The 53,338-nt window shown below is 56.0% G+C and carries 50 protein-coding genes; 13 read left to right on the forward strand and 37 right to left on the reverse strand.

What is annotated here, in order from left to right; translation table 11 throughout:
* Positions 1-32 precede the first annotated feature (32 nt).
* Both yidC and yihA read left to right on the forward strand, forming a co-directional pair.
* The gene (gene yidC / locus RT613_RS11660; RefSeq protein WP_313615505.1) at positions 33-1,835 is read left to right on the forward strand and encodes a membrane protein insertase YidC; all 1,803 of its coding nucleotides are present in this window, start codon (positions 33-35) and stop codon (positions 1,833-1,835) included.
* Positions 1,832-2,485, forward strand: coding sequence for a ribosome biogenesis GTP-binding protein YihA/YsxC (gene yihA / locus RT613_RS11665; RefSeq protein WP_313615507.1), 654 nt, complete (start codon positions 1,832-1,834; stop codon positions 2,483-2,485). The genes yidC and yihA overlap by 4 nt, the downstream gene beginning before the upstream one ends.
* 29 nt (positions 2,486-2,514) lie before the next feature.
* Here yihA and RT613_RS11670 read toward each other — a convergent pair whose 3' ends face one another.
* A complete protein-coding gene (locus RT613_RS11670; RefSeq protein ID WP_313615509.1) occupies positions 2,515-2,892 on the reverse strand; it encodes a hypothetical protein in 378 nt (125 codons plus the stop codon).
* Positions 2,893-3,118: 226 nt separating this feature from the next.
* Here RT613_RS11670 and argB point away from each other — a divergent pair, with 226 nt between their 5' ends.
* Entirely contained in the window at positions 3,119-4,003 is an 885-nt protein-coding gene (argB, locus tag RT613_RS11675) for an acetylglutamate kinase (protein WP_313615511.1), read from the forward strand.
* Between the two features lie 54 nt (positions 4,004-4,057).
* Here the strand turns inward: argB and RT613_RS11680 are convergent, their stop codons facing one another.
* Positions 4,058-4,975 carry a DMT family transporter gene (locus tag RT613_RS11680; RefSeq protein ID WP_313615513.1) on the reverse strand — a complete coding sequence of 306 codons (918 nt, stop codon included), beginning with the start codon at positions 4,973-4,975 and terminating at the stop codon, positions 4,058-4,060.
* 89 nt (positions 4,976-5,064) lie between these two features.
* Between RT613_RS11680 and RT613_RS11685 the strand changes: the two genes are divergently transcribed.
* Both RT613_RS11685 and RT613_RS11690 read left to right on the forward strand, forming a co-directional pair.
* The gene (locus RT613_RS11685; protein WP_313615515.1) at positions 5,065-5,787 is read left to right on the forward strand and encodes a pyrimidine 5'-nucleotidase; all 723 of its coding nucleotides are present in this window, start codon (positions 5,065-5,067) and stop codon (positions 5,785-5,787) included.
* Positions 5,788-5,911: 124 nt separating this feature from the next.
* Positions 5,912-6,508 carry an EF-hand domain-containing protein gene (locus RT613_RS11690; RefSeq protein WP_313615517.1) on the forward strand — a complete coding sequence of 199 codons (597 nt, stop codon included), beginning with the start codon at positions 5,912-5,914 and terminating at the stop codon, positions 6,506-6,508.
* 90 nt (positions 6,509-6,598) lie between these two features.
* Here RT613_RS11690 and RT613_RS11695 read toward each other — a convergent pair whose 3' ends face one another.
* Positions 6,599-6,856, reverse strand: coding sequence for a DUF1150 family protein (locus RT613_RS11695; protein ID WP_313615519.1), 258 nt, complete (start codon positions 6,854-6,856; stop codon positions 6,599-6,601).
* A 131-nt stretch (positions 6,857-6,987) separates the two neighbouring features.
* Positions 6,988-7,413, reverse strand: coding sequence for an Hsp20 family protein (locus tag RT613_RS11700; protein WP_313615521.1), 426 nt, complete (start codon positions 7,411-7,413; stop codon positions 6,988-6,990).
* A gap of 190 nt (positions 7,414-7,603) precedes the next feature.
* On the opposite strand from RT613_RS11700, the gene RT613_RS11705 reads away from it, so the two are divergent.
* On the forward strand, positions 7,604-8,545 hold the full coding sequence (locus RT613_RS11705) for a nucleoside hydrolase (RefSeq protein WP_313615523.1): 942 nt from the start codon (positions 7,604-7,606) through the stop codon (positions 8,543-8,545).
* 99 nt (positions 8,546-8,644) lie between these two features.
* On the opposite strand, the gene RT613_RS11710 is transcribed toward RT613_RS11705, so the two are convergent.
* Complete coding sequence (locus RT613_RS11710; protein WP_313615524.1) at positions 8,645-10,996, reverse strand: methyl-accepting chemotaxis protein; 2,352 nt, start codon at positions 10,994-10,996, stop codon at positions 8,645-8,647.
* Between the two features lie 249 nt (positions 10,997-11,245).
* Positions 11,246-12,115: an LOG family protein gene (locus RT613_RS11715; protein ID WP_313615526.1), complete on the reverse strand. Its 870-nt coding sequence runs from the start codon at positions 12,113-12,115 to the stop codon at positions 11,246-11,248.
* Positions 12,116-12,341: 226 nt separating this feature from the next.
* Here RT613_RS11715 and dapD point away from each other — a divergent pair, with 226 nt between their 5' ends.
* The 3 genes from dapD to RT613_RS11730 are packed head-to-tail and all read left to right on the forward strand — an operon-like array spanning position 12,342 to position 14,988.
* A complete protein-coding gene (gene dapD, locus RT613_RS11720; RefSeq protein ID WP_313615528.1) occupies positions 12,342-13,196 on the forward strand; it encodes a 2,3,4,5-tetrahydropyridine-2,6-dicarboxylate N-succinyltransferase in 855 nt (284 codons plus the stop codon).
* A gap of 15 nt (positions 13,197-13,211) precedes the next feature.
* The gene (dapE, locus tag RT613_RS11725; protein WP_313615530.1) at positions 13,212-14,405 is read left to right on the forward strand and encodes a succinyl-diaminopimelate desuccinylase; all 1,194 of its coding nucleotides are present in this window, start codon (positions 13,212-13,214) and stop codon (positions 14,403-14,405) included.
* Complete coding sequence (locus tag RT613_RS11730; RefSeq protein ID WP_313615532.1) at positions 14,392-14,988, forward strand: hypothetical protein; 597 nt, start codon at positions 14,392-14,394, stop codon at positions 14,986-14,988. Before dapE ends, RT613_RS11730 begins: the two co-directional genes overlap by 14 nt.
* A 69-nt stretch (positions 14,989-15,057) precedes the next feature.
* Here the strand turns inward: RT613_RS11730 and truA are convergent, their stop codons facing one another.
* From truA to RT613_RS11750, 4 genes are all read right to left on the reverse strand, one after another.
* Positions 15,058-15,864, reverse strand: coding sequence for a tRNA pseudouridine(38-40) synthase TruA (gene truA / locus RT613_RS11735; protein WP_313615534.1), 807 nt, complete (start codon positions 15,862-15,864; stop codon positions 15,058-15,060).
* Positions 15,864-16,799 (reverse strand): methionyl-tRNA formyltransferase, encoded by a 936-nt coding sequence (gene fmt / locus RT613_RS11740; RefSeq protein ID WP_313615535.1) that lies wholly within the window; start codon positions 16,797-16,799, stop codon positions 15,864-15,866. The genes truA and fmt overlap by 1 nt, the downstream gene beginning before the upstream one ends.
* Positions 16,800-16,865: 66 nt before the next feature.
* Positions 16,866-17,378 carry a peptide deformylase gene (gene def, locus RT613_RS11745; protein WP_313615537.1) on the reverse strand — a complete coding sequence of 171 codons (513 nt, stop codon included), beginning with the start codon at positions 17,376-17,378 and terminating at the stop codon, positions 16,866-16,868.
* Between the two features lie 96 nt (positions 17,379-17,474).
* Positions 17,475-18,983, reverse strand: coding sequence for a globin-coupled sensor protein (locus tag RT613_RS11750; RefSeq protein WP_313615539.1), 1,509 nt, complete (start codon positions 18,981-18,983; stop codon positions 17,475-17,477).
* A gap of 195 nt (positions 18,984-19,178) precedes the next feature.
* Between RT613_RS11750 and RT613_RS11755 the strand changes: the two genes are divergently transcribed.
* Positions 19,179-20,369: a DNA recombination protein RmuC gene (locus RT613_RS11755; protein ID WP_313615541.1), complete on the forward strand. Its 1,191-nt coding sequence runs from the start codon at positions 19,179-19,181 to the stop codon at positions 20,367-20,369.
* Positions 20,370-20,415: 46 nt separating this feature from the next.
* Complete coding sequence (locus RT613_RS11760) at positions 20,416-21,315, forward strand: ribokinase (protein ID WP_313615543.1); 900 nt, start codon at positions 20,416-20,418, stop codon at positions 21,313-21,315.
* An 83-nt stretch (positions 21,316-21,398) separates the two neighbouring features.
* Here the strand turns inward: RT613_RS11760 and RT613_RS11765 are convergent, their stop codons facing one another.
* The 8 genes from RT613_RS11765 to miaB form a co-directional block, all read right to left on the reverse strand.
* Positions 21,399-22,103: a tRNA (guanosine(46)-N(7))-methyltransferase TrmB gene (locus RT613_RS11765; RefSeq protein WP_313615545.1), complete on the reverse strand. Its 705-nt coding sequence runs from the start codon at positions 22,101-22,103 to the stop codon at positions 21,399-21,401.
* A gap of 8 nt (positions 22,104-22,111) precedes the next feature.
* Positions 22,112-23,350, reverse strand: coding sequence for a methionine adenosyltransferase (metK, locus tag RT613_RS11770; RefSeq protein WP_313615547.1), 1,239 nt, complete (start codon positions 23,348-23,350; stop codon positions 22,112-22,114).
* A 199-nt stretch (positions 23,351-23,549) separates the two neighbouring features.
* Positions 23,550-23,966 carry a helix-turn-helix domain-containing protein gene (locus RT613_RS11775; protein ID WP_313615549.1) on the reverse strand — a complete coding sequence of 139 codons (417 nt, stop codon included), beginning with the start codon at positions 23,964-23,966 and terminating at the stop codon, positions 23,550-23,552.
* 246 nt (positions 23,967-24,212) lie between these two features.
* Positions 24,213-25,802 (reverse strand): apolipoprotein N-acyltransferase, encoded by a 1,590-nt coding sequence (gene lnt / locus RT613_RS11780; protein ID WP_313615551.1) that lies wholly within the window; start codon positions 25,800-25,802, stop codon positions 24,213-24,215.
* 352 nt (positions 25,803-26,154) lie between these two features.
* The gene (locus RT613_RS11785; protein ID WP_313615552.1) at positions 26,155-27,285 is read right to left on the reverse strand and encodes a hemolysin family protein; all 1,131 of its coding nucleotides are present in this window, start codon (positions 27,283-27,285) and stop codon (positions 26,155-26,157) included.
* Between the two features lie 15 nt (positions 27,286-27,300).
* Entirely contained in the window at positions 27,301-27,810 is a 510-nt protein-coding gene (gene ybeY, locus RT613_RS11790; RefSeq protein ID WP_313615554.1) for an rRNA maturation RNase YbeY, read from the reverse strand.
* A gap of 10 nt (positions 27,811-27,820) precedes the next feature.
* Positions 27,821-28,876 carry a PhoH family protein gene (locus tag RT613_RS11795; protein ID WP_313615555.1) on the reverse strand — a complete coding sequence of 352 codons (1,056 nt, stop codon included), beginning with the start codon at positions 28,874-28,876 and terminating at the stop codon, positions 27,821-27,823.
* Positions 28,877-28,916: 40 nt separating this feature from the next.
* Positions 28,917-30,320 carry a tRNA (N6-isopentenyl adenosine(37)-C2)-methylthiotransferase MiaB gene (miaB, locus tag RT613_RS11800; protein ID WP_313615557.1) on the reverse strand — a complete coding sequence of 468 codons (1,404 nt, stop codon included), beginning with the start codon at positions 30,318-30,320 and terminating at the stop codon, positions 28,917-28,919.
* A gap of 223 nt (positions 30,321-30,543) precedes the next feature.
* On the opposite strand from miaB, the gene RT613_RS11805 reads away from it, so the two are divergent.
* A complete protein-coding gene (locus tag RT613_RS11805) occupies positions 30,544-31,692 on the forward strand; it encodes a helix-turn-helix transcriptional regulator (RefSeq protein ID WP_313615559.1) in 1,149 nt (382 codons plus the stop codon).
* Between the two features lie 4 nt (positions 31,693-31,696).
* Here the strand turns inward: RT613_RS11805 and RT613_RS11810 are convergent, their stop codons facing one another.
* From RT613_RS11810 to sppA, 19 genes are all read right to left on the reverse strand, one after another.
* A complete protein-coding gene (locus RT613_RS11810; RefSeq protein ID WP_313615669.1) occupies positions 31,697-32,488 on the reverse strand; it encodes a lysophospholipid acyltransferase family protein in 792 nt (263 codons plus the stop codon).
* Between the two features lie 23 nt (positions 32,489-32,511).
* Positions 32,512-32,940, reverse strand: coding sequence for a Fur family transcriptional regulator (locus RT613_RS11815; RefSeq protein ID WP_313615560.1), 429 nt, complete (start codon positions 32,938-32,940; stop codon positions 32,512-32,514).
* A gap of 74 nt (positions 32,941-33,014) precedes the next feature.
* Positions 33,015-33,509: a ribosomal protein S18-alanine N-acetyltransferase gene (gene rimI, locus RT613_RS11820; RefSeq protein WP_313615561.1), complete on the reverse strand. Its 495-nt coding sequence runs from the start codon at positions 33,507-33,509 to the stop codon at positions 33,015-33,017.
* 41 nt (positions 33,510-33,550) lie between these two features.
* Positions 33,551-34,219, reverse strand: a complete 669-nt coding sequence (gene tsaB, locus RT613_RS11825) for a tRNA (adenosine(37)-N6)-threonylcarbamoyltransferase complex dimerization subunit type 1 TsaB (protein ID WP_313615562.1) — start codon at positions 34,217-34,219, stop codon at positions 33,551-33,553.
* A gap of 17 nt (positions 34,220-34,236) precedes the next feature.
* Positions 34,237-34,800: a NifU family protein gene (locus tag RT613_RS11830; RefSeq protein ID WP_313615564.1), complete on the reverse strand. Its 564-nt coding sequence runs from the start codon at positions 34,798-34,800 to the stop codon at positions 34,237-34,239.
* A 242-nt stretch (positions 34,801-35,042) separates the two neighbouring features.
* Complete coding sequence (locus RT613_RS11835) at positions 35,043-35,534, reverse strand: universal stress protein (RefSeq protein ID WP_313615566.1); 492 nt, start codon at positions 35,532-35,534, stop codon at positions 35,043-35,045.
* Positions 35,535-35,681: 147 nt separating this feature from the next.
* A complete protein-coding gene (gene trpS, locus RT613_RS11840; RefSeq protein WP_313615568.1) occupies positions 35,682-36,746 on the reverse strand; it encodes a tryptophan--tRNA ligase in 1,065 nt (354 codons plus the stop codon).
* Between the two features lie 80 nt (positions 36,747-36,826).
* On the reverse strand, positions 36,827-37,246 hold the full coding sequence (locus RT613_RS11845) for a VOC family protein (RefSeq protein ID WP_313615569.1): 420 nt from the start codon (positions 37,244-37,246) through the stop codon (positions 36,827-36,829).
* A complete protein-coding gene (gene murJ / locus RT613_RS11850; protein ID WP_313615571.1) occupies positions 37,243-38,835 on the reverse strand; it encodes a murein biosynthesis integral membrane protein MurJ in 1,593 nt (530 codons plus the stop codon). The genes RT613_RS11845 and murJ overlap by 4 nt, the downstream gene beginning before the upstream one ends.
* Positions 38,832-41,666, reverse strand: a complete 2,835-nt coding sequence (locus RT613_RS11855) for a [protein-PII] uridylyltransferase (RefSeq protein ID WP_313615573.1) — start codon at positions 41,664-41,666, stop codon at positions 38,832-38,834. The genes murJ and RT613_RS11855 overlap by 4 nt, the downstream gene beginning before the upstream one ends.
* Before the next feature lie 96 nt (positions 41,667-41,762).
* Entirely contained in the window at positions 41,763-44,414 is a 2,652-nt protein-coding gene (gene mutS / locus RT613_RS11860; RefSeq protein ID WP_409558815.1) for a DNA mismatch repair protein MutS, read from the reverse strand.
* Positions 44,415-44,629: 215 nt separating this feature from the next.
* Positions 44,630-45,511, reverse strand: coding sequence for a GNAT family N-acetyltransferase (locus RT613_RS11865; protein ID WP_313615574.1), 882 nt, complete (start codon positions 45,509-45,511; stop codon positions 44,630-44,632).
* 156 nt (positions 45,512-45,667) lie between these two features.
* Complete coding sequence (locus RT613_RS11870) at positions 45,668-47,914, reverse strand: ATP-binding protein (protein ID WP_313615576.1); 2,247 nt, start codon at positions 47,912-47,914, stop codon at positions 45,668-45,670.
* Between the two features lie 55 nt (positions 47,915-47,969).
* A complete protein-coding gene (lspA, locus tag RT613_RS11875; protein ID WP_313615578.1) occupies positions 47,970-48,470 on the reverse strand; it encodes a signal peptidase II in 501 nt (166 codons plus the stop codon).
* The gene (locus RT613_RS11880; RefSeq protein WP_313615579.1) at positions 48,470-49,330 is read right to left on the reverse strand and encodes an RNA methyltransferase; all 861 of its coding nucleotides are present in this window, start codon (positions 49,328-49,330) and stop codon (positions 48,470-48,472) included. Before RT613_RS11880 ends, lspA begins: the two co-directional genes overlap by 1 nt.
* On the reverse strand, positions 49,327-50,484 hold the full coding sequence (locus RT613_RS11885; RefSeq protein ID WP_313615581.1) for a class I SAM-dependent methyltransferase: 1,158 nt from the start codon (positions 50,482-50,484) through the stop codon (positions 49,327-49,329). The genes RT613_RS11880 and RT613_RS11885 overlap by 4 nt, the downstream gene beginning before the upstream one ends.
* A 183-nt stretch (positions 50,485-50,667) precedes the next feature.
* Positions 50,668-51,015: a DUF1049 domain-containing protein gene (locus RT613_RS11890; RefSeq protein ID WP_313615583.1), complete on the reverse strand. Its 348-nt coding sequence runs from the start codon at positions 51,013-51,015 to the stop codon at positions 50,668-50,670.
* A 70-nt stretch (positions 51,016-51,085) separates the two neighbouring features.
* Complete coding sequence (locus tag RT613_RS11895; protein WP_192486639.1) at positions 51,086-51,397, reverse strand: integration host factor subunit beta; 312 nt, start codon at positions 51,395-51,397, stop codon at positions 51,086-51,088.
* A gap of 26 nt (positions 51,398-51,423) precedes the next feature.
* On the reverse strand, positions 51,424-52,377 hold the full coding sequence (gene sppA, locus RT613_RS11900; RefSeq protein ID WP_313615585.1) for a signal peptide peptidase SppA: 954 nt from the start codon (positions 52,375-52,377) through the stop codon (positions 51,424-51,426).
* Positions 52,378-52,630: 253 nt separating this feature from the next.
* Here sppA and lptC point away from each other — a divergent pair, with 253 nt between their 5' ends.
* Positions 52,631-53,296 (forward strand): LPS export ABC transporter periplasmic protein LptC, encoded by a 666-nt coding sequence (gene lptC / locus RT613_RS11905; RefSeq protein WP_313615587.1) that lies wholly within the window; start codon positions 52,631-52,633, stop codon positions 53,294-53,296.
* The last annotated feature ends 42 nt before the right edge of the window (positions 53,297-53,338 follow it).

Genomic DNA, 53,338 nt, shown 5'->3' on the forward strand with positions numbered 1-53,338 from the left:
CGGTCCCAGGAGACCCGCTCCAGGAAAGAATGATGGAAAAGAACCGCAATTACTTCATCGCGATAGCCCTTTCGGTTGTCATCGTCCTTGCCTGGCAATTCCTTTACATGAACCCGCGCATAGAACAGCAACGTCTGGCTGAAGAAGCGCGCAAGGCACAGGTCGAGCAGACGCAGGCAGCCAGTGGCGCCGCCGCCTCGACCGAAGGTGCTGCTGTCAATGGTACCCTTCCAGGTGCAGCAGGTCAGCCTGCCGCCACCGCAACCCGTGAAGAATCTCTGGCGAAGTCGCAGCGCGTCACAATCGACACCAGCGCAGTTGCCGGATCGATCAATCTGACCGGCGCACGCCTCGATGACATCCGCCTCAAGGACTACCATGAGACCGTTGATGACTCGAGCCCGATCATCACGCTGTTTTCTCCATCGGACAGCAAGGATGGCTACTTCACCGAGCTTGGCTACATTGCTGGCGAGGGTGCCGGCACCGTACCTGGCCCGTCGACCGTGTGGACTGTTGCCTCCGGTGACAAACTGACCGAGACGACACCGGTTACCCTGACCTTCACCAACGAGAAGGGCGTGGTTTTCAACCGCACCATTTCGATTGACGAACACTACATGATCACAGTGACCGACAAGGTTGAGAATCCGGGCCAGGAAGCTGTGTCCTTCTCCACCTATGGCCGCGTGACACGCAACAACAAGCCGACGACGCCGTCCGTATTTGTTATTCATGAAGGCTTCATCGGTGTGACTGGCCCTGATGCCAGCCTGACCGAAGAAACCTACAAGAAAGCCGAAGAAGGCGCACTGACACTGCCGAAGGGCACTGGTGGCTGGCTTGGCATCACCGACAAGTACTGGGCCGCAGCGATCGTTCCGCCGCAGACCGTTCCTTTCGAAGGTCGTTACTCGCACTTCACCGATGGCCAGCCACGGTATCAGGCTGACTACCGCACCGATGCGATGACAGTTGCCCCTGGCCAGTCCATGGAATTCAAGAGCCTGGTTTTTGCTGGCGCCAAGGAAGTTCCGCTGGTCGACAACTACGAAACATCGCTGTCCATCCCACGCTTCGACCTGATGATCGACTGGGGCTGGTTCTACTTCATTACCAAGCCAATGTTCAAAATGATGGACTTCTTCTTCCGTTATTTTGGTAACTTCGGCGTTGCCATCCTGATGACGACCATCGTCGTGAAGGCGCTGTTCTTCCCACTGGCCAGCAAGCAGTACGCCTCCATGGCCAACATGAAGCGCATGCAGCCGAAGATGGAAGAGCTGAAAGCCAAGCATGGCGATGACCGTATGGCATTGCAGCAGGCGATGATGGCGCTCTACAAGGAAGAAAAGATCAACCCGGTAGCCGGTTGCTGGCCGATGCTGTTGCAGATTCCGGTGTTCTTCGCGCTCTACAAGGTCATCTACGTCACCATCGAAATGCGCCACGCGCCGTTCTTCGGCTGGATCCACGATCTTTCTGCGCCAGATCCAACCTCGCTGTTCAACCTGTTCGGTGTGTTGCCTTACGACGTTCCGCACTTCCTGATGATTGGCGTGTGGCCGATCGTGATGGGCATTACCATGTTCCTGCAGATGCGCATGAACCCAACCCCGCCAGATCCAACACAGGCCATGATCTTTACCTGGATGCCGTTGATCTTCACGTTCATGCTCGCATCCTTCCCGGCCGGTCTGGTTATCTACTGGGCATGGAACAACACCCTGTCGATCAGCCAGCAGGCGCTCATCATGAAGCGTCACGGTGCAAAGATTGAGCTGTTTGACAATCTCAAGGGCTTGTTCAAACGCAAATCGGCCGAACCGAAATGACGACCGGTTCTGCTCAGGATAAGCCGCTTTTCGGACGGCCATGGATCTTCATTCGCGGCGTGCCCGCCATGAAGTTCCTGCCGCCTGAGGGGCCGCCGGAAATCGCATTTGCCGGCCGCTCCAACGTCGGTAAGTCCTCGCTTATCAATGCGCTGGTCGGTCACAAGGGACTGGCCCGCACGTCGAATACGCCGGGCCGCACGCAGGAACTGAACTACTTCGTTCCGGATGGTTATTCCGGCCAGGAAAACGACCTGCCGCCGATGGCGCTGGTCGATATGCCCGGTTACGGCTACGCGCAGGCGCCAAAGGAACAGGTGGATGCCTGGACCAAGCTGGTGTTTGATTATCTGCGTGGCCGTGCGACGCTGAAGCGCGTTTACGTGTTGATCGATTCCCGCCACGGCGTGAAGAAAAACGACGACGAAGTGTTCACCTTGCTCGACAAGGCGGCGATTTCCTATCAGCTGGTTCTGACAAAGACCGACAAGATCAAGGAAGCCGGTGTGCCTCGTCTGATTGGCGAAACGCTGGAGAAAATCCGCAAGCACCCTGCCGCTTATCCGGAAGTGCTGGCCACCTCATCTGAAAAGTCCTCTGGACTTGATGAATTGCGTGCCGAAATCACGCGCACCGTCGGTTACGTCTAATACCCGCGGTTATTGCTCTCTCCTGTCATTCAATGCGTGAATGACAGGGCAAGCGCAAAAAGCACCGCAGTGAAGGCCACGACACGCCAAAATCCTGCAGAATTCCACAGAGCTTTCAGCACCGGCCTTTTGTCCGCCGCGTGGTGACGCGCCTGCATGGCAGCCATATTGGGTTTTGACTGAGGCTGCAGCCGGCCTGCATAGGCTGAATGGCTGACCTGCTCCTCAAAAGCGACCTGCTGCAGATTTGCCTGCCAGCGGCTGACCATCAGCGCAAAGGACCGGTCTTGCCGGATGCGTAGCGTCAATTGCTCATGAACATCCCGAGGCAATGCGCCCAGCACATATTCGCCTGCCAGGATTTCGTCCTTCATGCCGCTTTGTTTGTTGCTGTCCGGCATACTCATCTGCCGTCCGCTCCCTGTCACCGATTTTGTTGTCCGTCGCGCCTCCCGCGCGATACGTCCTTCCAAATCAAGCTGTGCCTATTCCTTCGATGTGTCAATCACCATGAAACCACACCAATCTGGAATTTATCGTTTTCAGCCAGACCGCACACATTAAGCGATTGAGATTATTCCCTCCGTCAAAAACTTGCGCTAAAAGGCCGCAACCAACGACGAGGGTTTTTCCATGGCAAGTTCTGAAAGCGAAATGCAAGCACGGCTTCTGGCGCAAGCCCTGCCCTTCATGCAGAAATACGAAAATAAAACCATCGTCGTGAAATATGGCGGCCATGCCATGGGCGACCCTGCACTGGGCAAGGCTTTCGCCGAAGACATCGCGCTTCTCAAGCAGTCCGGTATCAACCCGATCGTTGTGCATGGCGGCGGCCCGCAGATCGGCGCAATGCTCGCCAAGATGGGCATTGAATCGAAGTTCGAAAACGGTTTGCGTGTCACTGACGCCAAGACGGTCGAAATCGTCGAGATGGTTCTAGCTGGATCCATCAACAAGGAAATTGTTGCCCTGATCAACCAGACCGGCGAATGGGCGATAGGCCTGTGCGGCAAGGACGGCAACATGGTCTTTGCCGAAAAGGCGAAAAAGACGGTTGTTGATCCTGACAGCAACATTGAGCGCGTTCTCGACCTCGGTTTCGTTGGCGAGGTGGTGGAAGTCGACCGCACACTTCTCGACCTGCTTGCCAAATCCGAAATGATCCCGGTTATCGCCCCTGTTGCACCGGGCCGCGATGGCGCGACCTACAACATCAACGCCGACACCTTTGCCGGTGCGATCGCTGGTGCGCTGCACGCCACCCGCCTGCTCTTCCTCACCGACGTTGAAGGCGTTCTGGACAAGAACAAGGAACTCATCAAGGAACTGACGGTGTCGCAGGCCCGCGCGCTGATCAAGGACGGCACGATTTCCGGTGGCATGATCCCCAAGGTCGAAACCTGCATTGACGCGATCAAGGCCGGTGTTCAGGGCGTTGTCATTCTCAACGGCAAGACCGCCCACTCGGTTCTGCTGGAAATCTTCACCGAAGGTGCAGGCACGCTGATCGTTCCCTGATCTGAACAAATCTGACGTTTAAAGGGTGTAGCGAAAAACCTCGCTGCACCCTTTTTATTTGAACAGAAGCAGAGCAAGCACGCCGAGCACGATCAACAGGCAGCCGCCGAGCTCAAGGCGATTGAGCCGTTCCTTGAAAAACAGCACGCTTGAGGCAAAGGCAAACAGCATCTCCACCTGCGCCAGTGCTTTCACCACAGCCGCCTGTTGCAGGGTCATGGCGGTAAACCAGCCGAAGGACGCCGTTGCGCCAACAAAACCGACAATGAGCGATGGTTTCCAAGCCTTGGCGATATGGGCAAGCTCGCCACGTTCTTTCCACCATATCCAAGCAAACATGGTGAAGCACTGCACAAGGATGACAAAGACCAGTGTATAACTGGCCTGAATAAGCGCGTCAGGTGCAGGAAGGCTGTCGGTGAGAGCAAGCGATGCCGAACGATAAGCAACCGAAGACAGGCCAAACAACGCACCGGAGCCAAGCCCGATCAAGGCTGTGGGGCTGATCACTGACTTGAGGATTGCCAGCGGCGTCACTTCGGTACGGGCCACCGAAATCATCATCACGCCGGCCATCGATATGGCAATCGCCAGCACGGTTCCAGCGTTGATGCTTTCGCCAATAAAGATCAGCGCGATAAGAGCAGCCTGAGCCGGCTCGGTCCGGGAATAAGCCGTTCCGACAGCAAAATTACGAAACGAAAATAGGTGAACCAGCAGGAAGGTCGCGGCAATCTGCGCAACAGCCCCGACCAGCGCCCATTTGATGAAACCAGCATTCGGGAGCGGCAAGACCCGTTCGAAACCGAAATGCAGCAGAAGCAGATAAAAGACCGCAAAAGGCATGCCGAATCCAAAGCGCACGAAGGTCGCACCCGTCGTGCCCATCTTGCCCTTCAAATATTTTTGCAAGGTCGAGCGCAAATTTTGAAGAAATGCGCTGACGAGGGTAATGCCGATCCAGAGTTCCATGAGATGGCCGTATCACACCGTCATTCCTCTTGCCAATGGTAGGGAATAAATCTGTTTTCTCCCTTACGTCGCCATGGCATAAGGTTCGAATGACAAAGCCACACAACGTTCCGCAGCACGCCGATTTCGACCACGTTCATGACTGGGTGTTTGATCTCGACAACACACTTTACCCGCATCACATCAATCTGTTTGCGCAGATTGATCGCAACATGACCGCCTACGTGTCGGAACTGCTGCAACTGGAGCAGGATGAAGCCCGCGCGTTGCAAAAACGCTATTACCACGAGCATGGCACGACCTTGCAGGGATTGATGATCCATTACGGTATCGATCCCAATGACTTTCTCGAAAAAGCCCATGCCATCGATTATTCGCCGCTATTGCCACATCCGGAGCTTGGTGAGGCGATCAAGTCGCTTCCGGGTCGCAAGTTCATTTTGACCAATGGCAGCGTCAAACACGCACAGGCCGCCGCGGGCGCGCTGGGCATTCTCGACAATTTCGAGGATATTTTTGATATTGTCGCGGCAGATTATCTGCCGAAACCCGCCACAGCGACCTACGAAAAATTCGCAGCTCTTGCCAAACTCGACACAAACAAGGCGGCGATGTTTGAAGATCTGCCGCGCAACCTCACTGCGCCGAAGGCGCTGGGCATGAAAACCGTATTGCTGGTTCCACGCAATCTTGAAGGTGTCATCATGGAGCGTTGGGAAATCCCGGGTGAAACGGATGCTCACATCGATTACATCACCGACGATCTCACGAGCTTCCTGACCCATTTGACGGAAACGAAAAAGCCGCTTTAAAAAAAGCGGCTAGCCTTCTGCAAACATTACAAAACCTTCACTCACATTACAGATGTTTAAGTGGTGCAACACGCCATGCGGCATTACCTTTTCCGTCAGGGACACCAAAGGAAAGGTACTAGCGATGACCACAAAAAAGATCACCCTCACCGCTCTTGGTGCAGCACTTATTCTCGGCAGCACATCCGTGGCCAGTTTCGCGGCGCCAAGAGACCGCCATCCGCCAATGCCACGCGAGGCACTGTTCATCCATCTGCTGAAGGTGGCTGATACAGACAAGGACGGCAAGGTTTCCAAGGCCGAATTCGATGCGCGTCAGGAAGGCCTGTTTGCGGAAATCGACAAGGACAAGGACGGCTCGATCACACCTAAGGAAATGCGTGAGTACCGCAACGCCAAATTCGAGGAGTTCCGCGCCAACAACCCGCGCCCTGAACGCGAAAATGCCGAAGGTCCCAAGGACAAAGACCGTGAAGACCACGCCAAGAACGATGACCGTCGTCACGGTGAGGGTCGCCATGCTGCAAAGGGTTGGGGTGAAGGCCGACATGGCGGCAAGGGTGGCGGCTTCAGGCTGATCCGCATGGCCGACAAGGATGAAAACGGTCAGCTCAGCAAAACGGAGGTCACTGAGGCCAGTGCCAAGCTGTTTGAGCGACTGGACCGCAACAAGGATGGCGTTATCAGCATTGATGATATGCCGGATCGCCCATTCCCCTGAACTGACCTGATTTAAAAACAAAGCCCGCCGGGTTGGTGCCTGGCGGGCATGGCATGAGACGAAACTGAGGGACAGTGCCTGAAACGGATATCAGTGCAGACTGACAGTTTTCAGGTGATCTTCCGCGGCCTTGAAAAAAGTGCTGGAGCGATTGTCGGTCAACAGGATCGGCGTACCGTCGGCGCCGAACAGGGCCCAAAGATCGAGCTGTGGATCAACATCAGGTGCTTCAGGAAAACAACGGCTGATTTCCTCGGCGCGCATGCGCCTTATGTAACCCACCTCACCTGCTCCGATGTGAGCAAGCTGTGACTGTGTCAGGCGCGCATGCGCATCCTTCAAAAGCATTTTATGCCTCCACATTTGCGGACGCTGTCACCAACGCCCTTCGGAACCTTACGTTCTCATGAACGCTTGTGCAGTCCCGCCAAGACCCTCGCACTCAGTTCCCTTTTTGTCAGGTTGCGGTGCGTTACGTCCTACTGTGAAACGGAAATGTTAATTTTCTTCACCATGTTGGAAATTTCCGGGCGAACCAGATCGATTGAAAGCAGGCCGTTTCGAAGCCGTGCCTCCCCCACCTTCATGCCATCGGACAGCACGAAAACACGCTGGAATTGCCGCGCAGCGATACCACGATACAGAAAGTCGCGTTTTTCCTGCTCCTGCTGGCGCCCACGGATGATCAGCTGGTTTTCAACCGTCGTAACATCCAGTTCCTCTTCCGAAAAACCGGCGACAGCAATGGTGATGCGCAGGACATCGTGTTTGTCGTCGTCGCCACGCAATCGCTCTATGTTGTAGGGGGGATAACCGTCGTTGCCCTTGATCATGCGCTCAAGGGTTTTCTCCATAGCATCGAAACCCAGCACCATCGGGTTCCCAAAAGGTGTCATACGGCTCATCTTATGCCCTTGTTTTACCCAAGCGACGTGTCGCGAACCCGGCAATCGGCACCCGCAGCCAATCATATGGGAATAAACGGCCTGTCTCGCAAGACGTCTGGTGGGCACATCTGCATCTTCTGATACCCCAACTTGACAATGTCCTTGTGAAGGGTCGAAAAGAACCACCTCACTCAATTGCAGGCGCATCATGACCGAACGCAGAAAAATCATTATCGATACAGACCCTGGCCAGGACGACGCTGCCGCCATCATGCTGGCACTGGCCAGCCCTGAACTCGAAGTCCTGGGCCTGACGGCTGTTGCCGGCAACGTGCCGCTTCGACTGACCAGCCGCAATGTCCGCATTATCTGCGAATTGTGCAACCGCACCGATGTGCCCGTTTACGAGGGCGCTGATCGTCCGCTGGTTCGCGAACCGATCACCGCAGAACATGTGCACGGCAGCACAGGTCTCGATGGTGCGGAGTTTGCCGAACCGACCATGCCGGTACAGCCACAGCATGCGGTCGACTTCATCATCGAAACCATCATGCGCGAGCCTGCCGGTACGGTGACGCTGTGTACGCTCGGTGCGCTGACCAACATTGCCACGGCCCTCAACAAGGCACCTGAGATCGCCCCGCGCGTCAAGGAACTGGTGATGATGGGCGGCGGTTATTTTGAAGGCGGCAACATTACGCCCGCCGCAGAATTCAACATCTATGTGGATCCGCAAGCCGCCGATATCGTGTTCCGTTCCGGTATCCCTATTGTCATGATGCCGCTGGATGTCACGCACAAGCTGCTGACGACCAAGGAACGCGTGGCCAAGATCCGTGATATCGGCACCCGTCCGGCACTTGCCATGGTTGGCATGCTGGAATTCTTCGAGCGTTTCGATGTCGAGAAATACGGCTCGGATGGCGGCCCGCTGCATGACCCGTCGGTTATTGCCTATCTGATCAAGCCCGAGCTTTTTACCGGCCGGGAGTGCAATGTCGAAATCGAAGTCACGTCTGAGCTGACGATCGGTGCGACCGTTGTCGACTGGTGGCACGTGACGGATCGCAAGCGCAATGCTCTTGTGATGGGCGGCGTTGATGCGGACGGTTTCTTTGCGCTTCTGACAGAGCGTTTCGCCCGCCTCTGATGCGGTCCTGACGTCAAAAAGACACACATGAAAAAGCCACCGGATTGCGCCGGTGGCTTTCTTGTTTGGTAAACCTTCGCTGGTTTGCTCAGACCCGGCTCAAAACTCGGTCCAGTCCGCTTCCGCCAGTGCATTGGCACCCGACACGCGCGGCACGGCACGCGCTGGCGCTTGTGCTGCAACTGGAGTTCTTTTCACCTGATGTGACGGTGCAGTCGCCGCAGCGGAACGCATAGTGCTTGCGACAGCGTGCAACGGATGGCCGGCATTGCCGGAGACCGCGAACTTCGCCACCAGCGTTTTCAGCGTATCGGCTTCGCCATTCAACGTCACGCTGGCAGCGGTTGTTTCTTCAACCATCGCAGCGTTCTGCTGAGTCACCTGATCCATCTGGTTGACCGCAGAGTTGATTTCCTTGAGGCCAACCGCCTGCTCGCTGGCAGAGGCGGAGATCTGACGGATCAGGCCGTTGATTTCCATGACCTGCGCAGAGATACGCTCCATCGTCTCACCGGCACGACCGACGAGATCAACGCCCTCATGCACCTGCGTGGACGAAGTGTTGATGAGCGCCTTGATTTCCTTGGCGGCCGTTGCAGAGCGCTGCGCCAGTTCACGCACTTCCTGCGCAACCACCGCGAAGCCCTTCCCGGCCTCACCGGCACGGGCAGCTTCCACACCAGCATTCAGTGCCAGCAGATTGGTCTGGAAGGCAATTTCATCGATCACGCTGATGATACGGGAAATTTCCTGCGACGACTGTGCAATGCCGTTCATTGAATTGACGGCCAGCTTGACGACATCACCGGATTTTCCGGCATCATCACAAGCGTGATTGACGGTTTCAGCTGCGCGCTGGGCATTTTCAGCACTGGAATTGACCTGTGCCGTCAACTCGTTGAGGGCGGCAGCGGTTTCTTCAAGACTTGCCGCCTGCTGTTCCGTGCGGTGCGACAGATCGCTGGCAGCGCGGGTAATTTCACCCGTGCCATTGCCGATGCTGAACACTGTCGTGTTGACCGTCATCATTGTTTCTTCAAGGCTTGTCAGGGCAGAGTTGAAGTCCGTCTTCAGCTTGGCATAGTCGCCCGGGAATTCATCCTGGATACGGTAGGCGAGATTGCCCATCGACAATTCGTTGAGGCCGCTTCCAAGCACCGAAACGATATGCATCTGCACGCGACCATTTTCGTTGCGCTCGGCCTCTGAGCGATTGCGCTCAATTTCCGCTGCGCTACGCTGGTGTTCGGCGTCCTGCTGAATACGCAAGGAATCAGCCAGTTTGACACGGAAACCTTCCAGAGCCTTGGCCACATCACCGGTTTCATCCAGCCTTTGCTGGCCGGAAACCGTATGGTCATATTGACCCTGCTCCAGGGTCTTCACATCCTTGACCAGTGCGGCCAGCGGATTGCGCACAAAGAAGCGGACAGCGAAATACAAGGTGGCAATAACGGCGGCCAGAATGACCAGAGCACCGAGAACCATCAGGAAGGTCTGTTCATTGACCGGGGCGTTGAGAGCGCTGTGAGGAATATCGACAAGCACGACCCAGGTTGCATTGAGGCCGGGAACCGCAAATGGATAGACCAGACGGTTGAACGGCGTGTCGGTGTCCATGCCGAGATTTTCAATCAGCCCGCCAGTGCCGTTGGAGATGGCTGTCTTGACGGTCTCTGCGCCATTGTCGCCATAGGCCTTCATGTTGAGATCAGCAGAGGGCGGCACCAGCCATTGTCCGCCCTGTGATATCAGCGTCACCCGCCCGGTTCCGAAAGGATGGATGGCTTGCAATTTGGTCGACAGCGATGCCAGCGAGATATCAACGCCCGCCACACCAATCATCTTGCCGCCAGACATCACGGGATAAGCAAGCGACGTCATGGTGGTGGGAACCTGCGTACCTTCCGCCAGATAAGGCTGGGTGATGGCGCCTTTACCGGTCTTGGCCGCTAGCGAATACCATTCGGCCGCATAATCATTGTTGAAGGTCGAGAACTGGATGTCGTTGGTCTGGGTCTTCGACCAGTAAGGTGCAAAAGCACCGTTGGCATTCATGCCAAGCTCCGTCTTGCCAGCCAGTTCGGTTGTCTGGCCATCGAACAGACCGATCTGCTCGCAGAACCAGCTTCCGAAGGCAAAGGCGTTTTGCTCGACATTGGCTTTCAGAATGTTGACGATGCCGGGGCGATCCATCGACTTGCCCTCATGGGCACGTCCGATAACGCCGGCCATGGAGCGCGCTGCACTTGCCATTTCTCCGACATCTGCAGAGATCGTGTTGGCGATAGCGCGCGCTTCCGTGTTGGCCTGCTCCATCGTCAGGGCATGTACACGTTCGCTGGTTTGCAGAATAAGGAACGAATTGGATGCAACGAGAACCGTTGCGATAGCGCCGCCTGTAGCAAGAATCAGCTTGGTCGAAAGCGACCTGATCTTGATTTTGAACATCATTGCCTCAAATAAAACGCGCGAGTTTCGGCAACCCGGCACAATGGCTAACGAATAAGGGGATCTCCATCATGGAGGGTCTGTTCCGCGCAGACGGATCGCATCAATCGCGACAATTCTGAATTATTCGATTTTTCCTAAAATTATTATAAATAGAAGCGCGTCTTTGAAAAAATAAACGGCCTACACCCTAAAATGGAGGCCGTTTATTCTAGGTTGTACTATTGTGACAGAAGTAACGATCCGCCGTTACACGGTTTCCGGCTCATAAAATGACGCAACGATATCCCAAGCCTGTTCTGCCGTTTCTGCAAAATGCAGAAGTTCCATGTCTTCCGGAGCAATGGTACCGAAGTCTGCCAGTGCTTGGAAATTGATGATCGAATTCCAGAACTTCTCCCCAAAAAGCACGACCGGGATGCGGGCCATACGTTTGGTCTGGATCAGTGTTATGGATTCAAAAAGCTCATCCAGCGTGCCGAACCCGCCTGGGAAAATGACAATTGCCTTGGCGCGCATCAGGAAGTGCATCTTGCGAATGGCAAAATAGTGAAAGTTGAAGCTGAGATCCGGCGTGACGTATTCATTGGGCGCCTGCTCGTGTGGCAGCAGAATGTTAAGCCCGATTGAAGGCGCCCCAATGTCAGAAGCCCCGCGATTTCCGGCTTCCATCACACCCGGACCACCGCCCGTGACCACCACATATTCGCGGTGGTCATATTTTTCAGCCTCTTGCGCGCAAATGCGCGCAAATTTGCGGGCCTCATCATAATAGACCGACGCTGCTTCCAGATTGGTCTTCTGGGTTTCATTCTTGGCTGCCCATGCCGGCATGCCAGGGGCAGGAATGCGTGCACCGCCAAACATCACCACGGTTGATTTGATGCCACGTTCGGTCAACACCATTTCGGTCTTGAGAAGTTCAAGCTGCAAACGAACCGGACGCAATTCTTCACTGCACAGGAAATCCGTATCGACAAAGGCAAGGCGGTAGGATGGCGACGCCGACTGCGCAGTCTTGGGGATGACTTCCGCCTGGTCGCGATCCACGGAACTGCTTTTCAGAGGGTCCCAAACGCCATCTTTCCGACGCAGCTTACCGTTTTTTACTTTTGCCATTGCATTGCCTTTCCTTCACCTACGCCAACAGCTTGGCGCCATTCTCAATCTTGCGATCACCCGCATGTCACCATGCAAGGTATAGGCCATCGTGTTTTTTTGAAGCCATCTGCCCGACAGACCAAAAATTCATTCCGATTCCCGGACCAATGCTGTAGAGCATTTCCCGAACATTGCCCGGGCTCTCCCGTCTGCAACGATAGTCAACGAAGTTTAAGGAATTCTCATGAGCAGCACCGATCTCGCTTCGCTTGAGCGCATCATTGAAACCGCATTCGACAATCGCGACACCGTTTCGATTTCGACAACTGGTGAAATCCGTGATGCGGTCGAAACATCGCTCAATCTTCTGGATGGCGGTAAAGCGCGCGTAGCTGAAAAGCAGGCAGACGGTTCGTGGAAGGTCAACCAGTGGCTCAAGAAGGCCGTATTGTTGTCGTTCCGACTCAATGACATGGGCGTCATCAAGGGCGGCCCTGGTGCTTCGGTCTGGTGGGACAAGGTGCCTTCCAAGTTTGAAAACTGGGGCGAAAGCCAGTTTCGCGAAGCCGGTTTCCGCGCTGTTCCAAATGCTGTCGTGCGTCATTCCGCTTATGTGGCCAAGAACGTCGTCCTGATGCCGTCCTTCGTCAATCTCGGCGCTTATGTCGATGAAGGCACGATGGTTGACACCTGGGCAACCGTTGGTTCCTGCGCCCAGATCGGCAAGAATGTTCACCTGTCCGGCGGCGTCGGCATTGGTGGTGTTCTCGAGCCACTGCAGGCTGGCCCAACCATCATCGAAGACAATTGCTTCATCGGTGCGCGCTCCGAAGTGGTTGAAGGCTGCATCGTCCGCGAAGGCGCCGTGCTTGGCATGGGCGTTTACATCGGCAAGTCCACCCGTATCGTGGACCGCGCCACTGGCGAAATCACCTATGGTGAAATTCCGCCATACTCGGTCGTCGTATCCGGCACCATGCCGGGCAAACCTTTCCCGAATGGTGAGCCAGGCCCAAGCCTTTATTGCGCAGTGATCGTCAAGCGCGTCGATGAAAAGACCCGCTCCAAGACCGGCATCAATGAACTGCTGCGTGACTGAGTGAAAGTGCAAGACATGTCCGTGACCGATCCCGTTTCCAATCTCGCTGCCCTGATCCGTTGCCCGTCCGTCACCCCGGCGGAAGGCGGCGCACTGACTTTGCTGGACACCCTTTTGACGCCGCTTGGCTTCAAGGTGGAGCGCATGACAGCGACGGAGGCGGGAACGCCTGACGTGGAAAACCTTTATGCCCGTATCGGCACTGATGGCCCGCATCTGATGTTTGCGGGTCATACCGACGTTGTGCCGGTTGGCGATGAGGCTGCATGGAGCCACCCGCCCTTTTCCGCCGACATTGCCGGTGGTGAAATGTACGGACGCGGTGCGGTGGACATGAAGGGTGGCATTGCCTGTTTTGCAGCGGCGATTGCCCGTTACATCGAAAAGAACGGCGCCCCGAAGGGCTCCGTTTCTTTCCTGATCACCGGTGATGAGGAAGGCCCTTCCATCAACGGCACCTCCAAACTTCTGGAATGGGCTGCTGCCAAGGGAGAGACCTGGGATGCCTGCGTGGTTGGCGAACCAACCAACCCTGACGTCTTGGGCGACATGATCAAGATCGGTCGCCGCGGATCGCTGTCCGGACGCGTTACCGTGCACGGTGTACAGGGCCATGCGGCCTATCCGCATCTGGCAGACAATCCGCTGCGCGGTCTTTTGCAATTGACCCATGCGTTGATGGACCCGCCATTCGACAATGGCACGGACAATTTCCAGCCGTCCAATCTGGAAGTGACGACAATCGATACCGGCAACACGGCGACCAACGTCATTCCGGCCAAAGCGACCGCGTCATTCAACATCCGCTTCAATGACACATGGACTGCAGACAGTGTGAAGGCGGAGATCGTGCGTCGTCTGGAGACGGCAGCGGCCAATGGCGCGCTGCGACCCGACCGTGCGCCTGCTCGTTACGATATCGTCTGGGCTGACCGGCCAAGCCACGTGTTCATTACCCGCAACAATGCGCTGATCTCCTCGCTGTCTGGTGCGGTGGCAGAGGTAACCGGCAAGGAACCGAAGCTTTCCACGACAGGCGGCACCTCAGACGCACGTTTTATCAAGGATTATTGCCCGGTGGTGGAGTTTGGTCTTGTCGGCCAGACCATGCACATGGTCGATGAGCGTGTTGCTGTTGCGGACCTTGAAACACTCACCCGCATATACGAAACCTTTATTGAGCGCTGGTTTGCCAATGCCGCTTCTTAGCGAGGTCCGCTATTACCTGCATGGTCTCTGGCTGATGTTTTGCGGAGACCCCAAGGGGCAGAGCTATCTTGACCTGTCCGATCGCGGCATGTTGCGATCCTTCTTTTCGGCCATCTGGAGCCTGCCTGCACTCATCTTGTCCTGGATGTGGTGGCAGCGGGCTTTCACGGTGGCGCAAGGCCCCGAAAGCGCGACGGGATTTTCCTATTATCTGCGACTGGCACTGGTTGAGGCGATCTGCTGGGTTGTTCCGCTAGTCCTGATCGGTTGCCTGATGCTGCTGTCCGGTGTGCGGGAGAAATTCCCGGCCGTTGTCACCGTGGTCAACTGGCTGAACCTGCCCTATTCCTATGCGTCCACCATTCTGGTGCTGATTGCCGTCGCCCTGCCTGGCTTGCAGGGTTTTATTGCGCTGTTGTGGTTTTCGCTGCTTCTGTCGCTGGTCTGGTCGTTGTCACGTATCCTTGCCCTTGTACTGGGCAAACAGCCACTATTGATCTCCACGGCTGTCATGACCCTGCTTATCCCCGGCATGCTGCTGTCGGAGCTTCTGCAGCGTTTCCTCGGCGTCTATCCGGGATAAGCTTATCCTTTTACCTACACCGCTGGCCATCCTGCTTGATAACGGTGTCGCCCTGCTTTTGGAGCTGGGTCAGGAAAGATCGTCACCGTCACGGGTCATCTCCACCCGACTTTGGCGTGGCGGGATAATGTCGGGATAATCCACCTGCATGAAGTAAAGCCCTTCGGGTGGTGCGACCGGCCCGCAGGCTTTCCTGTCCTTGGCTTCAAGTGCTGCGCGCACGTCCTGCGGGGTCATGGTGCCTTCCCCCGCCAGTTTGAGTGTGCCGGCAAAGGAGCGGATCTGATTGTGCAGGAAACTTTGCGCCGATGCCCGGATTTCGATGAGTTCGCCATTGCGGGTTACATCGAGCCTGTTAAGCGTGCGCACGGGACTGTTGGCCTGACAGTGCGCAGACCGAAATGTCGTAAAATCATGGCGACCGACCAGCATCTGGGCTGCCGCATGCATGGCATTGTGATCGAGATCCTTCGGCACCCACCAAGCGCGTTTATGCTCCAGCGCAAGCCGCGATTTGCGCGAGATGATGCGGTAGAGATAGTGCCGACGAACCGCCGAAAAACGCGCATCAAAATCTTCGGTGACCGGCAGAACATCCAGAATTGAGACCATGTCGCCAGCCATCGCGATATGGGCATTCAGGGCATTTCTGAGCTTATAGGGCTCCCATTCACGCGACAGATCGGCATGGATGACCTGCCCCATGGCATGGACGCCGGAATCCGTACGGCCAGAGCCACGGATCGACACGGTTTCGCCCGTCAGAGATAAAATAGCGTCTTCAATGGCGGATTGAACGGAGCGATCTTTTTCCTGCCTTTGCCATCCGACAAAGGCCGTGCCGTCATATTCAACCGTCATGCGGTAACGTGGCATCAGGTGAGCCTTGTGCCTTCAGGGAGCGCAGTGCCGCGCAGAAAATCTGCTGCGGCAAGCGGCTTTCCACCTGCCTTTTGCAACCGCTGCAGACGGATAGCACCCTCTGCGCAGGCAACAAGCAACTGATTGTCCAGAATGGTACCCGCAACGCCACTGCCGCTGTCCAGCGTCGTTTCGAGAACCTTCACACGTTCCAGCTTGCCGGAAATTTCGGTCTCGAACCAAGCGCCGGGAAAGGGTGCAAGGCCACGGATGCCGTTATGCACATCCTGCGCTGGGCGCGAAAAATCAATGCGGGCTTCCGCCTTGTCGATCTTGGCGGCGTAAAGCACACCGTCCTGCGCCTGTTCTTCGAGCGGCAGATCATCGGCTTCCAGCTTGTTCATCGCCTCTGCCATCGCGCGTGCGCCGGCAAACATCAGCGCGTCATGCAACTGGCCCGCTGTCATGTTTTCACCGATCGGCACTTTCACCGTAAGAGCGACTGGACCGGTATCCAGTCCCTTATCCATCTTCATGACCATCATGCCGGTTTCTTTATCGCCAGCCATGATGGCACGCTGGATGGGGGCAGCGCCGCGCCAGCGCGGCAGAAGCGAGGCATGACCGTTATAGCAGCCCAGCCGGGTGCCGGTCAGAATGGCTTCCGGCAACAGCAGGCCATAGGCGACAACAACGGCAACATCCGCATCGAATGAACGGAATTGCTGTCTGTCTTCCTCGGCCTTGAAATTAACAGGTGTCAATACCGGAATACCAAGCAACTCAGCTGCCTGATGCACCGGTGATTTTTGAAGATCCAGACCACGCCGGCCGCCTGGGCGCGGTGGCTGGCTGTAGACGGCCACCACCTGATGACCGGCCTCCACCAGAGCCCGCAAGGTTGCCACCGAAAATTCCGGTGTTCCCATAAAGATGATGCGAAGAGACATGGTCGCCTCCCTGATTTCACTGATCTGGTGATGCCGTGCCGGTGTGTTGAACCGGCACAGGCAGGATCAGGCTTTCGCCTTGGCGATCTTGGTGAATTTCTTGATGACCATGTCGCGCTTCAGGCGCGAAATATGGTCGATAAAAAGCACGCCGTTCAGATGGTCGATCTCGTGTTGCAGGCAGGTTGCCAGCAGACCGTCCGCTTCAAGCGTCTGCTGTTTGCCAGTCCGGTCGACATAATTGACCGTCAGTGCAGCGGGGCGTTCCACTTCCGCGTAATAGTCGGGAATGGAAAGGCAACCTTCCTCATAGGTCGAAAGCTCGTCCGAGGTTTTGACGATTTCCGGATTGATGAAGACAATCGGTTTGTTCTCTTCATCTTCGCGGGACACATCGATCACCAGCATACGACGGGCAACGCCGATCTGGATGGCAGCAAGGCCAATACCGGGTGCGTCATACATGGTTTCCAGCATGTCATCGGCAAGCTGAATGATTTGCGAATCCACCTGTTCGACCGGCGTGGAAACCTGTCTGAGCAAGGGGTCAGGAAGAATGATAAGTGGTTTGATGGTCATGGCTTCCCATAACCCATCTGATTGCCAGAGGAAATCAAAAAACACAGCATCACTTCGCCACCATGAAGGCCGGGAGCACGACGACCGGGCTTTACCTTAACCGGCCCAGCGAACCGCATCCCTATCCGGACTGATCTGGCGGAGGGTCGAGCGGGTTTTGAACTTGTTCAGTGACTGCACAAGCTGTTCGACCTCATGGCGCAGCGTGATGGTCTGTGCCGATGTCTGTTCGACCATGGCAGCATTCTGCTGGGTTATCGTATCCATGGCACCAACGGCAGCGTTGACTTCCCGCAATCCGCCGGACTGATCTTCCGCCGCTGTGGCGATTTGTGAGACGATCCGGTCAATGTCGCCAATACGATCGGTAATCATGCGCAGCGCCTCACCGGCATTGTTGACCAGCCCAACCCCATTTTGAACCTGGTTCGAGCTTTGCGAAATCAGGCCCTTGATCTCTCTGGCGGCGTTCGCACAACGCTGCGCCAGTTCACGCACTTCCTGTGCCACCACCGCAAAACCACGCCCTGCCTCACCGGCACGCGCCGCCTCAACACCGGCATTAAGAGCAAGAAGATTGGTCTGGAAAGCGATCTCATCGATCACACCGATGATCTTGGAAATTTCGCTAGAGGAATCAGCGATATCCCCCATGGCCTGAACGGCGCGGGTGACCACTTCTCCAGAGGAATGCGCATCGCTCAGTGCAGCCCCCACTGCCGCTGCTGCCTTTTGTGCACCGGTTGCCGTCACAGCGACATTCTGTGTGAGTTCCGCCAGCGCAGCGGTGCTTTCTTCCAACCCAGCTGCCTGCTGCTCCGTGCGCTGTGACAGGTTTTCCGTGGCATTGGCAATGCTGGTGGTGGCCTTGAGAATTTGCTCTGCAGTCTGGCGGACCGCGGCAATCGTCTCGTTCAGGTTTTCAACCGAAACGTTGTAATCATTGCCAATCTTCTCGAAATTATCCGGCATCTTTTCAGTCAGGCGGGTTTCAAGATCACCCTTGGCGAGAGCCGACAGAAGTCCAGTCAGCGATGCCAGCGCCTGCTGTTGTTCGCGCGCATTGCGCTGGCGCTCTTCTTCCAGCTGCTTGCGTTGCTGGTCGAGGATCTCGAGATAAATGGAGATGGAATAATCCATGTCCAGTACCGAAGCCTTGACGATGGCCGAGACATCTTCCGCAAGGCCTTTTGCCTTGTGTTTGCCGAAACGTGACGGCCAGCGCTCTCTCATCACGGCGTGGATGAGTTGCTCCATGAGAAGGGCGTAACCGCCCATGTACCACCGGGGTTCAAGACCGATACGGGCATGGGCCTGTCCAACAGCCTGGACACCATCGACGTATTTTTCGTCATAGCTTGCCGACCCAACCACACCCCAATGCTCGACCTGGCGCTTTTTGGCGCCCTGCATGTGACTGTCGTTGCGAAAAAATGCGGCCGTTTCCGGGGTGGCCCTGATCTTGGTGTAAAACGTGTCCAACGCGGCTGCGACATTGCCTGCTATTACCGGCTCCAGATCTTTCAGCCTTTTTCGTGCCTCGGAATCGAGACCAATGAAATCGAGCCGTTTGGCCAGCACCTGTTTACTGTCATTTGTTGTCATGCACGGTCCCCTTGCACCCCAGTGAGGCCATGCTCCGGTCTGTCGCCGGACCCGAAACGTGGTTAATTCATGGTTACACCACGATTCCTTTCGAATTTTCTAAAATTAAAACTCCTTTCTTTCGGACATAAACCAAAGCCTGCAATGTTCTTGTTTTGATCTTCCGAATCAAATCGAATCCGGTTAGGCTCGGCCATGAACATTGATTTTCCCGTTCTCGGCATACCGGTGCTGACTGTAGGTGGTGCGCAGATTTCTGCAGGCGCTCTTCTGGTATGCCTGATGCTGCTTGCGATCGCTTTACCGGCTTTCATTTCCATGCGCTTTTCTAGGCGCGGCAATGATGCACAAAGCGAAGTCAGCGCATTACTGCGCACGCAAGCGGAACTGCACGGACGCATCTCGGCTTTGACCGAGACAATGTCAACCCGGCAATCGGAGTTGAGCCAGCACCTCAACCAACGACTGGATGGCATGTCGCAGCGCATTGGCGCGACGCTGACCGAGCAGACAAAATCCACCCACGACAATCTCAGCAAATTGCAGGAACGACTGGCAGTGATCGATGCTGCCCAGAGCAACATCCAGACCCTTGCCCGCGACGTTGTTGGTCTCCAAGCTATTCTTTCCAACAAACAGACGCGTGGTGCCTTTGGGCAAGCGCGGATGGAAACGATCATCGCCGATGCCCTGCCGTCCAATGCCTATGCGTTGCAGCCGACCCTGTCGAATGGCTCCAGACCGGATTGCACAGTGCGGATGCCCAACAATGCGCCGCCACTGGTGATCGACGCCAAATTTCCGCTGGAAGCCTGGAATGCCATGCGCGAGGAAACCACGCCGGAAGTGCGAAAACTTGCGGCCCAGCAGTTTCGCCGGGACATGGAAGTACATATCCGTGACATTTCGGAAAAATACCTGCTGGCTGGCGAAACGCAGGACACCGCCTTTCTGTTTGTGCCGTCAGAATCGATTTTTGCCGATATCCACCAGCATTTCGAAGCGGTCGTACAAAAGGCCCATCGCATGCGGGTGGTCATCGTTTCGCCATCGCTGCTGATGTTGTCAGTACAGGTCATTCAGTCCGTTTTGAAAGACCAGCGCATGCGCGAACAGGCCCATCTCATTCAGGGTGAAGTTGCTCTGCTGATGGACGACCTCAATCGGCTTGACGACCGCACGCGCAAGCTGCAGGGACATTTTCAGGCCGCCCAGAAAGACGTGGATCTTATCATGACCTCGGCAGACAAGCTGGCAAAACGCGGCAACAAGATCGAAGCGCTGGATTTTGGAACCGACACGCCGGAGCAGCCGTCCACACCTTCTCCACAGCCATTGGAGAGCCGAATAGGCAGTCTCAAGTTCCGGGTGGTTGACGACGAGTGACCGCCTCGGGCAAAGTCGCCGCAATTGAACAGCAATTGGACATATCATGATTACTGTATTCGGCTCCATCAACATGGATCTCGTCGCGACCGCTCAACGCCTGCCCAAACCCGGTGAAACCGTCAACGGCCAAACCTTTACAACCGCTGCTGGCGGCAAGGGCGCCAATCAGGCCTTGGCAGCCAGACGCGCCGGCGCCACCGTGCGAATGGCCGGAGCTGCGGGCGATGACACCTTCGCCAAACCGGCGCTGGAACTGCTTGACGAAGCAGGGGTTGACCTAACAACCGTCAAGACCTCACCCGGCGCGACCGGTACGGCCGTCATTCTGGTCGGTGAAGGTGGAGAGAACATGATTGCTGTCGTCCCTGCGGCCAATGGCACCATTACCCCTGACGACGCCGCAAAGGCGCTTGACGGCATGGGCAAGGGCGACACGTTAATGCTGCAGTTTGAAATTCCCGTTGATGCGCTTGAAGCTGCCCTGCGTGGCGCGAAAGACAAGGGAGTGACCAGCATTATCAACACCGCGCCGCTGACAGATGACGCAGCGCGTATCTCCGCTCTTGCCGATATCGTCATCGCCAATGAGACAGAATTCGAGCTGTTGATCGGCAAACAGGGCATTTCGAGCGAAGACCGCCAGCAGGCGATGCAGGACATGCACGCCCGGACTGGCCAGACCATCATCATCACACTTGGCGCAGAAGGCGTGATCGCCATGCGTGACGGCCAGTTCCACAAGGCAATGGGCCTGAAGATCGAACCGGTTGATACTGTGGGTGCTGGCGATACGTTCTGCGGTTATCTGGCAGCCGGCCTCGACAAGGGACTGGACTTTGCAACGGCTCTCACGCGCGCTGCCGCCGCCGGTTCTCTTGCCTGCACCAAACACGGCGCCCAGCCATCCATTCCACTGGCCAGTGAAGTCGACCAACGGATTTGATATCGACGATTGGATCAAGTCCATTCAAAACAGAAAAGCCGGGCGAGACCCGGCTTTTTCGTGATTTTTCTGAAAACTCTGATTCAAACGCGAATGAAGGTGAGGTAGGCCGACGTGCGGCCTTCGCGTTTTGCCTTGGCCTCATAACGTGTACCTGGCCAACCCGCGTAAGGAGTTTTCCAGTCCTCGGCCGATTTTGCTGTCCATTCAAAACCGCCATGATCGCGACAATGGGTCAGCGTCCAGTTGACATAGGTATCGATGTCAGAGGCAAAGCAGAATGTCCCACCCGGCTTTAGCACACGGTGGAAACGGGACAGGTTGACCGTAGAGACAAAGCGTCGTTTCCAGTGCTTTTTTTTCGGCCATGGATCGGCATACAACAGGTCGATCTGATCGAGGCAAGCATCCGGCAACCAGTCGAGAAGCTGCGTCGCATCATCATCGTAAAGACGGATATTGTTGATGTTGTTGTCACCGACCTGGCGAAGCAGCTTGGCCATGGAGTTGACGAAAGGTTCAACGCCAATGAAGCCGGTTTTCGGCTCTTCGATGGCGCGGTGAACCAGATGTTCACCGCCACCAAATCCGATTTCCAAACGCAACCGTTCGACCGGCTCCGGGAACAGCGAGACAAGCGAAGCTGGCGGCGCGCTGGCAAGGTCGACTTTCAGTTCCGGCAGCAGATTTGCGATGTCATCGCTCTGCCGGTCACGCAAGGGTTTGCCCTTGCGTCTGCCGAAAAATGCCTCGGTTGCGCGTTCGCGCCGCTCACTATCGTCTGCCATGCGTTGTTTTAAGCCTTCAATGCTTCCTTGAGCGGCTTGACCAGATCAAGCTTCTCCCAGGAGAACGAACCGTCACGTCCGGACTTGCGTCCGAAATGTCCATAGGACGCGGTCTTAGCATAAATTGGCTTGTTCAGGTCAAGATGGCGACGAATACCGGTTGGCGACAGATCGATAACCTTGCGGATACCTGCTTCAACCTGATCTTCCGTCACCTTGCCGGTGCCATGCAGATCGACATAGACGGACAGCGGCTGAGCAATGCCGATGGCGTAGGAAAGCTGGATCGTGCACTTGTCGGAAAGACCGGCTGCCACAACGTTCTTGGCGATGTAACGCGCAGCATAAGCTGCGGAACGGTCTACCTTGGTTGTGTCCTTGCCGGAGAATGCGCCACCACCGTGCGGAGCGGCACCACCGTAGGTGTCCACGATAATCTTGCGGCCGGTCAGACCAGCATCGCCATCAGGACCACCGATGACGAACTTGCCGGTCGGGTTGATGTACCACTGGCAATCATCAGCGATCTTCAGCGTGCCCAGAGCTTCGCGGATGTAAGGTTCGACAACCGAACGGACCTTCTTGGAATCCCAGCTTTCATCGAGGTGCTGGGTAGACAGAACGATCGAGACAACCTCGGCAGGCTTGCCATCGACGTAACGGACTGTCACCTGGCTCTTGGCATCGGGGCCGAGCTTTGCAGCATCGCCATCACCCTTCTTGCGAGCGGTTGCCAGCAATTGCAGGATAAGGTGGGAATAATAGATCGGGGCCGGCATCAGTTCAGGGGTTTCGCGGCAGGCGTAACCGAACATGATGCCCTGGTCGCCAGCGCCTTCATCACCCTGCTTGTCAGCTGCACTGTCCACGCCCTGCGCGATATCGGCAGACTGTGAGTGCAGCAGTACGTCGATCTTGGCGGTTTTCCAGTGGAAGCCGTCCTGCTCATAGCCGATGTCCTTGATAGCACGGCGAGCAGCAGCCTTGAATTTGGCGGGGTTGATGACGTCCTTGCCGTCCTTGTCCTTCTTCATCAGGCTTGGCGGCAGGCGAACTTCACCTGCAATCACAACACGATTGGTCGTGGCCAGGGTTTCGCATGCGATACGAACGCTCCACGGGTCGACTTTGCACTTTACAGCTTCACGATAAACGAGATCGACGATTTCATCCGAAATACGATCACACACCTTGTCCGGATGACCCTCAGCCACGGATTCGCTGGTGAAAAGGTAGTTGGCACGCATACGGGATTCCCCTCAAAGAAATGGCCTCTGCGTGTGTTAGTCATTTCACGCCAGAAAAACAAGGAGACAACGACATAAATATATCTTTATGTGAGCAATTCCGTAGAGTTCCTATTTACTGGCCAGCTTCCAGACAGCAGACAACAAAAACCCGCCGCGGCCTCTCGACCACAGCGGCAACAATCATAAACCGGCCTTGTTACTCGGCTTCGCCTTCAGCAGAAAGCGCCTTGACCAGGTCAACAATACGACGACGGACCTTCGCGTCTGAAATCTTCACGAAAGCGCGGTTAAGCTGCAGACCTTCAGACGAGGACAGAAAGTCGACCACGTAATTGGAGCTGGACGCTTCCGAACCCGTTGCAGAACCCGGCTGGTCGCCTGGTGCATCTTCGAAGAAAAAGGACACCGGAACATTGAGGATTGCAGCAATGTTCTGCAGCCGGCTGGCGCCAACGCGGTTTGTGCCCTTTTCGTATTTCTGGATTTGCTGAAAGGTGATGCCAAGACTTTCACCCAGCTTCTCCTGGCTCATGCCAAGCATTGTCCTGCGCAACCTGATCCGGCTACCGACGTGAATGTCGATGGGATTTGGCTTCTTTTTGTTCTCGGTCATAGTCAATGTCCTGACATCGATACGTTGCGTCAAATGCAAAATGTCCGGTTGCCCCGGATCATTGCGGGTACTTTAAAAATTCCGGTGGCACTTTCCGCATCTCAAACACGTCAAAAACATGTCATCGGCGCATCAAAAAGTTGCCAGCGACACCTTCAACGAAACGGCAGCCCCTAAGTTCCCCACCATATACCATCTGCGTTGTAGCTATATGCAATATCACTATGCCTTTTTAGGGTTTTTCGGTCAATTACCCTTAAAAACTAAACCCAAACGCGAAACTATTGCTATTATAAGCAGTGCCCCAAAGATCAACCAAAAGTGATCCTCGCGAGTCCCATTATCTACTGATTGCAAAACACCACTACTCAGGGTAGCGTCAAAAACTCCTTTTTGACCATTTGCCAGCCCTGCGACAATTTGTCCCATGGGGTCAATTATTGCAGAAATTCCGTTATTTGCCGCACGAATCATGCCGACGCCGTTTTCAACCGCTCGCAACCGTGCCTGCAAAAAGTGCTGCGAGGGACCCGGTGTCTGCCCGAACCAGCCATCATTGGTGATGTTGAGAAGCAGGGATGCGCCAGACAACCCATTGGCGATTTCATTGGGGAAGATCGCCTCATAACAGATCAGCGGATAGAAGCTCTGCCCACTCGGCAAGGTCAACAGACTGCGATTTGCTGCGGCAGAAAAGCCACCGGGAAGATTGACGATGTTTTCGATACCCCACTTTGTCAGGATATTTTCAAACGGCACATATTCCCCGAACGGCACCAGATGGACCTTGTCGGCAGCGCCGAGGATCTGTCCCTGGCTGTCGATCATGTAAATCGAATTGTAAAAACGCGGCGGCATGCCAGGGGCGGCTTCTTCCGAACGCACCGCGCCGGTCAGCAACACCTGCCCATCCTCCAATACGTCGGCGATCCGTACCAGCGCATCCGGGTTTTGGGTCAGGATAAACGGCACAGAGGTTTCCGGCCAGATGATGATGTCAGGACGTTTTTTGCCGGCAGCGACCGGTGAAGCCGTCAGGCTCAAATGCTCTTCGAAGATCGCCGCCCGGTCGGTGTTTTCAAGTTTGCGCGACTGATCAATGGCGGGTTGAACGATGCGGACCGTCAGGCCGTCTTCATTACGTGCTGGCGCGGTGTAAAGCCTGTATGCGCCATATCCGAGATGTGCTGCGGCAAGAATGACGGCAAGGCCAATGCCGGCAGCAGCGCCTTTTCGTGTACCCAGCAGTGCAGGTGCGGCAAACACATAAACCGCCAGCATGCTGACACCAAACAGCCCGATGGCATGGGACGACTGCATCATGACAGGAATGGGCATGGCACCGTAACCGATGGCATTCCAGGGAAAACCGGTGGCAACAAAACTTCTCAGCCATTCCGCTAGACCAAAAGCGGCAGCCAAAGCTGTGAGACGTCCCAGCCCTTCCGACCAAAGAAGATGGGCAAGGCCAGTCGCCAGGCCGTAAAACAACGCCAACACGGCTGGAAGACCAAGGATCGCCAAAGGCAGCGCCCAGGCAAACTCATCCGCCTCCAGCAGCAGCGCGTTGCCGAGCCACCACAGGCCGGCGACAAAATATCCAAAACCGAACAGCCAACCAATGCGAACGGATGACCACCAGCGGCCGGTTCCACCACCATTGGCAGAACCAACGGAGCCATCCATCAACCAGACGAGCAGGGTGAAAGACAGAAAAAGTGCTGCGAAAAAGCCAAAGGGCGGGAGCGCCAAGGCACCGATGGCACCAGCAGCAATAGCCAGAAGACCACGCCTGAATCCCCCCAAGAGCATGACCTTGCCTGCAAGCCGCTCCATCTGGTCTCCATTCCGTTGGAAAGAGCCGCAGGTTACCCCCGTACGCCTTGGCGCTGGCCCTTGATATTACGTTCTGCGCATCACAACAGATCGGTTTGACCGACAGTTGTTATCGAATCAAATATGCATTGGTTATGTCAGATAAACCGATTTGGGCGAGAGACATAAATATATCTGGGTGAAAGCAATGGTGGATCGTTAAATATTTTGCTGTGCCAGGCACATTAACATAGCAACCCGACAGCATAAGCGGGCATTTCACTAGCCACACTGACCAACAGATGTCATTCACTTGTGTGGATGGCAAAAGTGGCGAAAACAGCCAAGCTGTTCTCGCCACGGTTCAACATTGTCAGACGGCATCGCCCTGGCCAGATGCCTGACGCGAGGCGGAAGCGGCAACAAGCGTAACAATTGCCTTGTCTTCATCGCCATCTTCGCTGTCGATGGCACGGCGGGTGATGCGCACACGTTTGACACGACGGCTGTCAGCATCGAGAATTTCAAACTCGAAGCCGGAAACGGCATGCACGGTTTCTCCAACCGCGGGGATACGACCCAGCAGGAAGAAAATCAGGCCGCCCAGCGTGTCGACTTCTTCGAGATGTTCGGCGACGTCGAAGTCAGGCCCGATCGCCTCCTGCAGTTCGGACAGTTCTGCACGCGCATCGGCAACAAAAACGCCGTCAGGCAGACGGGTGAACATGGCTTCTTCATTGTCATGTTCGTCGTCAATGTCGCCAACCACCATCTCGACGATATCTTCATGGCTGACGAGACCGTCCGTGCCACCATATTCATCGATAACCAGTGCTAGCTGGGTGCGCTGCGCCTGCATGCTTTGCAGCAGATTAGCGGCCAACATGGAGGACGGAACAAACAGGATCTTGCGGACAAGGCCCGCCTCCTGCACCGTCTTGCTCAGATCAACACGCGCCAGGTCAAAATCCGCACGTGGTGTTTTCGGTGCCTTGGCGCCATCGGTCTGCGCAGGACGCGTGCCGACACGGCGCTTGTTGCGTGCCTGCTTGCCAACATAGGCCAGCAGGTCGCGAATATGGATCATGCCACGGGCATCATCGAGGGTTTCGAGGTAGACCGGCATACGTGAGCGACCTGTTTCTTCAAACAGGATCATCGCTTCGCCGATTGTCATGTTCTGGTCGATGGCATCGATGTCCGTGCGCGGGATCATGATGTCTTCAACGCGAACTTCGCGGAAACGCAGGATATTGTTGAGCATTGCCCGTTCTTCGGGCGAAAAGGCTGTGGCGACATCCGTATCGGTCATCAGCGCATCAGCCAGGTCCTCACGCAAGCGTTCACCTTGCAGCGGCCTCAAAAGGCGTGAGAGACGGGACCAGAGTGTCCCTTTGCTTTTCTGTATCGAGTCCTGTCGTAAAGGACTACTGCCCTCTTCCGATGAGGACTGTTCCCCTGTTTCCTTGCCCTGCTCAGAGGGTCTTGCCGAATGTTCGTTCATGGCTCCAAACTATAATTATGACAGCGGATCTTGTCCCGCATAGGGATCAGATAGTCCAAGCAAAGCCAAAATGCGAGTCTCAAGCAACTCCATTTCTTCCGCTTCCTCGGTTTCCATATGATCATACCCGAACAAATGCAGAAATCCATGCACCATAAGATGTGTCAGGTGATCGTCGAAACTCTTCTCCAGATCAGTCGCTTCGCGCTCGACCGTTTCGCGCGCGATGACGATATCGCCCAGCATCGGACCGGGCATCCCGCCCGGCTCCAGCGGAAAGGCTGGAAAGGACAAGACGTTGGTTGCCTTGTCCTTGTCGCGCCATTCGGCGTTGATTTCGCGAATTTCGGCATCATTGGTGAAGACCAGCGAAATTTCCGGTGCCATTTTGGGGAAAGGCTGCTGTTCCTCTTTCACCAGAAACTGGGCGGCAGTGCCGAGAACCTTTTCACAAAGCGCAAAAAGTACGTCTTCCGAGGGCCACGCGTCGTCCTCGACACTTATCTGGATATCCAGTGCTGTCATTTACCTGTTTTCACTTTTCCGGGCTCAGACTTTCATCTGCAACCGCCGTCTGTGCCTCATAGGCGCGTACGATGCGCGCGACCATCGGATGGCGTACAACATCGACATCCTTGAAGCGGACCACCGAAACACCTTCCACGCCGTTCAAAATCTGCAACGCTTCCACCAGACCGGATTTCACGCCACGCGGCAAATCCACCTGACTTGGGTCACCGGTCACGATCATGCGGCCATTTTCGCCAAGACGCGTCAGGAACATCTTCATCTGCATCGAGGTGGTGTTCTGCGCCTCGTCGAGAATGACGGCGGCGTTGGCGAGCGTGCGGCCACGCATGAAAGCGAGCGGCGCGATTTCTATGACGCCAGCCTGAATGGCACGTTCGACCTTGTCGCCCGGCATCATGTCGTAGAGCGCGTCATAGAGAGGACGAAGATAAGGATCGACCTTTTCCTTCATGTCACCCGGCAGAAAGCCAAGGCGCTCGCCGGCCTCGACAGCAGGGCGAGACAGGATGATACGGTCAACCGCGCCACGTTCCAGGAGCTGCGCAGCATGGGCTACCGCCAGATAGGTTTTTCCCGTACCGGCCGGACCGACACCGAACACAAGCTCCGACTGTTCCAGCGCACGCATGTAAACGTCCTGTGTCGGCGTACGCGCAGAAATGGTCTTCTTGCGGGTGGAAATCTGCGCCATGGAAAGCTTGACCTTACCTTCCATGGTCGGCAGGGTCAGTTGGTCGTCAGCGGCTAGAACCATGCGGATTACGCCTTCAACATCGGAAAGTTCAACAGAGCGGCCTTTCAGCAGGCTCTCGTACAAAAGATCGAGCACGCGGCGTGCCTGATTGGTGGCCACAACGTCGCCGGTAATGGCAACCGAATTGCCGCGCGGTCGGGCGTCGATATTCAGACGCTGTTCCAGCAGCTTCAGGTTCTGATCGAACTGACCGAATAGCTCTCCAGCAATTCTGTTATTCTCGAACGTGAGGACGAAGTGATTGGCGTCGGTCGCGGCTGAGCGTGGCTGGCGCGATGAAGATGATACCAATTCGTGTGCGTTCAAGCGGTCAGGCTCCTGTCCCAGTCAGTTGCTGATCCTCACTCTAACTGCCTGCCACCTCGGCAAACAAGCTGTTTGGACCCGTTGCGGTGATTCGTACATTAACAATGTCACCGATTTTCAAAGTGTTTGCATCAAGATTCACGGATTGCAGCCAGGGAGAACGGCCAATTAGCTGTCCCGGCATGCGGCCCGGCTTCTCCAAAAGAATATCCATGGTCTGTCCGACGAGCGATGTGGCAAATTCATTTTGCTGTTTCAGCAGTAAATTCTGAAGTCTTTCAAGACGTTGCGACTTCACATCTTCCGGCACCTGGTCTTTCAGATCCGCGCCGGGCGTTCCTGGACGCGTGGAATATTTGAACGAAAAAGCCTGTGCATATCTGACGGTTTCGACGATGTTCAGCGTGTCTTCGAAGTCCGCATCGGTCTCGCCGGGGAAACCGACGATAAAATCGCCCGACATGGCAATGTCCGGACGTGCGCCGCGAATGCGTTCGATCAACCGCACATACTCCGCGCCGGTGTGGCGGCGGTTCATGGCTTTGAGAATACGGTCCGATCCGGATTGTACGGGCAGGTGCAGGTAAGGCATAAGGATGCGCAGGTTGCTGTGCGCATCGATAAGACAGTCATCCATATCGCGCGGATGACTGGTTGTGTAACGCAGACGCGCCAGACCTGGGATTTCCGCCAGCTTGTAAAGAAGCTGGGCAAGGCCCCATTCTTCGCCCTTCGGACCGGTGCCCTTCCAGGCATTGACGTTCTGGCCGAGTAGCGTCAGTTCACGCACGCCGCCGTCAACCAGCTTCATGGCCTCATCAACGATCTGCGACACCGGACGTGATACTTCCGAACCGCGGGTGTAAGGCACCACGCAGAAGGTACAGAACTTGTCGCACCCTTCCTGAACCGTCAGGAACGCGGTTACGCCACGTGTGCGGATCTTCGCCTTGTCAGCAACCGGCAGATGCTCGAACTTGTCTTCAACCGCGTAATCGGTTTCGATCACGCGCTCACCGTCACGTACCCTTTTGAGGGCAGCAGGCAGGCGGTGATAGGTCTGAGGACCAATCACCACGTCAACGGCCGGCGCACGGCGCAGAATTTCCTCGCCTTCAGCCTGCGCAACGCAACCGGCGACGCCGATCATGAATTCGCGACCTTCTTCCTGCCGTGACTTCTTCATGTCACGCAGGCGACCAAGCGCAGAATAAACCTTCTCAGCGGCCTTTTCGCGGATATGACAGGTATTCAGCAGCACCAGATCCGCCTCGGCCATGTCCTCGGTGGGCACATAACCATCCTTCGCAAGAGCATCGCTCATGCGCACGGAATCGTAGGCGTTCATCTGACAGCCGTAAGTCTTGATGAAAACTTTGCGGCTGTTGCTTCCCTCACGAAGAGAAACATCGGCTTCTGCGATTGCTGTCGTTTGCTGTGTCATGGCGGCTATCTAGTCATTTTCAGAGCCATATTAAACAGAAAAATGTGCCGGTGGCTATTTCGCTTTAATGCACTGCCTTGGCGTGATTGTGGTCTGGAACATAAAAATAATATGATTTTTGATGATTTTTTACAATTTCCCCTCTGTAATTCTTGATAAATTTACCGAATATATATCGCGTGAATGTATGTTTAAGTATTGCTCTCAAACACTACAGTTATCCATGAGTGAAATTCACCACGATATTGTCAGTCAAATCTATGCAGCAGGGCTTCTTCCAGAGCTTTGGCCTTCGGTTATTGATAGTCTGTCAGATCAAGTCAGAGGACGTGGCGGATCTCTGTTCATTCTGGCCGACGGGCAACTGACCTGGGATGCTCCTCAGGCGACGAAAACCATCATGGAGGAATATGTCGCCGGCGGATGGGGTGAGCGCAATGTGCGGCTCGAGCGTTTGCTGGCGAAGAGTGATCCTGAATTCGTTTTGGATACGGATTTCTTCGATGAAGAAGAAATTCGTACGCTGCCGATTTTCCAGGATTTCCTGTTGCCACGGGACATCGCCTTTACGGCCGCCACCGTTATCAAGGGTTCGGGTGACGACATTGCCGTGTTTTCCGTCGACCGGCGCATGGCTGAGGGGCGTTTTGTCGACCGCGAGCTTGCGTTTCTAAACGGCGTGCGTCCACATCTGGGACGCGCCGTTGCACTTGCCGGCCGCCTGAAGATGAAACAGACAATGACGGCGATGGCGACGCTGCAATTGCTGGGCATTCCTGCCGCCGTCCTGTCGCATGCGTCCAAAGTTATCGCCACCAATTCGTCATTCGACCTACTCGCCGGACAGATGTTCCTGCCGGCAGCATTCGGGCGATTGGCGCTTTTCGACAAACAGGCCGATCGGTTGTTGCGACAGTCGCTTGATGGCCACAGTCTGCAGCAGCGCTCTGTCCGCTCGATCCCGGTGCGATCTGAAAGCAAGACACCTGTGGGAATTCTGCACGTTATTCCGGCTTGCATGCAGGCACAGGACATCATCGGTGCTGGTGGCACGCTGCTTATTCTGGCGCGACCGGTTGGCAATGTCAGCCTGAATGCGGAGTGGTTGAAGGGGCTTTACGACCTCTCCCCTACGGAAGCAAAAATCGCCGCTCACCTCTCGGAAGGGCGAAGCCTGGACAAGATCGCCTCACAAACCGGAACGGCAAAGGAGACGGTTCGTACCCATGTCAAACACCTGTTGCAGAAAACTGGCTTTGCACGACAGATCGATTTCGTTCGCGCTGCAGGCAGCCTCGCTGTGATCCAGCCTCAGCTTTGTGCCGGTAACGGTGTCGATATCAGCGAGACGACCAGCCTTTCTACGGTATGATGGTTTAGCGCCAGTGACCGCGAAGGCTTTGTTGTAGCATGCGACGAATGGCAGCGGTAACGCTGACGGCCAGATGTTTGCGATTGTCACCACGCTTGAAAGCCACGCTTTCACCAAAGGTCACATCCACCTCAAGCGCGCCTGAGCGCAATACACCCACCAGATGAGGCAGCAGCGTCAGAGATCCGGGCCAGGCGACCAACGGGCGATGGTAGCGCCCCATCGCCATGCCCTGAACACCGGTATAGGCAATTGCCACCGGCTGGACATAGACAACACCACCTGGCACCTGGTCGACGGCGGTGGAGGCCGCACCAAACAGCGACGATTTCACTTCAAGAAGCCGGTTTCCATCCGACGTGGTTCCCTCGGGAAACAGCACGACAACTTCGCCTGCCGCCATTCTCTGGGCGATCTCGTTGACCTGCGCACCGGTGCTGCGTTTCTGTTCACGGGTAACGAAGATGCTTTTCTGCAGCCGCGCCAGCACACCGAAAACCGGCCAGTCGCGTACTTCCGTTTTGGCGATAAAAACCACATCGGCAATGCTGCCGAGGATCATGATGTCTTTCCATGAGGCATGATTGACCGCCAGCATCAATGGCCTGTTTCGATCTGGCGCGCCGTGTACGGTGATTTTCAGACCCAGCGTGTGGCACGCCACCCGATGCCAGACACGCGGCAGAAAACGACGGATGCGCAGATCAAACGCCAGACCGACAAGCTGGAACGGTAGCAACAGCAGCGTCAGCAGTGTCAGCACAACGACAAGATAGATAATCCGCAGCCACAGCATCATAACGTGACTACTCGCACCGTTCAGTGATCTTCAGGCTTTAACGGCACACCGTAGAGTTCAAGACGGTGGTCCACCAATTTAAAACCGTGCTCGCGGGCGATCTTCTCCTGGAGTGCCTCGATTTCTGCCGAACGGAACTCAATCACCACGCCATTTTTCAGGTCGATCAGATGATCATGATGCTCTTCCGGCACGGTTTCGTAACGGGAACGACCATCACGAAAATCATGACGTTCGATAATACCTGCATCTTCGAAAAGCTTTACAGTGCGGTAGACAGTCGAGATGGAAATGCGTGGATCAACCTCAGACGAGCGGCGATACAGCTCCTCCACGTCAGGGTGATCTTCGGATTGCTGCAAAACGCGGGCAATGACCCGGCGCTGATCGGTCATGCGCATACCGCGTTCGGTGCACAGCTCTTCCAGCGTTTTTGTAAGATCTGTCACGTCGTCAAGGCCTTCACATCAATGCCCCGCCCTCGTGGAAGAAGGCGGGATATAGAAAATCTTCATAAACCGAACTAGCGAAGATCGCGCCGCATGACAAGCGCCGTCGACTGTGTACCGTCGGGGGCTGTGTAATAGGCCTTGCGTTCGGCAACCTGCTGGAAACCGAGCTTGCGGTAAAGACCGAGACCAGCGGCGTTGCTGGTATCGACCTCGAGGAACATGGAATCAGCGCCTCGGCCAGCCGCTTCGCGCACTGCCGCCTGCATAAGCCGCCAACCAAGACCGGTACGACCCAGTTTTTCCTGTACCGCAATCGTCAGAATTTCCGCTTCGCCACCGGCCTCACGTGCCAGCACGAAACCCGACAAAGGTTTGCTGAAAAACGCGTTGGTCTGTCGTGCCACGAAGCCGTAGCAGTTGGACTGGACAAGAAGGTTGTCAAACTCGTCCTCGCTCCACGGTCGGGAGAACCGCAGCTTGTGCAGCTCGGCGATGGCATGAGTATCGTCTTGTACCAAAGGTACAATTTCGAATTGGGGTTTCAGGGTCAAATACTGATCGATCATCGCAGGGAATCACCGCATAAATACATTACCATGCCGGATTATCAGGCATGAGCACGTCGTTCCAGCGCAAATCCCGTTTGCGGTCTCGCATCAGGGCCACGCAGGTAAAGCGGCGCCGGGCGAGGCCCACCTTGCGGCTTGGCCGCGCCAAGGCGCGCCACGGCTGTAATTTCGAAACGATCAGGTCCAGCGACATTGGCTTCGCCGTTCAAAAGAATTGCTGCCGACCCGAAAACCTCACCGCCCAAACGGGAGAACAGGGAAATCGCATCTTCCAAAGGCAGCAGTTCTGCATTTGTGACAGGCGAGCCATCCGCCGCAAAGGACTGGATGTAAACCTCGCCACGACGCGCATCCAGCGCGATCGTGACCGGTTTCTGTCCGTTCTGGTCCTGCCAGTCTTTGGCCATCACCTCAAGCGTGGTTAGCCCGACAGCCTCAACCCCGAGCGACAAGGCAAAACCACGCGCGGCAGAAACTCCAACACGAATGCCCGTGAAGGAACCAGGGCCAATGGTCACGGCGATCCGCTGCACGGCTTTGAGCTCGAGTTCAGACGCTTCAAGTGCCCTATCGACAATCGACATCAACAGTTCGGCATGGCCCTTGCCGATGGTTTCGCACACTCTGCCAAGAACGACATCCCTAACGCTGTCATAAACACAGGCGGCGCAGTCGCCTCCCGATGTATCAAGCGCCAGAACGATCATGCCATTTTGCCTTTGTGTTAGACGGATTCGACAGCCTGCACTTCAGGAACGAAATGCTTGAGCAGATTTTGTACGCCATGCTTCAATGTTGCCGTCGAAGACGGGCAACCGGAGCATGCGCCCTTCATGTTCAGGAAAACGGTGCCATCGCGGAAACCGCGGAAGGTGATGTCGCCACCATCCTGCGCCACGGCAGGACGAACACGGCTATCCAGCAGTTCCTTGATGGTTGCCACGATGGTTTCATCGCCTTCATCGAAGAACTCATCTTCTTCGTCCGAAAATTCAGCCGTACGGGCTTCACCGAGGATCGGGCGACCCGACATGAAGTGTTCCATGATCGAACCGAGGATCGCCGGCTTAAGGTGATGCCATTCGGCGTCGTCCTTGGTGACGGTGATGAAATCGAAACCGAAATATACACCGGTGACGCTTGGAATTTCAAACAGGGTCTGTGCCAGCGGTGAAGCCTGCGCCTGCTCCGCGTTCAGGAATTCGGCCGTGCCGGTTTCCAGCACCACACGCCCAGGCAAAAACTTCAGCGTTGCCGGATTTGGGGTGGCTTCGGTCTGAATGAACATCGCATGTCTCCTTCGGAGCGGCGACGCTCCTGAATTTAGAATTATTCAAAAAATACGCCGGACAGGCACATTCTTCAAGCCCGGACATGAGAATTACATTCAACAAATGGGCTTTCGGCAAAGAAAGTCAATTTGCGCGCTTAAAGCACGTTGGCCCGGACAATGCCAATAGATCGTGTCTGTGCTGTTTGTTGTAAAGCACGCCACGGTTCGGAAAGCGAATTTCGCTCTTGGACAAAGTCCTAGCAGAGCGCGTCGATTTCCTCATCGCTCAATGTGTCTGGCAGAACCGTGACAGGAATAGGGAATGCAGCACCACGACCGGCAATCGATGAGACCAGCGGGCCCGGGCCTTCTTTGGTGGATCCGGCCGCCAGAACCAAGATGGCGATATCGCGATCTTCTTCGATCAATCCGTGGATCTGCTCGGTGGCAGCGCCTTCACGAATGACCACTTCCGGCTCGATGCCAACGGCCTCGCGGACTTTTTGTGCAGTCTTGGCCATGGAGGCTTCCGCCTCTTCCTGCGCCTCTGCCCGCATGATCTGCTCGACACCCAGCCACTGCTGGAAATCGCCATCCGGGATCACGTACAGCAAAACCAGACCACCATTTGAATTCTTGGCACGGCGGCCAGCATAATGAACTGCCCTTTCGCATTCGGGCGTCCCGTCGATGACCGCCAGGAATTTACGGCGATGACCTTCAAGTCGAGACAGCCGTTTTGAAACCATAGAGCGCGCTCCCTGTTTCTGAAATTCATAAGCACATCGCGTGACATGCTCAGACGATGAGACTCGCCTTGTTATGCGATCGAGGCGGAGCTTATAGAAATTTGGCGGGCTGACAAGCCGCCCGCATTGGCTGCGGGCGGCGCGTTATCAACGCAGGAAGCCAACGATATCGCGGACTTCATTCATGGTCTTTTCGGCAATGACGCCAGCCCGCTCAGAGCCATCTCTCAGAATGGCGTCGATGTGGTTGGTATCGTCAAGCAGACGGCGCATTTCTACGGTGATTGGTGCCAGAACATTCACAGCCAGATCGACCAGCGCAGGCTTGAAGGCGGAGAATTGCTGTCCACCAAACTCCTGCAACACCTCTGCCTTGGACTTGTCGGCAAGTGCTGCGTAAATGCCAACCAGATTTTCCGCCTCGGGGCGACCCTTCAGGCCATCGGTTTCGCTCGGCAACGCATCTGGATCGGTCTTTGCCTTGCGAATTTTCTTCGAAATGGCATCGACGTCGTCCATCAGGTTGATGCGCGACAGATCAGACGGATCAGACTTCGACATTTTTTTCGAGCCATCCTTGAGCGACATGACGCGCGGCGCCGGACCACCGATCAGCGGTTCGACCATCGGGAAATAGGCGTGCACCGGCTCTTCACCGACCAAGATGTCACGTCCAAGACCTGCGGTCTTGATCTGCGCACCGAAATCGATGTTGAATTTCTGAGCAATGTCGCGTGCCAGTTCCAGATGCTGTTTCTGGTCGTCGCCAACCGGCACGTGGGTCGCGCGGTAGACGAGAATGTCGGCAGCCATCAGGCTTGGATAGGCCAGAAGCCCCAGCGAGACCTGTTCGGCATTTTTACCTGACTTGTCCTTGAACTGCGTCATGCGTTCCATCCAGCCGATGCGCGCGACACAGTTGAACACCCATGCCAGTTCCGCATGCTGCGGCACGGCCGACTGGTTGAAGACAATGTGTTTCACCGGATCGATACCGGCAGCAATGAAAGCTGCAGCAATAGAACGGGTCTGTGCCCGCAGATCCTGATGCACCAGCTGCGCGGTGATGGCGTGAAGGTCCACCACGCAGTAGATGCAGTCACTGTCTTCCTGAAGCGCGACGAACTTGCGAATAGCGCCGAGATAATTGCCAAGATGCAGATTACCGGTTGGCTGAACGCCCGAAAAAACCAGTTTCTTGAATTCGCTCATGAGTGTCCTCGAAGGCTTGTGGAGGGCCTTGCTCCTTGGTTAGATTTCGCGGGCGCTTATGCACCCGCAACACCGCGCAATCAAGTGGGGGAATGACGGGGTTCCAAAAGATCCCAGCGATTGCCATAAAGGTCTTCAAACACCGCCACCGAGCCGTAAACCTCGTGGCGTGGTTCTTCCAGAAAACGCACACCCTTGGCCAGCATCGCCGCATGATCGCGGGCGAAGTCATCGGTGTTCAGAAAAAAGCCGACACGGCCACCGGTCTGATTACCGATACTACAGGTCTGTTGATCGCCATCGGCTTCGGCCAGCAGCAAACCGCAACCGTCTGTTCCCTTGGGTTTTACCACCAGCCATCGTTTGCCATCCGGCATCCGTTCGTCGGACAGGCACTCGAAACCCAGGCTATCACAATAAAACGACTTGGCCCTGTCATAGCTATCGACAACCAGTGTGATCAGGGCAATACGGCGATTTTGCGCGAAGCCTGCACTCATGGCGTTTCATCCTTTGATGCGGTGTTTTTGGCCGCGCCCCGCTTGAGGTTGCGTTTGACCATGGAAAGCTGCGCACCGCCGGACAGGAAGGCCAGCCCAAAATAAACCGCCATTGCCACCAAGATCAGGCCAAAAATGGTTCCGGCACGCACGGCGAAATGACCGTGCGACAACCACGGCTGCAGCCATTGCATGGAAAACCAGATCAATGTGGCCATGACAGCTGAGGCAAACAGCAGGCGCGGAATACGCGTTAGAAGCGGTACGTCGATTTTCCAGTGGCCGCGTTTTACCAGCATGGCAAACAGCATGGCTGCGTTGACCCAGCCGGCAATAATTTCTGCGGTCGCAATGCCGGCACCGTCAAATTTCGGGAACAGGTAAAGAGCAAGCGAGACGTTCACCACAACTGATATGGCAGCGAAGATCATCGGTGTCTTCGTATCCTCGCGTGCAAAAAAGCCTGGAATGAACGCCTTGATCAACACGAATGCCGGAAGGCCGAGGCCATAGATGCCGAGGATTTCGGCCACTTTGACCGTTGCATCGGCGGAGAAGTTGCCGCGCTGATAAAGCAGTTGCACGATCGGCTCAGCCATGACCAGCAGGGCCGCCGCCGCTGGCAGCGTCAAAAACAGCACGAATTCGACGGAGCGGTTCTGCAGAGTGGCGGCTTCCACATGATGGCCGCCACGCAGCGCACGGGACAGTTCCGGCAGCAATACCGTTGCAACGGCAATGCCGACGACCCCCAGCGGCAACTGGTAGACACGGTCTGCATAGGCAAGCGACGCGATCGTCCCCTCGCCGCCAGAGGCAATCGCCGTGTTGATCAGCAGGTTGATCTGGGTAATGCCGCCGGTGATGGCGGCCGGAAAAGCCAGCACCAATAGCCGGCTAACATTTTTGGTCATGCGCGGGCGGCGAAAACCGATACGCATACCGGCATTGCGAACGGCAACCCAGACAATGGCAAGCTGCACGACACCGGCAACCATCACACCCCAGGACAGGCCATAGCCCACTTCCAGTGGATCATGGCCGCCATACCATGCCCAGCCCAGAACAGCGATCAGGATGATATTGAGGAACACCGGGGCAATGGCAGCTGCAAAATAACGATGCAGCGAATTCAACATGCCGCCCATCATGGCCGCCAGCGACATGCAGGCGAGATAGGGGAACATGATGGTCGCCAGCCGTACCGTGTTGTCGAACTTGATGGGATCGTCTGCAAAACCTGGCGCGATGATGGTACGCACCAGAAGCGGCATTGCCAGTTCCATGGCGATGGTCAGCGCCATCAGCACCGTAAACAGGACGCCGAATACCTCTTCGGAAAAGCGCCTTGCGCCTTCCATGCCACTTGCTTCGATTTCCTTGGCAAACAGCGGCACGAAGGCCGAATTGAAGGCGCCTTCGGCAAACAGCCGGCGGAACGTATTGGGAAAGCGGAAAGCGGCATTAAACGCATCCGCCACCGGGCCCGTGCCAAGCGCTGCCGCCATGAGCATTTCGCGCATGAAACCGAATACACGGCTGCCGAGCGTGCCCGCTCCGACCGTGGCAAATTTCTTCAGAAGGCTCATGCCTGTGCTTTCATCCGGTTGGTTGCTGCGCCAGCGGTTGCTGATCCTACGGGTGCTGCTGCTCTTTCACCGGTCGCAGCCTGAATGTCCTCCGGGTCGGCCATGATGTTTTTCAGCCGCGCCACGATGTTGGCCTGTCTGTTATCATTCATGATCTTCTGGCCGGTCAGGTCAGTGACATAGAAGGTATCGATAACCTTTTCGCCAAAGGTGGTAATACGCGCAGACGCGATATCAAGCGAAAGGTCGGCGATGGTGGCGGTGATGTCGGCCAACAGACCGGTGCGGTCAAGGCACTCGACCTCAACAACTGTGAACTTGTTCGAGAGGCTGTTGGAGATGATGACCGACGGCGGAATGTTGAAGGTACGGTTCTTTTTCTTCGACTTGGTGCGGGTCGCAATGACCTCAGGCAGCCTCTTGCTGCCCGACAGCACTTCCTCGATCAGTTTGCAGATATTGGCGCCACGCCGCATCTCGTCTTCATCGATCGGGAATTCGCGGTTGATGAGGATGGTATCGAGCGCACGTCCATCAGAGGTGGTAAAAATCTGCGCATCGGCAATGTTGGCACCAGCCGCAGCGCATGCCCCGGCAATCACCGAAAGCAGGCGCGGATGGTCCGGTGCCAGAATGGTGATTTCGGTAATGGCATGGAAGGAATGCGTGCGCACCATGGTGGACAGCGCCTTGGCTTCCTTGTCGGCCAACCGCAGGAACCGTGTGTGACGGATCTGGTCTTCCAGATCGACCGACAGAAGATAGGGCTCGTAATGCAAGCCGGTATATTTGCGGCGGGCTTTCTGACCCCAGTCGGTCAGCGCGTCATAGAGCTTTTCGCGGGCGACCTTGGCACGTTCCTTGCGAGACACTTCCGAGAAACCGCCCGAAAGCAGCAATTCCGTTTCGTAATAGAGTGTGCGCAGAAGCTGGCCTTTCCAGCCATTCCAGACATCCGGGCCGACGGCGCGAATATCGCAAACCGTCAGGATGAGCAGCATTTTCAACCGCTCCATCGATTGCACCTTGTCGGCAAAGTCTGCGATGGTTTTGCGGTCATGCAGATCACGGGTCTGCGCCACCATCGACATCAGCAGATGCTGTTCGATCAGCCAGGTCACGGTTTCGGTCTGTTTTACGCTCAAACGGAACCGCTGGCAGAATTTGCGGGCCACTCTGGCACCGGCAATGGAATGGTCTTCCTGCCGGCCCTTGGCCACGTCATGCAGCAGCACCGCCACATAAAGTGCCTCACGATCCTCGATCATCGGCATCAGCTGGTTGACCAGCGGATGTGTATCGACGGCCTGACCTTTTTCGATTTCAGACAGTACCGCCACCGAGCGGATGAGATGCTCATCCACCGTGTAGTGGTGGTACATGTTGAACTGCATCATCGCGACGATCTTGCCAAATTCCGGGATGAATTTACCGAGAACACCCGCCTCATTCATGCGCCGCAACATCAGGGCCGGATCGCGCCGTGATGTCAGGATCGACAGGAACAGCCGGTTGGCTTCGTCGTTCTCCCGCACCCGGTTATCAATCAGCGACAGGGAGCGTGTCAGCACGCGCAGCGCATCCGGATGCAGTTCCAAATCGTTGATATCGGCAATGTGGAACAGTCTGATGATATTGACCGGATCGCGCTTGAAGACATCGGGATCGGCCAGCGCAATGCGGCCGCGGTCTTCAACGAATTCCACGCTGCCGGCAATCTTGCGCACACGGTTGGTAAAGCGGTTCAACACACCGGTCAGGCCCGGAACAGCTTTCGCCTGGCGGTCTTCCAGTGCCGCGCAGACGATGCGCGTCAGATCGCCGACATCCTTTGCAACAAGGAAGTAGTGTTTCATGAAACGCTCGACGGCCGACAGACCTGGTCGCGGCTGATAACCGAGCGCAGCGGCAATTTCGCGCTGAATATCAAACGACAGGCGCTCTTCTGCCTTGTTGGTCAGAAAATGCATCTGGCAGCGAACTGCCCAGAGAAAATCATCTGCCTTTTCAAACAACTTCAATTCACGGCGTGAGAGAACACCAAGCTTCACAAGCTCGGCCGCGTCACGCACATGGTAATAATATTTGGCAATCCAGAACAGCGTGTGCAGGTCGCGCAAACCGCCCTTGCCTTCCTTGACATTTGGTTCGACCAGATAGCGGGTGTCGCCGGCCTTGCGGTGGCGCTGATCACGTTCGGCAAGTTTGGCGGCGATGAATTCCGGACCGGTGCCCGTCGTCACTTCAGCGTCAAAGCGTTTTTCCAGATCGTCAGACAGCGCCCTCTTGCCGCAGATGTAGCGCATTTCGAGAATGGCTGTGCGGATGGTCATATCGGATTTCGAAAGGCGGATACATTCCTCCACCGTGCGGGTGGCGTGGCCAACCTTGAAGCCCAGATCCCACAGAATGTAGAGAACGAACTCGACAGCCTTTTGCATGTCCTGCGAGTTTTTCGGTGGCAAAAGGAAAAGCAGATCAATATCCGAGCCCGGCGCCAGCGTATCGCGACCATAACCGCCAACGGCGGTGACGGTAATTTCAGCGGCATCACGCGGATAAACATAGGTGACCGCCAGATGATAGAGAACCTCGATCAGCCGGTCCTGCAACCAGGATATACGCCGCGCGCAATCCAGTCCGCCGCCATCCGCGTCCAATATGTGGCGCGCCTTGTTGCGACCTTCATTGCTTGCCTTGCGGAAAATCGGCAGCAATTGGGACCGTGCATCCAACAGCAGTTTTCCCTCGCCGGCAAAAACTGCATCACATTCCTTCTGGAAAGCCTCGACGTCGAGGATTTCGGCGTAATCGATTTCCTTATGGGCCATAAAGCCTGCATCCATTCTGCTTAAGGGCGCTATAGCGTGCCGTATTGGCAAAGGCCTATAGCGATTTTGGGGCGTCATGGACAGGCAATTTAGCGATCAAGCATTGCCAAGTTGTTTCTTGAGCGCATAAAGCGCGTCCAATGCTTCACGTGGTGTCATCTCATCGGGGTTGAGCGCCTTGACGGCCTCCTCCACCTTGGAAGCCCCACCCTTGCGGCTTTCTTCACGCCGAACCGCCATCTGGAACAGAGGCAGATCATCGATCAGCTGGCTGGCCGGGTTTTTGCGATCGGCATCTTCAAGGCGTGTCAGCACATCACGGGCTCGATCAACAACCGAGGCCGGCAGGCCTGCAAGGCGCGCCACCTGAATACCATAGGAACGGTCTGCTGCGCCCGGTCCAACCTCATGCAGGAAGATGACCTCGCCATCCCATTCCTTGACCCGCATGGTGGCATTGGACAGTCGACCCAGTTTTTCCGACAGAACCGTCAGTTCGTGGAAGTGGGTGGCAAACAGGCCACGACAGCTATTGATCTCATGCAGATGTTCAACGGCAGCCCAAGCGATGGAGAGGCCGTCGAAAGTGGCCGTGCCGCGCCCGATCTCATCGAGAATAACCAGCGAACGTTCGGTTGCCTGATTGAGAATAGCAGCCGTTTCAACCATCTCGACCATGAAGGTCGACCTGCCACGCGCCAGATCATCCGATGCACCAACGCGGGAAAACAGCCGGTCGACGATACCGATATGGGCTGCTTCAGCCGGAACAAAGGAACCCGCCTGCGCCATGATGGCAATCAGCGCGTTCTGGCGCAGGAATGTCGACTTACCACCCATGTTCGGGCCGGTCAGAAGCCAGATTGCCCCATTCTTGCCGCCGTTTTCTGCCGAAAGATCGCAGTTGTTGGCGATGAACGGCCCAGCCGACTGGCGACGCAGCGCCTGCTCAACCACCGGATGGCGTCCACCCTTGATGGCAAATGTCATCGAGCCATCGACCACCGGGCGGCAATAGGCCTGCTCCACGGCAAGATAGGCTAGACCTGCTGCAACATCGATGACAGCCAGCGCCATGGCACCAGCCTTGATGGCTTCGGCCTTGGAAACCACAGCTGCCGTCATGCGCTCGAAAGCATCCAGCTCCATGGTCAGCGCCTGTGCGGCAGCATTGGCGATGCGGCTTTCCAGATCGGCCAGTTCCGTGGTGGTAAAGCGCATCGCGCCTGCCATGGTCTGGCGGTGGATGAACCGCGCCTTTGCTTCATCCGTGGACGTCATGACATCGGCGTTGCCGGCCGTTACCTCGATGAAATAACCAAGCACGTTGTTGTGCTTGATCTTCAGCGACTTGATGCCGGTTTCCTCGGAATATTTCAGCTGCAGGCCAGCAACAACACGGCGCGACTGGTCACGCAGTGCACGCACCTCGTCGAGTTCAGGATTGGCACCTTCCCGCACAAAACCGCCATCGCGTTTCAGCAATGGCAACTCATCGGCCAGCATGGAGCCAAGCATGTCTTCAAGATCGCCCGGCAGGGCCTTGAGGGCCGACAGGGCGTCTGCCAGCTCATCCGGCAACAAACCTTCATCCAGAGAGGCAGCGATACTTGCTGCGACTGACAGGCCCTGACGAATGGCCCCGAGATCTCTCGGGCCACCGCGCTCGAGCGCCAGTCGAGACAGACCGCGCGGCATGTCAGGCACATGTTTCAACGCCTCGCGCAACCGCTCGGCCATTGCATTGTCATCCATCAGCCAGGACACGGAATCCAGCCGGGCATTGATCCGTTCAGGATCGGTCAGTGGCGACAACAGGCGTTCGGCCAGAAGTCTCGCACCGCCGCCGGTCACCGTGCGGTTGATTGCGCCCAGCAATGAGCCTTCCCGGTCTCCGGACAGGGTCTTTGCCAATTCCAGATTGGCGCGCGTGGCGGGGTCGATGAACAGCGTCGAGGCTGCACTTTCCCGCTCCGGCGTGCCAAGTGGCGGACGCTCGGCAATCTGCGTTTTTTCAACATAAGCGACAGCTGCGGCGGCAGCTGCCAGTTCCACACGCGAAAAACTTCCAAATCCGTCCAGCGTCGTCACGCCGAAATAGCGCGCAATGCGTCCTTCCGCCGTTGCGCTGTCAAACAGCACCGCCGGTTGCGGTACGGCCACCCGGCCGAGCACATCGAAGATCGGCTTCAGCTCTGCGTCATGAAACAGCGTGTCGGCAACGATCAATTCGCGCGGGTCGATACGCCAGATATCGGCCAAAAGGCGGGTCAGATTGGTTTCCGAAAGACGGAACACGCCGGTCGAAATATCAATCCAGGCCAGCGCGAACTGTACCTCGGCACCGCCGCGAATGCGGGTCAGTGCCATCAGATAGTTGGATTCAGTGGCAACCAGCAGCTTTTCTTCGGTCAGGGTGCCCGGCGTCACCAGTCGCACCACGTCGCGGCGAACAACGGATTTTGAGCCGCGTTTCTTGGCCTCGGCCGGATCTTCCACCTGCTCGCAAACGGCAACGCGGAAACCGCGAGCAATCAGCTTCTGGAGATAATCATCGGCTGCGTGCACCGGTACGCCACACATCGGGATATCATGGCCAAGATGCTGACCGCGTTTGGTCAGCGTAATGCCAAGCGCCTGTGACGCCGCAACGGCATCATCAAAAAACAGTTCGTAGAAATCGCCCATGCGATAAAACAGCAGCGAACCGGGGTTGTTCGCCTTTATTTCGATATACTGCTCCATCATCGGCGTTGCCGATGCGCGGCTTTCTTCTGATATCAGCGAGGCGTGGGAATGAACGTCCGTCAATGGCTTGGTCGACAATCTGGTCTGTTGCGGGAAACGAACCGGCAAACTAGCGGTTTTGCCCCTTGCAACACAACATGGGCAAAGCCGCTGCCCACAGGAAGCTGGCTTGCACCGGTGTTATTCGCGTTCAAGATTTTATCGCCAAAGGCCGTTCAGCAGGAAAAACGCCCGGCATCAGCGCCATAATAATTCACGTAACGGCCGGCTATGGCCGTCACCGGCAGCACGACCAGAACATCCGTCGTGTTGAAGGCGTGATCAACGACAGCGCCGGAACCAAACATGGCGCCAAGACGCATGTAACCCTTGATCAGAGGCGGCATGGAGGACACGGCGCGGCGCGCATTGATCGCTTCAACCGGCATGAGATCCATTTCACGGTAAAGTTCAGGCCGGGCATTGACCGCCCATTCGCCCTTGGCCGTGTTGTGGTGATGCAGGAAAGACAGGGCAAGCGCATGACTTTCCGGGCTGACGCCGGGGAAAGATGCACAGCCAAACATGCCGTCCATTCTGTGACGCACGGCATAGGCCCAGTTGCCCTGCCACAACAGTTCAACGGTGCGTTTGGTGCGATATTCCGGAAGCACGCAGGAGCGACCCAGTTCCATGAACTGCTTGTCGGGATGGCGCTCAAGAAGATCGCCGATCAGGAATTCCGAACCGGAATAAAAGCCGCCGTGAGCGAGCGCAACTTCCTGGCGCAGCAGACGGTATGTGCCAACGATCTGGTCTTCCGTATCCCCTTCGATGGCACGGTCCAGCACCAGAAGGTGATCACAAATGGCATCATAGGCATCGACATCACGTTTGCGCCGCATGGCATCTGAGGGAAGGCTGGCCTTCATCTCTTCGACAAACACCCGGTAACGGACGGATTGGGCGGCATCGATCTCGCGTTCATTGACCGCAAGACGCGTTTCCAATGTGCCAATGCGGCCCAAAAGACCGCTGTCCTGTTTTACTTTTCCGATAACCTGAGCGACTGATGCGCCCTGTTCGGCAATATCGCGGTTCAGTATTTCTGTGACCATGGAGAATCGCTCCGCCACCGATTGAGTTCGGTTGTCATAAATCACTTATTGACGACAGAATAGTGACAACCTGGCCCTGCGGCAAAAGGAACAACACGCTGCTGTCAAAGTCTTTTCAACCAGTGATACGCAATGCGTGGTCAGGCTGCCTACCGTCTAATAGGCGAGCGATTCCGCCTGCGGCAACAAGGCATGGATTTCTTCCAGCAATTGCTTGGGATCAACCGGTTTTGACAACACCGTCCTTACCCCGGCCTCAAGAGCCGATTGGCGCATGTCCGGTGACGTATCGGCACTGAGCACGATAACAGGCACACGCGGCCATTGAGCATATTCACGGCAGATATGCGGAAGCACGTCCAGAGCTTCGCCGCCGGGCATATTGAAGTCGGAAATGATCAGATCGGGACGAATTGCGGCACCGGGAACGGCAGCGGCCAGAAGTGCTGGAAAGTCTGTAACGAGATTGACCTCATGACCGGATTTTTCCAGCACCGCGCGCAGGATGCGTGCATTGACCGGATCGTCCTCCGCCACCAGAACAAACGGCTTCCGTCCTGCCGGATGAACGGCATCCGCGCCACCAAAGCCGGGCTGGTTGTCATTGATGGCGTCGCGTCGTTCCATGCCGCGCAGACGACCACTCAAGACATCGGCAAGAGACTTTTCACGCAATGGGCGGATAAGCCACGCATCATAACCGCCTTGTAGCTGGGTAGCCCGCTCCTCAGGATTGACCAGCAGGATGCGACGCACTGGCTTTTCCGACAGGCACGGCCATCTCTTGATAATATCGCCAAACAGGCCGGCACAACGGTGATCCACGATGATATCGCTGATCATTTCACCGTCTTTTCCATCCTGCAGATCAAGCGCCTCAACGGCCGCCATGTCGGAGACAACACGGCATCGCCCGCCCAATGACAGGATGGAGGCCTTGGCCGCCATCGCGCTCATGCCTTCTGGTGAGAGAAGCAGCACATTGCTTTTGGTCAGCGTCTGGCCACGATGTGCATCATCGTCGGCAAGACCATCGGCACCGGCGCGAAAACGCAAAATGAAGACACTGCCTTTGCCCTTGACGCTTTCAACGCTCAAGGAACCGCCAAATTCCCGCACGATCCGTGCGGAAATTGCAAGTCCAAGCCCGGTTCCAGCACTGCGCTGGCGGGTCGATCCGGCCTGTTCAAACTCTCCGAATACCCGCGCCTGTTCGGCCTTGGTCATGCCAGGCCCGGTATCGGATATGGTGATGACCAGCTGATCGCCATCCATCAAAGTGCGGATCAGCACCCCGCCGGACGCTGTGAATTTCACCGCATTTCCAATGAGGTTGAACAGCACCTGGCGCAATCTTGCGGGATCAAAATCCAGATATTCCGGCACATTGGCGGCAACGGTCGATGCAATCTCGATGCCCTTTTCATGGGCGCGATGTGCCAGCATCTCAACAATGCTTTCCAGAAGGCGTCGCAGATTTTCTGCCCTTGGATTGAGGCGGAAACGCCCCGCTTCCATGGTGGAAAAATCAAGGAGGTCTTCGACCAGTTGCACCAGTGCCTGACCGGATTGGCGTGTACCATCGAGATAATTGCGTTGCTCATCATTGAGCTTTGTCTGCGATAGCAGGTGGTTCATGCCGAGAATGCCGCTGAGCGGTAGGCGTATTTCATGGGCAACGGTCGCCAGCAACCGGCTTTTGACCGCACTTTCCTTTTCCGCCTTCTGGCGCGCTTCTTCACGCGTCATCAATGCACGACGCTCATCGGTCACATCGCGGGCAACCGACTGGATGACCAGACGATTGCTTTGCCCCAGCCGCACAACCGCATCCTGCCACGTGAAAATGCGCTGGCCATAAGGCGTGGCGATTTCAACGTCATAACAATGCGCCTTTCCGCCGGGACGGAAGGCAAGGCCGATTTCCTCGCAGCTCAAACCGACGGGCACATTGCAGCCCGTCATTTCGCGAAATGTGTCGTTGGCCTCGATGATCCGGCGGTCCATGCCGCGCAGCACGGCAATGTCACCCATGGCGTCGTGGACATCAGGCAGAATTGTGGTTTCAGCCAGCAGCTGCGGCGCTGCCGCTGTCTCAAAACGCGCCTTATTCAGCGCACGCAGAACGGGAACTGTCGCCGCACTCAGGGTAACGATAGAGATGAGAGAAAGGGGCCAGCCCGCAAGGCCGTTCCACATCAATGGCAGTGACGACACAAGGCCGGCACCGGCGACAAGCCCGATCAAAGAAGCTTTGTTCTGCCCACGGAGTTCCGCCGTTTTCTGATGCTCAGGACCTTCCAGAGCTGGCAAAATCGGGCTGTCTGCCGCCTTTGTCTTTAAGACTGCGGCATCCTCAAAAGGACCGGAAACGTGCTTGCGAAGATGTGCAGGGTCGCTCATAGCCAATCTCTACCATGTCAGCGGTTTTGATTGGCTTTGCCTAAACGATAAAAGTTTAATCTTTCTGCGTGTCTTTCGACGTTTTCATCTGCAACAATTCGTCCAGGATCACGCAGGCTGCACCGATACTGATGAAGCTGTCGGCCAGATTGAACACGGCAAAAGACCAGGTCTGCGTGTGAAACAGGATGTAATCGATGACGTGGCCGTAGAGGAATCGGTCAAAGATGTTGCCCAGCGCGCCGGCAATGATCAGTGCAAAACCGAGATGGGCAAAGTTGCGGTCTTTCGGCGTTTTCTTCCACATCCATATGACGAAAACAACGATGACCAGACGCATGGTGACGATGAACCAGCCATCCATATGCGACAACATCGAGAAGGCCACACCGAGATTGTAGGTGCGGTACAAGGCCAGCATGGGAATGACAGGCACCATTTCCTGCAAGGGAAGATAAAGCTCGACCAGCGTTTTGACGATCTGGTCAACAACCAGCAAAACGACGATCAGAGCCAAAGCCGGACCCACCCGGGAAAACATGCCTGTTTTTGTCATTACTTACGGATCTCCAGATCAAGCAGATGTCGCCGTGCTTCAAACAGCATAACCGCCGTTGCAACGGCAAGATTGAGCGAATCCGCCCTGCCCTGCTGGGGAATACGCGCCAAACGATCCGCCTTGGAGGCAAGCTCTTCCGGAAGACCGGACTGTTCATTGCCCATCATAAGGACAACGGGTTTACCCTTGTAAGTGATGGTCCGGTAATCCACGGAACCGGCCAGGTGCGTGGCAACGAGGTTGACGCCCGACTGCTTTTTCCATTGCAGAAATTCGTCAACGTTGGCTCTGGTCACCGGCACGGCAAACACCGAACCCATGGTCGCACGCACGGTTTCAAGCGAAAACGGATCGGTGCAATCCCCAATCAGGATCACGCCAGAGGCACCTGCCGCATCCGCCGTGCGAATGATGGTTCCCAGATTGCCGGGGTCACGAACCCTGTCCAGTGCAACAAAGGTCTGGCTTTCCGTTGGCTGAATATCGCGCAGCGGGCGCCATTTCTGCTCGAAAATACCAACGACCATTTGCGGATTGTCGCGACGGGTGATCGACGAAATGACCTTTTCGCTGACTTCCAGAACCAGTCCACCGGAGGCAACGGTTTTTGTCGCAACCTTTTCGACCAGTGGCTTGCCCTTGGCCGCCTTGGCATAAACCAGAGTACGGATCGTCCAGCCCAGTTCCAGCGCATCGATAACCAGCTTCAGCCCTTCTGCCATGAAGGTGCCGCTCTCTTCACGGCCTTTCTTCTGGGTCAGTGCCTTGATGTCTTTGACGATGGGATTGGTCAGGCTGGTCACTTCCTTGACCTGACCGACGCGCCGTGGTGCTCCGGCTTGATATTCCTTGCTCATTTCGGCTCCCAGCGGCTAAACAGCGATGTGGACAGGGCACGACCGGGCGTCTTGCCATCGAGACCCGCCTCACGAATAACCAGTTCGCCGGACGCAATCGTTCCGCCTGCGCCGCGCATGATGTCCATCAGCAATTCATGCGTGGAATAGAAGCTGGCACGAATGGAATAGGCGGTCAGCACAAGGCCCAGCGCCTTGGGCGACAGGATTTCACGGCAGATATCCAGCATCAGCGGCAGATGATCAAACAGCTGCCAGATTTCGCCATTGGTGCCGCGACCGAACTTCGGCGGGTCCGTGAGGATGATATCATAGGTGCTGCCGCGGCGTTCTTCGCGCTGGATGAACTTCATGGCATCTTCGCAAATCCAGCGGATCGGTGCCTTTTCAAGTCCGGCCAGTGCCTGATTTTCCTTGGCCCAGTTGATCGCCTTTTTCGACGCATCGACATGGGTGACTTCTGCGCCGGCAGCGGCGGCAACCAGAGAGGCAACGCCGGTATAACCGAACAGGTTCAGCACCTTGACCGGACGACCTGCCGTTTCAATGGCATTTTGAAGCCACTGCCAGTGGACGATCTGTTCGGGAAATACGCCCACATGGCGAAAGGCGGTAAAACGTCCCAGAAAGTCGACGCCCAGCAAAGAAAGCGGCCAGGTCTCACCAAGTGCGTTCTTGGGGAACCGCCAGCGTCCCATGCCGTCTTCATCGGTATCACCGGTAAAAACCGCGTCGACATTTTCCCAGATGTTTGCACCCAGGTTTGGCCGCCACAGCGCCTGCGCCTCAGGGCGAACGATACGGTATTCGCCATATTGCTCAAGCTTGAGGCCGTTGCCGCTGTCGATCAGATGAAAATCACCCGCACCTGTGGATTCGAGAATAACCGGCACCTGCTCGATTGGACGATCACCGGTGCGTGCCATCAGGCTGCGCTGCGGGAGCGGTGCAGCAGTTGCAGCAGCAACTTCCTTCTGCGCCACCTTGTCTTTTGCTGCTGCGGCAGGGCGGGCCGGACGGGCATCGTCCTGGCGGCGCGGCGCCTGTCCACGTTCCTTGAACGACGCGGATTTTTCCGGGCGAGCCGGGCGGGACTGTTTTTTATCCTGTCCGGCAAAGTTCTTGCCACCGGACCGGTTATCTTTTTTCTTCAACGGAAATTTCCATGTTTCAGGGTCAAGACCCCAGGGTCATCTTGTCTTGGCAAAGCCAATAGCATCAGTGGGGCCTATGGCAAAGTCCCCAACGTGATTGTGACAAAGCGGCGACGCGCAAAACACCGTCAAATTCCGCTGATTATGAAAGCAGCCCGTGACTTTATCAGGATGAGTGGCTGATTACTTGGCCGGTAGCTGCGCATCGACATGGGCGCCAGTGGCGCGCGCAGCAACGGCTTTCTGACGATCAGCCTCGGCATGCCAACGATTGGCCTCCTTGGCTTCAACGCGTGCACGTTTGCGATGTTTGCCCTGCGTCAGCCATGTTGCGGCAGAACCGACGAGAATGCCGAAAATAACCGCCAGGAACAGGAAAACAAAAAACGGTGCCGAAAAAGACAAAACGCTATCGTCCGGTCTGAACGGATTAAGCGCCAGGGTAACCGACTGGCGGTTGGCAACGGATAGAACAATCAGCACGATACCCAGCGGAAGCAGAACCAGAAGGTTGATGATCTTTTTCGACATGGGGTACTCCGTTCATGCTTTTCATCATGATGTGCGGGTTGGTGATGCCGACCCGCTCATCCTCACAAACTCAATCTTCGTCGTCGTCCTCGACATCGCCCATGCCTGGGTTCAGGCGTTCGCGAAGTTCTTTGCCGGTCTTGAAAAACGGCACCCACTTCTCTTCGACGAACACCGATTCACCGGTGCGCGGATTGCGGCCGGAGCGCGACGGACGGTTCTTGACCGAAAAGGCACCGAAACCACGCAGTTCGACGCGGTTGCCGCCCGCCAGGGCATCGGTGATTTCGTCAAGCACCGCGTTGACGATGTTTTCCACGTCGCGGTGATAAAGGTGCGGATTACGCGCAGCAACAATCTGCACCAGTTCAGACTTAATCACGACGGCCCCCTGAAAAAATTGGCTTTTTAGTGTGGCTCAACCTGCCAAACCGAAACGAGACCGTCAAGAAACAACTTGTCGGTTGCCTGACTTGCAGCCCCTGCAAGTGGCAGAAAATCCTCATATCCGAGCATTCTCGCAACTTTTGCCAGGCCAAAAAGTGAAAATGGCGATGATGTCGACGGAGCGCGCCAGTCAGCAACCGGCAGATTTTCGCTCACACCGCGTTCTTTCAGGTAGTCGCGAATCTCCTTGTCACCGCCCAAACGGTCAACCAGCTTGACGGCCAGCGCCTGTCGTCCGGTATAAATGGAGCCATCGGCAAGCTTCAAAACCTCTTCGCGCGGCAGCTTGCGGCGCTCCGCCACCAGATCGACAAACCAGCCATAACTGTCCATGACCATGTTACGGATCACGGTCTTGGCCTCTTCAGGTGCTTCATGAAACGGCGACGGTTCTGCCTTGAGCGGCGACGATTTGATTTCCTGCAGCGATATACCAAGCTTGTCCAGCAGCGGACCAACCTGAGGATACTGGAAGATCACACCGATCGAACCGGTAATCGAGGTTTCACCGGCAACGATGACGTCGCCAGCGCTGGCAATCATGTAACCTGCCGATGCGGCAAGTGTGCGAACGTCAGTCACAACAGGCTTCTTTTCCGCGACGGCGCGCAGGGCCTTGAATATACGTTCGCCGCCATAGGTGGTGCCACCTGGCGAGGAAATTGAAACGATAAGCGCCTTTGCATTGTCGCTCTTGGCGATCTTGTCGAGACGTTCGAGCAGTTCCCTGTCGTCCTGGATCAGGCCTGATATCTGCACCCGTGCCACATGGGCTTCACCGGAATTCGAGCCTGAAACAAAGGCCACGCGGTATGCTGCAAAGCAGGCCGCCACCAGAAGAACGATCGCAGCAACGCGCCAGAATGTCAGCTTGCGGCGCAACTGCCGCCGGTCCGCGATTGCCATGCGATCCATGTTTCATGTCCCTTTAAGAGCTATTGCCATTGGCGAATGCATATTTTCCGTTACAGCCGGTTTTATCTGCGCGCTCAAGTGAAACAAACAAAAAAGCCTGTTTTCGGCAAAAATCACGACCCACTTGTATGGCACTCATAAAAAACCATATTGGCAGAACCTTTCGCACATGCCAAAGACAAACATTGAAACACGAAAAGGCCGACTGGTGTCCATGATTACCCAGCCCGCTTTTGCCCGGGACCTCTGAGGAATGCTAGACAAGCTAAGCGAATCGCCAGCACTTGTGTCTGCGACCACCGACGGTGGCGCAGCATATGGTACGGCTATGCGGCATTCTGCGCGCGTTCGCCGCCTGAAAATCATTCTGCCCGTTACAGCCTTTCTTATTTCACTGATTTTTATCGGCGTTTCCCTCGTCAAGGCGTGGTGGCCGGCAAATGTGTCCGTGGAAAGCGCAACGATCGAGGACGGCAAGATCGTCATGGAAAAGCCCGCTGTTGCAGGGCGAAACGATGATGGCATTGCCTATTCCATGACAGCTGATCGTGCCTTGCAGGATATAGCCAGCCCCAATCTGATGACGCTTGAAAATGTTCTGGCTGCTGTACCGATGAATGACATCTTGGCAAAAGTGACGGCAAGCGGCGGTATTTTTGACCGCAACACCAACAAGATGCAAATGACCGAGCCGTTCGAGATCAATATGACCAACGGCATCAAGGCAAAATTCCAGTCTGCAGATGTTGATCTGCGCGCCGGCAAGATGCAAACGAGTGAACCAGTCGACATTACTACCAAAGATGGTTCGATTGTTGCACAAAGCATGCAGATCGCAGATAATGGCAGAACAATCATTTTTTCGGGGCAGGTTCGGGCACGGCTCGCTGCATCGACCATACAACAAGCAGAAAATTGAAAGCCCGACCTGATGTCACGATCCTTACGTTCTTCGATTTTC

Source organism: Agrobacterium sp., from assembly GCF_032092815.1.
Classification (GTDB): Bacteria; Pseudomonadota; Alphaproteobacteria; order Rhizobiales; family Rhizobiaceae; genus Agrobacterium.

Excerpts from the sequence above, each read along its gene's own strand:
- yidC (WP_313615505.1), top strand. The coding sequence starts at position 33 with ATGGAAAAGAACCGCAATTACTTCATCGCGATAGCCCTTTCGGTTGTC.
- yihA (WP_313615507.1), top strand. The coding sequence starts at position 1,832 with ATGACGACCGGTTCTGCTCAGGATAAGCCGCTTTTCGGACGGCCATGG.
- RT613_RS11670 (WP_313615509.1), bottom strand. The coding sequence starts at position 2,892 with ATGAGTATGCCGGACAGCAACAAACAAAGCGGCATGAAGGACGAAATC.
- argB (WP_313615511.1), top strand. The coding sequence starts at position 3,119 with ATGGCAAGTTCTGAAAGCGAAATGCAAGCACGGCTTCTGGCGCAAGCC.
- RT613_RS11680 (WP_313615513.1), bottom strand. The coding sequence starts at position 4,975 with ATGGAACTCTGGATCGGCATTACCCTCGTCAGCGCATTTCTTCAAAAT.
- RT613_RS11685 (WP_313615515.1), top strand. The coding sequence starts at position 5,065 with ATGACAAAGCCACACAACGTTCCGCAGCACGCCGATTTCGACCACGTT.
- RT613_RS11690 (WP_313615517.1), top strand. The coding sequence starts at position 5,912 with ATGACCACAAAAAAGATCACCCTCACCGCTCTTGGTGCAGCACTTATT.
- RT613_RS11695 (WP_313615519.1), bottom strand. The coding sequence starts at position 6,856 with ATGCTTTTGAAGGATGCGCATGCGCGCCTGACACAGTCACAGCTTGCT.
- RT613_RS11700 (WP_313615521.1), bottom strand. The coding sequence starts at position 7,413 with ATGAGCCGTATGACACCTTTTGGGAACCCGATGGTGCTGGGTTTCGAT.
- RT613_RS11705 (WP_313615523.1), top strand. The coding sequence starts at position 7,604 with ATGACCGAACGCAGAAAAATCATTATCGATACAGACCCTGGCCAGGAC.
- RT613_RS11710 (WP_313615524.1), bottom strand. The coding sequence starts at position 10,996 with ATGTTCAAAATCAAGATCAGGTCGCTTTCGACCAAGCTGATTCTTGCT.
- RT613_RS11715 (WP_313615526.1), bottom strand. The coding sequence starts at position 12,115 with ATGGCAAAAGTAAAAAACGGTAAGCTGCGTCGGAAAGATGGCGTTTGG.
- dapD (WP_313615528.1), top strand. The coding sequence starts at position 12,342 with ATGAGCAGCACCGATCTCGCTTCGCTTGAGCGCATCATTGAAACCGCA.
- dapE (WP_313615530.1), top strand. The coding sequence starts at position 13,212 with ATGTCCGTGACCGATCCCGTTTCCAATCTCGCTGCCCTGATCCGTTGC.
- RT613_RS11730 (WP_313615532.1), top strand. The coding sequence starts at position 14,392 with ATGCCGCTTCTTAGCGAGGTCCGCTATTACCTGCATGGTCTCTGGCTG.
- truA (WP_313615534.1), bottom strand. The coding sequence starts at position 15,864 with ATGCCACGTTACCGCATGACGGTTGAATATGACGGCACGGCCTTTGTC.
- fmt (WP_313615535.1), bottom strand. The coding sequence starts at position 16,799 with ATGTCTCTTCGCATCATCTTTATGGGAACACCGGAATTTTCGGTGGCA.
- def (WP_313615537.1), bottom strand. The coding sequence starts at position 17,378 with ATGACCATCAAACCACTTATCATTCTTCCTGACCCCTTGCTCAGACAG.
- RT613_RS11750 (WP_313615539.1), bottom strand. The coding sequence starts at position 18,983 with ATGACAACAAATGACAGTAAACAGGTGCTGGCCAAACGGCTCGATTTC.
- RT613_RS11755 (WP_313615541.1), top strand. The coding sequence starts at position 19,179 with ATGAACATTGATTTTCCCGTTCTCGGCATACCGGTGCTGACTGTAGGT.
- RT613_RS11760 (WP_313615543.1), top strand. The coding sequence starts at position 20,416 with ATGATTACTGTATTCGGCTCCATCAACATGGATCTCGTCGCGACCGCT.
- RT613_RS11765 (WP_313615545.1), bottom strand. The coding sequence starts at position 22,103 with ATGGCAGACGATAGTGAGCGGCGCGAACGCGCAACCGAGGCATTTTTC.
- metK (WP_313615547.1), bottom strand. The coding sequence starts at position 23,350 with ATGCGTGCCAACTACCTTTTCACCAGCGAATCCGTGGCTGAGGGTCAT.
- RT613_RS11775 (WP_313615549.1), bottom strand. The coding sequence starts at position 23,966 with ATGACCGAGAACAAAAAGAAGCCAAATCCCATCGACATTCACGTCGGT.
- lnt (WP_313615551.1), bottom strand. The coding sequence starts at position 25,802 with ATGGAGCGGCTTGCAGGCAAGGTCATGCTCTTGGGGGGATTCAGGCGT.
- RT613_RS11785 (WP_313615552.1), bottom strand. The coding sequence starts at position 27,285 with ATGAACGAACATTCGGCAAGACCCTCTGAGCAGGGCAAGGAAACAGGG.
- ybeY (WP_313615554.1), bottom strand. The coding sequence starts at position 27,810 with ATGACAGCACTGGATATCCAGATAAGTGTCGAGGACGACGCGTGGCCC.
- miaB (WP_313615557.1), bottom strand. The coding sequence starts at position 30,320 with ATGACACAGCAAACGACAGCAATCGCAGAAGCCGATGTTTCTCTTCGT.
- RT613_RS11805 (WP_313615559.1), top strand. The coding sequence starts at position 30,544 with ATGAGTGAAATTCACCACGATATTGTCAGTCAAATCTATGCAGCAGGG.
- RT613_RS11810 (WP_313615669.1), bottom strand. The coding sequence starts at position 32,488 with ATGCTGTGGCTGCGGATTATCTATCTTGTCGTTGTGCTGACACTGCTG.
- rimI (WP_313615561.1), bottom strand. The coding sequence starts at position 33,509 with ATGATCGATCAGTATTTGACCCTGAAACCCCAATTCGAAATTGTACCT.
- tsaB (WP_313615562.1), bottom strand. The coding sequence starts at position 34,219 with ATGATCGTTCTGGCGCTTGATACATCGGGAGGCGACTGCGCCGCCTGT.
- RT613_RS11830 (WP_313615564.1), bottom strand. The coding sequence starts at position 34,800 with ATGTTCATTCAGACCGAAGCCACCCCAAATCCGGCAACGCTGAAGTTT.
- RT613_RS11835 (WP_313615566.1), bottom strand. The coding sequence starts at position 35,534 with ATGGTTTCAAAACGGCTGTCTCGACTTGAAGGTCATCGCCGTAAATTC.
- trpS (WP_313615568.1), bottom strand. The coding sequence starts at position 36,746 with ATGAGCGAATTCAAGAAACTGGTTTTTTCGGGCGTTCAGCCAACCGGT.
- RT613_RS11845 (WP_313615569.1), bottom strand. The coding sequence starts at position 37,246 with ATGAGTGCAGGCTTCGCGCAAAATCGCCGTATTGCCCTGATCACACTG.
- murJ (WP_313615571.1), bottom strand. The coding sequence starts at position 38,835 with ATGAGCCTTCTGAAGAAATTTGCCACGGTCGGAGCGGGCACGCTCGGC.
- RT613_RS11855 (WP_313615573.1), bottom strand. The coding sequence starts at position 41,666 with ATGGCCCATAAGGAAATCGATTACGCCGAAATCCTCGACGTCGAGGCT.
- mutS (WP_409558815.1), bottom strand. The coding sequence starts at position 44,414 with ATGATGGAGCAGTATATCGAAATAAAGGCGAACAACCCCGGTTCGCTG.
- RT613_RS11865 (WP_313615574.1), bottom strand. The coding sequence starts at position 45,511 with ATGGTCACAGAAATACTGAACCGCGATATTGCCGAACAGGGCGCATCA.
- RT613_RS11870 (WP_313615576.1), bottom strand. The coding sequence starts at position 47,914 with ATGAGCGACCCTGCACATCTTCGCAAGCACGTTTCCGGTCCTTTTGAG.
- lspA (WP_313615578.1), bottom strand. The coding sequence starts at position 48,470 with ATGACAAAAACAGGCATGTTTTCCCGGGTGGGTCCGGCTTTGGCTCTG.
- RT613_RS11880 (WP_313615579.1), bottom strand. The coding sequence starts at position 49,330 with ATGAGCAAGGAATATCAAGCCGGAGCACCACGGCGCGTCGGTCAGGTC.
- RT613_RS11890 (WP_313615583.1), bottom strand. The coding sequence starts at position 51,015 with ATGTCGAAAAAGATCATCAACCTTCTGGTTCTGCTTCCGCTGGGTATC.
- sppA (WP_313615585.1), bottom strand. The coding sequence starts at position 52,377 with ATGGATCGCATGGCAATCGCGGACCGGCGGCAGTTGCGCCGCAAGCTG.
- lptC (WP_313615587.1), top strand. The coding sequence starts at position 52,631 with ATGCTAGACAAGCTAAGCGAATCGCCAGCACTTGTGTCTGCGACCACC.